The 46,136-nt window shown below is 41.1% G+C and carries 45 protein-coding genes and 1 other RNA gene; 19 read left to right on the forward strand and 27 right to left on the reverse strand.

Translation table 11 applies throughout. From position 1 onward, the window contains the following. Window positions 1–600 precede the first annotated feature (600 nt). The 4 genes from FTU91_RS05350 to FTU91_RS05365 form a co-directional block, all read right to left on the reverse strand. On the reverse strand, window positions 601–1,464 hold the full coding sequence (locus FTU91_RS05350; protein WP_180081289.1) for a DMT family transporter: 864 nt from the start codon (window positions 1,462–1,464) through the stop codon (window positions 601–603). Window positions 1,465–1,561: 97 nt separating this feature from the next. Next, the gene (gene fba, locus FTU91_RS05355; protein ID WP_086196371.1) at window positions 1,562–2,599 is read right to left on the reverse strand and encodes a class II fructose-bisphosphate aldolase; all 1,038 of its coding nucleotides are present in this window, start codon (window positions 2,597–2,599) and stop codon (window positions 1,562–1,564) included. Between the two features lie 122 nt (window positions 2,600–2,721). Continuing rightward, entirely contained in the window at window positions 2,722–2,994 is a 273-nt protein-coding gene (locus tag FTU91_RS05360; RefSeq protein WP_086196372.1) for a hypothetical protein, read from the reverse strand. 146 nt (window positions 2,995–3,140) lie between these two features. Further along, entirely contained in the window at window positions 3,141–4,328 is a 1,188-nt protein-coding gene (locus tag FTU91_RS05365) for a phosphoglycerate kinase (protein WP_180043601.1), read from the reverse strand. Between the two features lie 141 nt (window positions 4,329–4,469). Between FTU91_RS05365 and FTU91_RS05370 the strand changes: the two genes are divergently transcribed. From FTU91_RS05370 to FTU91_RS05380, 3 genes are all read left to right on the forward strand, one after another. After that, window positions 4,470–4,853 (forward strand): DUF2237 family protein, encoded by a 384-nt coding sequence (locus FTU91_RS05370; RefSeq protein ID WP_086196374.1) that lies wholly within the window; start codon window positions 4,470–4,472, stop codon window positions 4,851–4,853. Next, entirely contained in the window at window positions 4,853–5,446 is a 594-nt protein-coding gene (locus tag FTU91_RS05375; protein WP_180043599.1) for a nucleoside triphosphate pyrophosphatase, read from the forward strand. The genes FTU91_RS05370 and FTU91_RS05375 overlap by 1 nt, the downstream gene beginning before the upstream one ends. A 246-nt stretch (window positions 5,447–5,692) precedes the next feature. Next, the gene (locus tag FTU91_RS05380) at window positions 5,693–6,862 is read left to right on the forward strand and encodes a cupin domain-containing protein (RefSeq protein ID WP_180043597.1); all 1,170 of its coding nucleotides are present in this window, start codon (window positions 5,693–5,695) and stop codon (window positions 6,860–6,862) included. 175 nt (window positions 6,863–7,037) lie between these two features. On the opposite strand, the gene FTU91_RS05385 is transcribed toward FTU91_RS05380, so the two are convergent. The 5 genes from FTU91_RS05385 to FTU91_RS05405 form a co-directional block, all read right to left on the reverse strand. After that, complete coding sequence (locus tag FTU91_RS05385; RefSeq protein WP_180043595.1) at window positions 7,038–8,921, reverse strand: ATP-binding protein; 1,884 nt, start codon at window positions 8,919–8,921, stop codon at window positions 7,038–7,040. Continuing rightward, the gene (locus FTU91_RS05390) at window positions 8,918–9,601 is read right to left on the reverse strand and encodes a response regulator transcription factor (protein WP_180081291.1); all 684 of its coding nucleotides are present in this window, start codon (window positions 9,599–9,601) and stop codon (window positions 8,918–8,920) included. The genes FTU91_RS05385 and FTU91_RS05390 overlap by 4 nt, the downstream gene beginning before the upstream one ends. A 309-nt stretch (window positions 9,602–9,910) precedes the next feature. Next, window positions 9,911–10,690 carry a glutathione S-transferase N-terminal domain-containing protein gene (locus tag FTU91_RS05395; protein WP_180043593.1) on the reverse strand — a complete coding sequence of 260 codons (780 nt, stop codon included), beginning with the start codon at window positions 10,688–10,690 and terminating at the stop codon, window positions 9,911–9,913. A 22-nt stretch (window positions 10,691–10,712) separates the two neighbouring features. Then, complete coding sequence (gene rraA / locus FTU91_RS05400; RefSeq protein ID WP_086196380.1) at window positions 10,713–11,225, reverse strand: ribonuclease E activity regulator RraA; 513 nt, start codon at window positions 11,223–11,225, stop codon at window positions 10,713–10,715. A 3-nt stretch (window positions 11,226–11,228) separates the two neighbouring features. After that, on the reverse strand, window positions 11,229–11,903 hold the full coding sequence (locus FTU91_RS05405; protein WP_180043591.1) for an NAD(P)H-binding protein: 675 nt from the start codon (window positions 11,901–11,903) through the stop codon (window positions 11,229–11,231). Between the two features lie 214 nt (window positions 11,904–12,117). Between FTU91_RS05405 and rpsT the strand changes: the two genes are divergently transcribed. Beyond that, entirely contained in the window at window positions 12,118–12,384 is a 267-nt protein-coding gene (rpsT, locus tag FTU91_RS05410) for a 30S ribosomal protein S20 (protein WP_039622003.1), read from the forward strand. 181 nt (window positions 12,385–12,565) lie between these two features. Here rpsT and FTU91_RS05415 read toward each other — a convergent pair whose 3' ends face one another. Next, a complete protein-coding gene (locus FTU91_RS05415) occupies window positions 12,566–13,309 on the reverse strand; it encodes a histidine phosphatase family protein (RefSeq protein WP_086196462.1) in 744 nt (247 codons plus the stop codon). Between the two features lie 58 nt (window positions 13,310–13,367). Continuing rightward, window positions 13,368–14,222 carry a 3'(2'),5'-bisphosphate nucleotidase CysQ gene (locus tag FTU91_RS05420; protein ID WP_180043589.1) on the reverse strand — a complete coding sequence of 285 codons (855 nt, stop codon included), beginning with the start codon at window positions 14,220–14,222 and terminating at the stop codon, window positions 13,368–13,370. Window positions 14,223–14,235: 13 nt separating this feature from the next. Between FTU91_RS05420 and FTU91_RS05425 the strand changes: the two genes are divergently transcribed. The 4 genes from FTU91_RS05425 to FTU91_RS05440 all read left to right on the forward strand — a co-directional run bounded on the left by FTU91_RS05425 (window position 14,236) and on the right by FTU91_RS05440 (window position 17,225). Continuing rightward, window positions 14,236–14,922, forward strand: coding sequence for an HAD-IA family hydrolase (locus FTU91_RS05425; protein WP_180043587.1), 687 nt, complete (start codon window positions 14,236–14,238; stop codon window positions 14,920–14,922). Further along, window positions 14,915–15,352, forward strand: coding sequence for an RNA-binding S4 domain-containing protein (locus FTU91_RS05430; protein WP_180043585.1), 438 nt, complete (start codon window positions 14,915–14,917; stop codon window positions 15,350–15,352). Before FTU91_RS05425 ends, FTU91_RS05430 begins: the two co-directional genes overlap by 8 nt. Window positions 15,353–15,508: 156 nt before the next feature. Beyond that, complete coding sequence (gene recA, locus FTU91_RS05435; RefSeq protein ID WP_180043583.1) at window positions 15,509–16,552, forward strand: recombinase RecA; 1,044 nt, start codon at window positions 15,509–15,511, stop codon at window positions 16,550–16,552. A 73-nt stretch (window positions 16,553–16,625) separates the two neighbouring features. Then, complete coding sequence (locus FTU91_RS05440) at window positions 16,626–17,225, forward strand: regulatory protein RecX (protein WP_180043581.1); 600 nt, start codon at window positions 16,626–16,628, stop codon at window positions 17,223–17,225. A 41-nt stretch (window positions 17,226–17,266) separates the two neighbouring features. On the opposite strand, the gene ffs is transcribed toward FTU91_RS05440, so the two are convergent. Next, an RNA gene (gene ffs, locus FTU91_RS05445) (signal recognition particle sRNA small type) lies at window positions 17,267–17,363 on the reverse strand. Between the two features lie 295 nt (window positions 17,364–17,658). Between ffs and FTU91_RS05450 the strand changes: the two genes are divergently transcribed. Beyond that, window positions 17,659–18,519, forward strand: a complete 861-nt coding sequence (locus FTU91_RS05450) for a YbgF trimerization domain-containing protein (protein ID WP_180081293.1) — start codon at window positions 17,659–17,661, stop codon at window positions 18,517–18,519. 52 nt (window positions 18,520–18,571) lie between these two features. Here FTU91_RS05450 and lpxA read toward each other — a convergent pair whose 3' ends face one another. From lpxA to rimO, 12 genes are all read right to left on the reverse strand, one after another. After that, entirely contained in the window at window positions 18,572–19,360 is a 789-nt protein-coding gene (gene lpxA, locus FTU91_RS05455; protein WP_086196388.1) for an acyl-ACP--UDP-N-acetylglucosamine O-acyltransferase, read from the reverse strand. After that, the gene (gene fabZ / locus FTU91_RS05460; RefSeq protein WP_171263214.1) at window positions 19,357–19,842 is read right to left on the reverse strand and encodes a 3-hydroxyacyl-ACP dehydratase FabZ; all 486 of its coding nucleotides are present in this window, start codon (window positions 19,840–19,842) and stop codon (window positions 19,357–19,359) included. Before fabZ ends, lpxA begins: the two co-directional genes overlap by 4 nt. Window positions 19,843–19,847: 5 nt before the next feature. Further along, entirely contained in the window at window positions 19,848–20,915 is a 1,068-nt protein-coding gene (lpxD, locus tag FTU91_RS05465; protein WP_180081295.1) for a UDP-3-O-(3-hydroxymyristoyl)glucosamine N-acyltransferase, read from the reverse strand. A gap of 3 nt (window positions 20,916–20,918) precedes the next feature. Continuing rightward, the gene (locus FTU91_RS05470; RefSeq protein WP_180081297.1) at window positions 20,919–21,416 is read right to left on the reverse strand and encodes an OmpH family outer membrane protein; all 498 of its coding nucleotides are present in this window, start codon (window positions 21,414–21,416) and stop codon (window positions 20,919–20,921) included. A 35-nt stretch (window positions 21,417–21,451) separates the two neighbouring features. Next, window positions 21,452–23,911, reverse strand: a complete 2,460-nt coding sequence (bamA, locus tag FTU91_RS05475; RefSeq protein ID WP_180081299.1) for an outer membrane protein assembly factor BamA — start codon at window positions 23,909–23,911, stop codon at window positions 21,452–21,454. A gap of 41 nt (window positions 23,912–23,952) precedes the next feature. Then, a complete protein-coding gene (rseP, locus tag FTU91_RS05480) occupies window positions 23,953–25,308 on the reverse strand; it encodes an RIP metalloprotease RseP (protein ID WP_180043570.1) in 1,356 nt (451 codons plus the stop codon). Window positions 25,309–25,311: 3 nt separating this feature from the next. Then, window positions 25,312–26,508: a 1-deoxy-D-xylulose-5-phosphate reductoisomerase gene (ispC, locus tag FTU91_RS05485; protein ID WP_180043568.1), complete on the reverse strand. Its 1,197-nt coding sequence runs from the start codon at window positions 26,506–26,508 to the stop codon at window positions 25,312–25,314. Beyond that, window positions 26,509–27,333, reverse strand: coding sequence for a CDP-archaeol synthase (locus FTU91_RS05490; RefSeq protein WP_086196394.1), 825 nt, complete (start codon window positions 27,331–27,333; stop codon window positions 26,509–26,511). 3 nt (window positions 27,334–27,336) lie between these two features. After that, complete coding sequence (gene uppS, locus FTU91_RS05495; protein WP_086196395.1) at window positions 27,337–28,089, reverse strand: polyprenyl diphosphate synthase; 753 nt, start codon at window positions 28,087–28,089, stop codon at window positions 27,337–27,339. A gap of 6 nt (window positions 28,090–28,095) precedes the next feature. Beyond that, window positions 28,096–28,650: a ribosome recycling factor gene (gene frr, locus FTU91_RS05500; protein WP_092819386.1), complete on the reverse strand. Its 555-nt coding sequence runs from the start codon at window positions 28,648–28,650 to the stop codon at window positions 28,096–28,098. 78 nt (window positions 28,651–28,728) lie between these two features. Next, window positions 28,729–29,457 carry a UMP kinase gene (gene pyrH / locus FTU91_RS05505; protein WP_086196397.1) on the reverse strand — a complete coding sequence of 243 codons (729 nt, stop codon included), beginning with the start codon at window positions 29,455–29,457 and terminating at the stop codon, window positions 28,729–28,731. Between the two features lie 58 nt (window positions 29,458–29,515). Next, window positions 29,516–30,859: a 30S ribosomal protein S12 methylthiotransferase RimO gene (gene rimO / locus FTU91_RS05510; protein ID WP_180043566.1), complete on the reverse strand. Its 1,344-nt coding sequence runs from the start codon at window positions 30,857–30,859 to the stop codon at window positions 29,516–29,518. Window positions 30,860–31,219: 360 nt separating this feature from the next. On the opposite strand from rimO, the gene glnL reads away from it, so the two are divergent. Both glnL and glnG read left to right on the forward strand, forming a co-directional pair. Continuing rightward, a complete protein-coding gene (glnL, locus tag FTU91_RS05515; RefSeq protein ID WP_086196399.1) occupies window positions 31,220–32,329 on the forward strand; it encodes a nitrogen regulation protein NR(II) in 1,110 nt (369 codons plus the stop codon). Then, on the forward strand, window positions 32,316–33,794 hold the full coding sequence (glnG, locus tag FTU91_RS05520; protein WP_086196400.1) for a nitrogen regulation protein NR(I): 1,479 nt from the start codon (window positions 32,316–32,318) through the stop codon (window positions 33,792–33,794). Before glnL ends, glnG begins: the two co-directional genes overlap by 14 nt. Before the next feature lie 67 nt (window positions 33,795–33,861). Here the strand turns inward: glnG and FTU91_RS05525 are convergent, their stop codons facing one another. The 3 genes from FTU91_RS05525 to mnmG form a co-directional block, all read right to left on the reverse strand. Next, window positions 33,862–34,188 carry a hypothetical protein gene (locus tag FTU91_RS05525; protein WP_086196401.1) on the reverse strand — a complete coding sequence of 109 codons (327 nt, stop codon included), beginning with the start codon at window positions 34,186–34,188 and terminating at the stop codon, window positions 33,862–33,864. 122 nt (window positions 34,189–34,310) lie between these two features. After that, entirely contained in the window at window positions 34,311–35,516 is a 1,206-nt protein-coding gene (gene mhpT / locus FTU91_RS05530) for a 3-(3-hydroxy-phenyl)propionate transporter MhpT (RefSeq protein WP_180043618.1), read from the reverse strand. A 318-nt stretch (window positions 35,517–35,834) separates the two neighbouring features. Next, window positions 35,835–37,715 (reverse strand): tRNA uridine-5-carboxymethylaminomethyl(34) synthesis enzyme MnmG, encoded by a 1,881-nt coding sequence (gene mnmG, locus FTU91_RS05535; protein WP_180043620.1) that lies wholly within the window; start codon window positions 37,713–37,715, stop codon window positions 35,835–35,837. 254 nt (window positions 37,716–37,969) lie between these two features. Between mnmG and FTU91_RS05540 the strand changes: the two genes are divergently transcribed. From FTU91_RS05540 to FTU91_RS05575, 8 genes are all read left to right on the forward strand, one after another. Further along, window positions 37,970–38,407 carry a hypothetical protein gene (locus FTU91_RS05540; protein ID WP_180043622.1) on the forward strand — a complete coding sequence of 146 codons (438 nt, stop codon included), beginning with the start codon at window positions 37,970–37,972 and terminating at the stop codon, window positions 38,405–38,407. 137 nt (window positions 38,408–38,544) lie between these two features. Beyond that, window positions 38,545–39,420, forward strand: a complete 876-nt coding sequence (locus FTU91_RS05545; RefSeq protein ID WP_180043624.1) for a bile acid:sodium symporter family protein — start codon at window positions 38,545–38,547, stop codon at window positions 39,418–39,420. A 132-nt stretch (window positions 39,421–39,552) separates the two neighbouring features. Further along, complete coding sequence (gene prmA / locus FTU91_RS05550; RefSeq protein WP_180043639.1) at window positions 39,553–40,470, forward strand: 50S ribosomal protein L11 methyltransferase; 918 nt, start codon at window positions 39,553–39,555, stop codon at window positions 40,468–40,470. A gap of 3 nt (window positions 40,471–40,473) precedes the next feature. Continuing rightward, complete coding sequence (locus FTU91_RS05555) at window positions 40,474–41,349, forward strand: DUF3426 domain-containing protein (protein ID WP_180043641.1); 876 nt, start codon at window positions 40,474–40,476, stop codon at window positions 41,347–41,349. A 390-nt stretch (window positions 41,350–41,739) separates the two neighbouring features. After that, entirely contained in the window at window positions 41,740–42,009 is a 270-nt protein-coding gene (gene fis / locus FTU91_RS05560) for a DNA-binding transcriptional regulator Fis (protein ID WP_001086304.1), read from the forward strand. A gap of 88 nt (window positions 42,010–42,097) precedes the next feature. Then, the gene (purH, locus tag FTU91_RS05565; RefSeq protein WP_180043643.1) at window positions 42,098–43,672 is read left to right on the forward strand and encodes a bifunctional phosphoribosylaminoimidazolecarboxamide formyltransferase/IMP cyclohydrolase; all 1,575 of its coding nucleotides are present in this window, start codon (window positions 42,098–42,100) and stop codon (window positions 43,670–43,672) included. Between the two features lie 130 nt (window positions 43,673–43,802). After that, entirely contained in the window at window positions 43,803–45,086 is a 1,284-nt protein-coding gene (purD, locus tag FTU91_RS05570) for a phosphoribosylamine--glycine ligase (RefSeq protein ID WP_180043645.1), read from the forward strand. Between the two features lie 85 nt (window positions 45,087–45,171). Further along, window positions 45,172–46,008, forward strand: a complete 837-nt coding sequence (locus FTU91_RS05575; protein WP_180043647.1) for a TIGR02391 family protein — start codon at window positions 45,172–45,174, stop codon at window positions 46,006–46,008. Window positions 46,009–46,136 lie beyond the last annotated feature (128 nt).

A 46,136-nucleotide genomic window follows, 5' to 3' on the forward strand; every position in this document is an offset into this window, starting at 1 on the left:
TTGTTCCACTTTAGATATTTGTTTAAGATGAGATGTAACTCATTGAAATGTGTCATCATATTCGTCGTCAGAAAACAAGTATTATGCCATTATTTCAATGAGTTATCTTTTTTTGTCGTGTACAAAGGTCCCTACTATGCTTCCAGCTATCAAAATGCCGATAAAATTTGAATGTCGCTCTTGCCAAACGGTTTACATGCAGAAATATAGCGCAGATGCTATTTTGACGTCTTACCCTAAATGTCCACATTGTCAGCAACCCGGTCAACTTCAGGGCACGATTGAAATGCAGGATCTATTCAAACATCCTATTATTATGGCTAACTACTATTGGAAAGATACATTACAACGCTTTCAACGCTCATAATTGAGCAAATGTCCTTATACTATAAAGCTTGAATACTAAAAATACAGCGCATTTAAATGCGCTGTATTTTTAATTGCAATTCTTGCATTGCCAGCAATATTATCTTCAGCTTTATCAACAAGAAAATCATCACTATTCTGCCCGCCCTGTCTGCCATCAAAATGGCTTATTATTGGGTTTGGCAGAAAAGGAAGATTTTCTGCAACATCCTTTCATTTTTGTATCGAGCTATATCAGACAGACATTGCATAGGCTAAGCAAATAACACTGGCCAAACCTAAAGCAAGACCGCATGCAGTTGCAGGTTTTAATTTTTCTTTAAACAGAATTAAGCCACTTAAAGCTCCCAGCAGCACCACAAGAATGTTCATGCCTGCAAACACAATTGCAGGTGTGTCTTTTAATAATATGTGTGCCTTGACATACAGGGCTATATTGGCAAAATTTAAAACTCCCAGCCCCAATCCAGCCAGAATATTTCGACTACTGCCTGCTGTTTTCGTGGTCATGCCAATATAAGCCAACGACAAGATGAAGGCACAGATAAACATCAAGTTTAGTGCTACAGCAAACTGCACTCCCAAGCCAGTGGTGTACTTGAGCAATACATCAATCAGCGCATAGCCACACCAGACCAATGCCAGATAAAGCAAGCCTTGCTTTGAAAATGGCTGCCCTTGCGCTGCTGCTTGATGTGAAAATAAAATACTGAGTACGGCGGAAATCCCTAATCCGATTCCGATTATTTTTAAGGTATTAAACTGTTCCTGAAAAATAAAGAATGCTGCCAACAGAGACAAAACCACCGATAAACGCTGGGCAATTTCCGTTTTGATAATACCGGCATATTGCAGTGATTTCGCCAAGCACAGGAAAATACTCGGTAGTAATACACCCAGCGCCACAATCAGCCACCACGGCGTATCGATAACTGATATGTGCTGTAAATCGGGCTTAAACCATAAAAAACAGAGTACACTTGCAGAGGCATAGTTCCAGACAATCATCTGCAAGGCATCAAAACCATTAGCCTTGCATAATTTAAACAACATTGAGATGACGACACTACAGCATGCTGCAGCCAATATAAGTTCCATCTTTTGCCTTATTTTCCCTATTTATCATGCTTTAGGAATGAGATACAGAAAAGCCCACAATAGATGTGGGCTTTTGATTATAGATAATCTTTAACGATTATTTATAACGATTCACCATTTTCTCTAAAGAAATTGGACGAATCTTGTCTGCATGACCTGCAGTACCAAATGCTGTATAACGATCTACACAAATTTGTTTCATTGCAACAATAGTTTCTGCAAAGAATTTACGTGGATCGAATTCGCTTGGTTTTTCCGCCATCATGCGGCGCATTGCACCAGTCGATGCCAAACGCAAGTCCGTGTCGATATTGATTTTACGAACACCGTGTTTGATTGCTTCAACCAGTTGTTCAACAGGCACACCATAAGTTTCCTTGATGTCGCCGCCAAATTCATTGATTACAGCCAACCATTCTTGAGGTACAGAACTTGAACCGTGCATGACAAGATGGGTATTTGGTAATGCCGCATGAATTTCTTTAATACGGTCAATTGCCAAGATGTCGCCTGTAGGTGGACGCGTGAATTTGTATGCACCATGTGAAGTACCTACGGCAATCGCCAAGGCATCTACATCGGTATCAGCAACAAACGAACGTGCTTCTTCAACTGAAGTAAGCAGTTGAGAATGGTCAAGCACACCTTCTGCACCTACGCCATCTTCTTCACCCGCCATACCTGTTTCAAGGCTACCCAGGCAACCAATTTCACCTTCAACTGAAACGCCACAGGCATGTGCCATTTGAACAGTACGGCGAGTCACGTCTACGTTGTATTCATATGAAGTTGGTGTTTTACCATCTTCACCCAAAGAACCATCCATCATTACTGATGAGAAGCCCAACTGGATAGAACGCTGACATACGTCAGGGCTGGTACCGTGGTCTTGATGCATTACCACTGGAATGTGTGGCCATTCTTCAATTGCAGCTAAAATCAGGTGACGTAAGAATGGAGCACCTGCATATTTACGAGCACCCGCAGATGCCTGCACAATGACAGGTGAATTTGTTTCGTCTGCGGCCAACATAATTGCACGCATTTGTTCTAAGTTGTTTACATTGAACGCTGGTACGCCGTAGTTGTGTTCTGCAGCGTGATCCAAGAGCTGGCGCATCGAGATTAGAGCCATAATATCCTCCCAGGTGATGCGCCATATTCTACATGCTGAATCATTTCAATTCAGCAACAAAACACACTATTTCAAAAAAAATCCCTGCTTATGCAGGGACTTTTAAATAAAAAACTACAAACTTATTGAGCAGTTGCTGTAGAGGCAGCATCATCTGTAGCGGCAGTCGCTTCATCTGCTGGTGCATTTGCCACTTCAGCAGGTACATCAGTATTTTTTTCATCCAGGACAGGCTTATCCAGTGCATCAATCGCTTTTTGCTGTTCTGGAGTCGTTTGCTCCTCTACTGCTGCTGAAGCGGCAGTTTCAGTTTTAGGTGCTTCATCTTTCTTGGCACAGGCAGTCAAAGCCAAAGGTAAAATCACAAGTGCTGCAAGTGTTAATTTCAGGTTCATCACATTTTCCTACGACAGGAGATTTAATGACCGGAATTTTATTGCAGATATATTGCATTTTTATGACCAAAAAATGAATCACTCAAATGAAAAGGCATGAAAAAAGGCTGACCGAAGTCAACCTTTGATACTTTTAAAAGAATGTATTAAGCGCGTTCTAAAAGCACAGCAACCGCTGGAAGGGTTTTGCCCTCAACAAATTCAAGGAATGCACCACCACCCGTAGAGATATAACCGATCTTGTCTGCAACGTCGTATTTATCAATCGCAGCTAAAGTATCGCCACCACCTGCAATAGAGAAACCATCAGATTCTGCAATTGCTAAAGAGAGTGCTTTCGTACCTTCACCGAACTGATCTACTTCAAATACGCCAACAGGACCATTCCAGAGAATCGTTTTTGATGTTTTCAGGATTTCAGCAAATGCTTTCGCAGTTTCTGGACCCACATCCAAAATCATGTCGTTGTCTGCAACATCTTCCACTTTTTTTACTACAGCTTTAGCCGCAGCCAATGAACCGAGGAAATCATCAAAGTTAATTTCAGCAGCATCTGCAACCACAACGTCAGTTGGAAGCGGTACAGAAACTTTTGCTGCGATCGCTTTTGCAGTATCGATCAAATCATTTTCGCAAAGTGATTTACCCACGTTGTAACCAGCCGCAGCCAGGAAGGTATTGGCAATACCGCCACCTACGATAATTTGATCGCAAATATCTGAAAGTGAAGTGAGTACATCAAGCTTAGTTGATACTTTAGAACCCGCAACAATCGCAACCATTGGTTTTTCAGGGGTTTTAAGTGCACGACCCAAAGCATCCAATTCTGCTGCAAGTAAAGGACCCGCAGCCGCTACTTTTGCAAAACGCGCCACGCCTTCAGTTGACGCTTCTGCACGGTGTGCAGTACCAAATGCATCCATCACAAATACATCGCAAAGCGCAGCATATTTTTGTGCAAGTTCAGGGTTGTTTTTCTTTTCCCCAACATTGAAACGGCAGTTTTCAAGAAGTACCACTTGACCAGCTGCAACTTCAACACCATCTAAATAATCAGTGAAAAGTTTGACTTCCTGGCCCAAAGCTTCAGTTAAGTACGCTGCAACTGGCGCCAAAGATTGTTCAGGTTTTGGCTCACCTTCAACTGGACGACCAAGGTGTGAATAAACCATGACTGCTGCACCTTTTTCCAAAGCCGCTTTAATGGTTGGCAATGCTGCGCGTAAACGTGCATCACTGGTAATTACACCGTTTTTAACAGGAACGTTTAAATCTTCACGAATTAGTACACGCTTACCTGCCAAATCCAGGTCAGTCATACGCTGAAAGTTCATGTATAGCTCACTTTATAGATATAAAAAACGCCCCGATTTTAAATGATTATGTAGAAAAAGGTTAGCATCTTTTGCAGAAAAGCTGTCGAAAGGCAAAGTTTTGATTATTATAGTCAAAAGCCACATCATGATTTAGAGCTTATGTCTATTCACCCAGATCCAAATATCAATCGTTTAAATGTTTTAGGCGAACCCTTGGCAAGCTGTTGCTACTCTCCTATTACCGGTTATTTTCGTAACGGCTTTTGTCATACGGCGACCACAGATCTAGGTCAGCATACGATGTGTGCACAAATGACCGCTGAGTTTCTTAATTTTTCGCAAAAAGTAGGTAATGACCTGATCACACCTCTTCCAGAAGTCGATTTCCCAGGTCTAGAACCGGGTGATTTCTGGTGCATTTGTGTAACCCGTTGGGTTGAAGCATATCAGGCTGGTATTGCTCCGCCTATTAAAATACAAGCTTGCCATCAAGCTGTGCTCTCATATGTTCCGCTTGATGTGCTCATGGAATATGCAGTGTAATGAATACTCCCAACATTATTTTGGCTTCAAGCAGTCAAACCCGTAAAGAGCTGATGAATCGTCTCCGTATCGACTATCAGAGCTTGGTACCAGATATCGATGAATCCCCACGGGGCGAAGACCATGCAGATGAACTGGCGAAACGGCTGGCTTTTGAAAAGGCCAACGTTATTGCCGAACAATATCCCGATGCTATTGTGATTGGTTCCGATCAGGTGGCGTGGCGTGAAGGGGCACCCGATATTTTTATTGGCAAACCGTTAACTGTGGAAAAAGCCATCAAACAGTTACAGGCCAATTCGGACAAAATCGTTTATTTCAGTACCGCCCTCAGCGTACAGCAAAAATCGACGGGATTTGAACAGACTCTGGTTGAACATTATAAAGTGAAATTCCGCAAACTGGGTTTGTCCGAAATTGAACGTTATATTGAAGTCGATCAACCTTTAATGTGTGCAGGCAGTTTTAAGTGTGAAAGTCTCGGCATTAGTCTGTTTGAACAGATGACCGGGCAAGATCAAACCACTTTGATGGGTATGCCGATGATTCAGCTTTGTCATATCCTGCGTCAGTTGAATGTGTTAGTACCCTAGCTCAAATTCTGCTTAAGCCAATCCTTCCATGTTGAATGGTTGGCTTATTTGAGGGTTCCACCCTCCTTGTTCAAGCTTTTCCTGTCCATGATTCATGGCTAGCATTGCGCTATTATCAATTTCAAAACTTCCCACACTACTTCACTCCCATAACGCAGACTAAGGAATCTCCCCCAACTGATTTACAACTTGCTCTCACCTGCAACTCCATAGACAATAAGCATAAATTTATAGGTGCTTTATCTTATGTCCCAGCCTCTAGACGTGCTTGGCGGAATTACCGCCGAACAATTCCTTGCCGAATACTGGCAAAAAAAACCATTACTGGTTCGTAACGCTCTCCCTGAAATTGCAGGCCTTTTAGAACCTCATGATGTTATGGAACTGGCGCTAGATGAAAATGTCACTGCCCGCTTAATCAAGCAAAAAGATAAAGACCCAAATCAATGGTCAGTGAAGTCTTCACCTTTGATTAAAGCAGACTTTCAGAAGATGCCTAAGCTTTGGACTCTACTGGTTCAGGCCGTAGACCATTATTCATTTGATCTCGCTGAACTGTGGAAGAAATTTCCCTTCATTCCGCTGTGGCGTCGTGATGACATCATGGTGTCTTATGCGCCTAAAGGTGGATCTGTCGGCAAGCACTTCGATTTTTATGACGTGTTCCTGGTACAAGGTTATGGTCATCGCCGCTGGCAATTGGGACAAATGTGTGATGCAGATACTGACTTCGTTGCAGGACAACCTTTAAAATTACTTCCTGACATGGACGTGAATTTTGATGAGGTGCTTGCTCCCGGTGATCTACTATATGTACCGCCTGGTTTATCACACTACGGCGTAGCGGAAGATGACTGCCTGACTTTTTCTTTCGGTTTCCGCATGCCGAACGTGGCAGAAATGATGGATCGCGTCAGTGACAAATTCGCAGACGATCAGTTGCTTAAAAATCCATTAAAAGACATTCTGCGTGACAAGATCAGCCCGATTGGTCAAATTACCCAAAATGAGCTGGAGTATTTAAAAACTGAACTTTTGGCACAATTGCAAAATCCAGCTGTACTTGAGGATGCCCTGATGAGCCTGATGTCAGAAGCGAAATATCCGGAAAATATTCCAGAGGCGGAAGCCATTGGTACAGGTGATCTGGAAGAAGCTTTGGATCAGGGCTATTCACTCATGCTCGAGCCGGCATCTCGCCTGCTTTATACTGAAGCTGAAGGTGAGTTGCTATTTTGGGCAAATGGTGAAGGCATTTGTATCTCCGAAGTTTTTGCCCCAATTTTAAAACAATTGGCTGACGGCGGTTCGGTATTACTCGATGACAATTTATATGATCCAGATATTCTCGAAGACATTGTGAATTTGCTCAATGAATCTATTCTGATGCTGTTGCCTGCAGAAGATGAAGAATAAATAAAGCTACAAAATGGGGAAAATAATATTTTCCCCATTTTTATATTTTAAAAAATTTATATTTATTTCTTCTCAAGATCAGCAGAAAAAATAATTCACTCATTTTAATTTCTTCCAATTTTATAAAATGATGAAATAGCAACCGACATTTAAAAAGCAAAAAAAATTTAATTGCTTATTTCAGCTGAACAATCGCCTGAATGATGGTGCAACCCGGTTCAGAAGATAATTTAAACTCGCCGCCCATACGCTCCAAACGCATTTTCATACTGCGCATGCCAATACTTAATCCCTGTTGCACTACACTATCTGCATCAAAACCGACACCGTCATCTTCTATACTCAAAATAAACTGGTTTTCTCGAATATAGACCATCGCTATTTTTACCTGCCTGGCCTGACTATGTTTAATAATATTGATCAGGCTTTCTTCCAGTACCCGAATCAAGGTGAGACACTGTAAAGCACTCGGCACGGCTTGCCATTCCTGCGGAAAAATCCATTTAGAACGAATATCCAGTTCATCCATAAGCTGACTAAAACGATGCCTAACGGGTGCCACCCACAGTATGGGATTAACTGGAATTTTATTATCTGCAGATGAACCACTATCGATAATTTGCCTAAGGTCATCTCTTAGTAATTTAAGCATCGATAAAAATTGCTTGTTGGAAATATCATGCGTACTTTGATCCACTAAAATCATCGAGCGAACCAATGATGCGCCCAAACCATCATGTAAATCATGGGATAAATTGATTCTTTCTTGTAGCTTGACATTTTTAAGCTCTAATTGATGTTTTTCATTCAAACTGGAGCTTAAATCATTACTGACCTGCTGAACTTTCATTTCTAGCTGGGCATTAAATGTTTCAATTTTTTTAACATTACGTGCCAATCTTGAACCTAATATAATTACCATAAAAAAGGTGATAATCGGTCCGGTATAGGGAGATAATGGTCGAACATCCTTTACAACCACCTCTCCCGATAATAATAAAAGGTCGAATATCATAAAAATGACAATAGCGCTTAGGCAAATGGCTAAAAAGATATAATCTGTTCTTTTAGATTGAATTGCGTAATAACAGGCATATAGATAACCGATAATAAACAGTCCAACATAGATTAAAAATATCAGCGCAAAAACCCAATAAGCTGACTGCTGCGGGGTTAGAAAAATACCTGCAATAATCAGTCCCGTAATTCCCCAAACAACTGTCTCAACTTTAATAAAGCGCTTTTGGATAAACCTGAATGAATAAATACAGAAACTTACAACATAAAGAATAAAAAAAGCCAAATTGGCCTGTGCTGCAATTAGTGTATTTGGATAGGGAAATGTTTCTGTAGTCAACATATTGGAAATAAATAGCACCCATAACAAGGAACTTAAGGCAAACCATCCAAAAGTAGTTTCTTTTCGCCGCGATAACCAGATAACAAAACAGATCACCCCAAACGTAATGGATAAAATAAGATTAATTTGAAATAAAGTTCTGCGATTCCATATCTGACTTTGATATGACTCGTAATTGTTTTGTACATTATTAAAAGCAATCTGACCAATACCCGAAGACTGGAAAGCAAAGCCATTCACATAAATTAAAATTTCATTTTCGCCGCTGTTTAATCCCGATATTGGTAAAATCCAGTAACGCGGCATATTCCAGCTTTTTGACAGTGGTTCTTGTAAATGCTTATCTCTCCAGAGTAAATCACCATTCAAAAAGACTGCGCCGGCAGAATTAATATAATCAATTGAAAAAGCAATCGGCTCGGCAAGTCTAGCCTGATTCTGACAGGACCAGCTCCATTGAATTTTGTACCACGCTGCTCCGTTATAATTTTTCCAGCGTTTTTGCCACTGATCGGGTAAATTTACAGACTCCCAGCCCTGTCGGGGTAAAACTGTGACTGAACTGGTTTTGACAGTATCAATAGAATGAATGTGTACTGCACATTGTGCATTAATATTTTCAATTATTTCGGCAGAACTGACTTGACTCAGCAGGCTAAGAACAAGAATAAAAAAATAATGCACAATCAATGACTTCATAGAATCCCTAAGGATCTTGCTGCACTCACGGCCTTTGTTCTTTTGGTCACCGACAATTTACGGTATATGTGCTTGATATGACTTTCAACAGTATATTTAGAAACAAACAATTGTTCAGCGATTTCCCGGTTACTCATTCCTTGAGCGACCAGATTTAGAATCTCAGTTTCCCGGCTGGTTAACAGCTCCATATCTGCATCTATGATTTTCTGATCAGCTACTGCCGGTATAACCGCAGCTGATATCTGTTTCAAAATTTCTTGAGCAATAAAAGGGTCTATCGGCGCACCGCCACGTAAAATGCTACGAATGGATAACTTAACTTCAACATCATCACGTTCTTTCAGAACATAACCTGTCGCGCCTGCCTTGATTGCTGAAAATAAACTTTCCTGAGTACTCCAAGCCGATATCACCAAGATCATGGCATTGCTATCCTGTGCATGAAGCTTTTCAATCAGCTCTATGCCGTTACCGTCAGGCAGTCCCAAATCAACCAAAGCCAAAGAAACAGGTTGCTGCTCTATTTCTACAAAAGCCTGTTGCAAGTTTTTAGCAAAAATCAGCATATCTTTGCTATAGCCCAGTTCTGCCAATATCTTTTTTAATCGTTCTTGAATCAGCCCTTCATCTTCAACAATTAAAACTGGAACGGGTAAAATCGTTGCTAATTCTGACACACAGCACCCCCTATTATAACCGCCTACTATAGCGAAAAATACAAGCTAAACAATATCCCTAAAATCAGGTAATTTAATAACTTTTATATTAATAAACGATCAATTTTATTTACTATTACATTGTAATCAGCCAGTGTTAAGACCATAAAATACAAATTTTAAAGTTTCAATCGATGATTTAGCCATCAGTTATCCATTCAATATTCTGACTATCATACCAGGGTATAACTTACTTTAGTTTTTGCTTAAATTAATCAGATATAGGCCAAAAAAAACCGCTGTTTTAGCAGTTTCTTACTTCGGATGAGATTAGTGACCATATTGCTGGTTTAAGTATTTCACAATCTGTGCAGACTCAAACATTTTCACTCCGGTATTTGGATCAATTAAATAAGGAACCTGAATATCTCGCCCCATAATTTCAACGGTCTTTTCACGTTTACCACCCGCTAAGGGTTGATATTTTCCAGGTTTTAAACGCAATATTGCCGGCCCCATATCCTGCCAGCGCTCTTTAGCCACGTTATGATAAATATAAGGTAGCTCAAGCTCAGTTAACATTGCTCGTACCACACGGGTAAAAGGACTGGCTTCAAAACCCCATAACTCCAAAAGTTGCTCTGGTGCTGCACGATCTTTAATTTTCCGGTTAATCCAGACGCCGCATGCACCATTCACGATGGTGCCAGCTAAAGCCACGACAGGGATTTTGGGATAATGGGCAAATTTTTTCGGTGTGGTTCCCGTTCGGCCATAATGTTTAAATAAATGATTAATAATGGCTTGTGATTCATATATTTCTGTACCGGTATTTTCATCTACGAAAAATGGAAACTGTTTTTTTCCACCTTTTTCTTTGACAATTTTCCGGTATTTCTGGCCACCCTTAGGGCAAGGATAAACCTCATAATCCAGATTTAACAAGGTTAAAACCTCACGCACACGGCGACAAAATGGCGAACCCTCAAACTCATAAAGTTTCAGTGATTTTTCAGGCTGCTTGGGAAAAGCTGTACCGCTCACACCTCGTCCGCCTTCAGTCAAAGATGAAGCCAGCGCTTGTATCACTTTAATTTGATGATTCACCATTTTTATCCTTGTATCTCTGTCTTTATAAATCGACTAATTTTTCTTTTGCCACCACAATGCCGTTGTTATCGGCATAGATATAATCGCCAGAACTGACGCTTACACCACCAAAATACAAAGTTAAATCCACTTCGCCTATGCCTTTGCGATTACTTTTTTGCGGAATTGCAGCCAACGCATGTACACCCAGGTCCAGTTCGGCAATCGCATCGACATCACGTACACACCCGTAAATAATTACCCCATTCCAGTGATTTTTCACCGCTGATTCAGCAATCATATCGCCCATCAAGGCACAGCGCATAGATGCTCCACCATCCACCACAAGCACTTTACCAGTACCATCGGTTGCGAGCAGTTCTTTGACACGTGAATTATCTTCAAAACACTTTACAGTGACTGCCTGACCACCAAAACTTTTACGTGCACCATAGCTTTTAAAGAATTTTCCATCCATTGATGGGGTGACCACCTGAATTTCTTTTTCTGGATTGTCATCAAGTAAGTCACAGGTTACGAATGCTGGATTAGACACTTTTTATTTCCCTCGTTTGAAATTTTGTATGCGTAAATTATCATAAATTTCAAACTTTTCAGTCTGAGTTTGTGCAGCCTCGACCATAGTATGAGCTACTTGTACTGCTGTCACGGGCTTATATTTAAATGTATCAGGAACCCAATGCGAGAATTTTTGATACAATTTTTGCGCCATATCTTCTAAGGTGCGTTGTTCTGGTCGTTCACCGATTAATAGTGATGGGCGCAGAACAGATACATATTCCAGATTTAAGCCTTGGATATGCTGTTCCAGTTCACCTTTGACTTTATTGTAAAAAATTCTGGATTGTGCGTTTGCGCCCATGGTACTAATTAATAAATAGTGGGTCTGGGTCGATTCAAATAAATCAGCAAAATGTGCATTGATTTCATAATCAATATTATAAAAATTCTGTTTTGAACCGGCTTTTTTTAGTGTCGTGCCTAAACAGCTGAAGGCATGACTATAACCATTTACATCTTCATCGTTCAGTAACAGAAAATCCTGCAAGATAAATTGTTGTACTTTTTCCAGACTTTTAATCTGCTGATCTTCATGCCGAACCACAGCCGTTATTTTCTCACAGCTTTCAAGCTCATTGAGCTGTTTCAGCAATTCACGTCCCACTAGACCTGTTGCACCAATCACAATTACACTTTTAATTGATTTAGTCATTTTTTAATCGATCTCTATAGGTTTTACTAACGTAACAGTTTTTTTATACTTTTTATGCATCTAAAATGTTGCTGAATCAAGTCAAGACTTGACTTAACGCCATAGTTTAATCACAATATGGCACTTGTTTACGGGCTGGTGATAATTCTTCTGATGAAGGTTTTCAGTTGTAATTTCAGCCCGCCCAGACCAATCTAATTCAAGGAGTGCACGAGTGGCAAACTCTGCTCAAGCTAAAAAACGTGCTCGTCAAAACGTTAAAGCACGTAAACACAACGCAAGCTTACGTTCTATGGTTCGTACTTATCTTAAACGTACAGTAGCTGCAATCGCTGCTGGTGATTATGCTGCTGCTACAGAAGCATACAAAACTGCGGTTCCTGTAATTGACCGTATGGCTGATAAAGGTATCATCCATAAAAACAAAGCTGCTCGTCATAAGAGCCGTTTAAATGCACAAGTTAAAGCTTTAGCTAACTAAGTTGTTGCATTAAAAAAAGCCCTTTTAGGGCTTTTTTTACGTCTATAAAAAATTATTAGGTCTAAAAATAGCACCTTATAAAAACATAAGGCACTTCAAAACTTTTATTAAAAATTGTTTTTTAGGGTTACTTTATTCAGAAAGTAGTATCAAGATGACATTTTTTAAGAGCAATACTGTTTTATTTTATTTTTTCCAGGTTCTGAAACTCGCGAATCGACAACTCGTTCACTTGACCACGCCAAATCCATTTCAGTTTGGATTCTAAAAACACATCACCTTCAAACCAGACAAACAGGCCTTCCATCATTTTTGGCCAGTCTTCATGGCTAACGGTATTACGCCCAGAAATCACCGCAATAATGGCTGCCAAAATAGTATCGTGACTTACAGCCAGACTTAAACCAAAATGATCTTGCGGATGAGTGTTATAAATCAGCTCCAGCACATCGACTACACCAGTAATCGGATGTTTCATTCCAGGCAAGGCATTATTGACAAAACTGTTAATAAAACCCAAAGCACCTTGTTTCTGAAAATAAGGCCCCGCCTGTTTAATATCAAGCACAAAACTTCCCGGCTCAACCAGTAAACCTTGCTGGACAATTTCAATATGATGGGTATTTTGTACCAGCGTACTCGAATCGGCACCCTGTATCATTAAAGCAGCAGTATCGACACAGCGTTGAATCGGACTTGAAATACAGTGCTGGATGCTACGATCCGTATTATCAATTAAATAGTTACCCCATGCCTGGGCAAGCTCACGGCCTTGTTCAGTTAACTGCAAATCATAGCCTGCCAAACCCTGCCCTGTAACGACCTCGCGAATAGAATGGCGGGTAAACAGAGTGACAGGTGTTTTAGCATCAGGCAATAAATCAATCGCCTTCAGCATACTTATAGGGAGTAAATCTAACGCCATGAAGCAGCCAAAATTAAACATGGGTACATAGCATACTATAGCATGTTAATGCATCAGCTCAATGTATGTTCGCCATAAGTCCTAGGGCCTGGAATGCCAAATTTTTCATCTCGATATTACGAAATGCGATAAAACCACCATTCAGTAAACTCTCGCGCTGATTATATACAAAGGGTCTGCCTTTAAAATCTACCAGCCCGCCACCGATGCGTTCAATCAGGCATTGCCCTGCACTGGTATCCCACTCACTGGTCGGATGAAAGCGTGGGTAAATATCCACTTTACCTTCCAGCATCATGCAGAACTTATAGGCACTGCCCGCCCTAAACTCTACAATATCCACCTGCTGTTTCAGGATGTCCAGATATTCAGCATATTTAGGTTTGTTCTGACTACTTTGACTTAAACCGACCTGAACAGTTTCAGATGGCAGATCATCAACATATTGCAGCCATTGCCCCGTTGCAATTTCTAATTTTAAAGGCAGGCCATGTTTGGGACAAAAATATATCGTTTGTTCACCAGGGATGGCTAATACAGCGAAGGTGGTATGCACCCCCTCAACCAGACTCAAATTAATGGTAAATTCAGGACGTTTATGCAGAAATTCCTTGGTACCATCCAAAGGGTCAAGCAACCAGAATTTTTGCCATTGCTCACGCTCGGTATATTCACCTTCTTCAGACAACAACGAGATGTTCGGAAAAATTTTGTGTAATGCGGTCGTGATAAACTCATTAACCCGATAATCTGCCTGGGTTACGGGTGATTGATCATTTTTGTGCTCAACATCAAAAGTTTCACCTGCACAATAGGCTTGATATTCTGCTCGCAAAATTTCACATGCCTGTGTCACAATGGGAACTAACTGTAAAATCAGAGCATCTTGCGGTGCCGTAGTTGCATTAAACATAGATTACCTTCATATGCCGAATTCCTCAGAAAAACCCACCATCATCTTTGACATGGATGGTACGCTTCTCGATCTTGCTTATGATGATTTCATCTGGAATCATCAACTCCCTATTTGCTATGCAGAAAAGCATAACTGTACACTCGAACAAAGTACCCAAGCGCTATTTCAGTTTTACCAGCAATACAATCATACCTTAAATTGGTATTCCACACGCTTCTGGAGTGCAAAAGTAGGGGTTGATACATTGGCGCTGCAACAGGAATTTCAACACAAGGTAACTTTACGTCCAGGATGTATTGAACTGCTGGAATATCTTAAAGCTCATGGCTATGCCTGCTGGATTGCAACCAATGCCGATTGTGAAGGCCTGAAATTCAAACTTGAACAGACCCGGATTGCACATTACTTTGATGTCATAATCAGTAGTGAAGTGATTGGTCACGCCAAAGAAAACATCGAATTTTGGCAGAAACTCCATTCACTGCACCCCTTTCAGGTCGAACATACCTATTTTATTGATGACACTGAAAAAGTACTCAAAGGTGCAGAAAAATTTGGTATCCAGCATTTAATTACCATTGCCCAGCCCTCATCTCAAAAAGAAGTTAGGACCGAAAGTTCCTATCCCATTTTACAAGAGCTGACCGATTTAATGGTGATTTTAAAACAAGCTGAGGATCTGAAAAAATATGCCTAATTCTTCTCAACAGAACAATGTTGAAAGTATGCGTGTTGACAAATGGTTGTGGGCAGCACGTTTTTTTAAAACACGTTCAATATCCAAAGCTGCCATTGAAGGCGGTAAAGTTCATCATAACGGTGAACGGGTTAAAGTTTCCAAAGAAGTTCGTGTCGGTATGGAACTCACCATCCAGCAGGGTTTTGACCGTAAAACCGTTGTCATCAAGGCCTTATCCGCCGTTCGCGGTGCAGCACCGATTGCCCAGCAACTTTATGAAGAAACCGAAGTGAGTGTTGCAAGACGAGAGTTGATTGCCACCCAAAGAAAGTTGCATAATCTAGCCCGACCTGAACATCGGCCGAGTAAAAAAGATCGAAGACAAATCAGTAAATTCAAACAAGATAATGATCAGCAGTTCGATCAGCACTGGTCATATCATGATTAGAAGCTGTTGATATTTAAGCGTCACATTCTGTCGCATTCGACTGAATTGATATAGTACATAAGGAATGAATCTGTCACTATACTTGGGTGGAACACGTTTGAAAGCAACACATCCACTTAAGTGAATATTTTTGTGACATCGTTTTGAGGTTGTGAGATGGATGATAATAAAAGCAAGGCGCTGAATGCTGCCCTAAGCCAAATTGAAAAACAGTTTGGTAAAAATACAGTAATGCGCCTTGGTGATAATACTGTACAGGCCGTTGAAGCGGTCTCTACAGGCTCTTTAACCCTGGATATTGCTCTGGGTATTGGTGGTTTACCTAAAGGTCGTATCGTTGAAATTTACGGCCCTGAATCTTCAGGTAAAACCACCATGACTTTGCAAGCCATTGCAGAATGTCAAAAAGCGGGCGGTACATGTGCCTTCATTGATGCCGAACATGCTCTTGATCCGCAATATGCCCGCAAGTTAGGCGTAGACATCGACAATCTTTTGGTGTCACAACCGGACAATGGTGAACAGGCACTTGAAATTGCCGACATGCTGGTACGTTCTGGCGCCATTGACCTGATCGTGGTCGACTCCGTTGCAGCTCTAACCCCACGTGCGGAAATTGAAGGTGAAATGGGCGACTCGCACATGGGTCTGCAAGCCCGTTTAATGAGCCAGGCACTCCGTAAAATTACCGGTAATGCAAAACGCTCTAACTGTATGGTGATCTTCATTAACCAGATCCGTATGAAGATTGGCGTGATGTTTGGTAGCCCTGAAACCACAACGGGTGGTAATGCGCTTAAATTCTACGCTTCCGTACGCCTGGATATCCGCCGTATCGGTCAGGTGAAAGAAGGTGATGAAATCATCGGTTCGGAAACCCGCGTAAAAGTCGTGAAGAACAAGATGGCGCCTCCATTTAAAGAAGCGGTATTCCAGATTCTGTATGGTAAAGGTGTCAACCATTTAGGCGAATTGATTGACCTCGCCGTACAGCAAGAGATCATCCAAAAAGCTGGCGCATGGTATTCTTATCAGGGCGATAAAATTGGCCAAGGTAAAAACAACGTGATTCGCCATCTGGAAGAAAATCCACAAATTGCAGTGGAAGTGGAAAAACTGATTCGTGAACAGCTTCTCACCACAGGTACAACACCGGTAGAAGACAAGGATGAAGCTGAACCAGACTTTTTAGATGCTTAATTTCCAGCATAATAAAAGTTAAACTGTAAAACGCCCTACGGGGCGTTTTATATTTGATGTGATATAGACCCTTATGAGCAATCCCAAATTTCCTAATATGCTGGATTACGCAGCACTCAAGCAACAATTTGATGAGCCGCCTGGAGAATTGTCGACCTGTTCGATTCCGCCTAAAGAATCCGATGCTTTACACTTTGAAACTGACACCCAGCCCAAGCCTCAAGGCTTGACGGGCACACGCTTACGTTCCTACGCTTTTGCAGTATTGACACGTAAGGAATACTCAAAAGCGGATCTGATCGAGAAACTTGCACTTTATGCCGTGGATCGTGATGAAGTGCTAAAACTGGTGGATGAACTGGCGAGTGAAAATTATCAGAGTGATCAACGTGTAGCTGAAATGATGCTGTCAAGCCAGAAACGTAAAGGTAAAGGTCCAAACCGCATCAAGATGGCATTAAAATCAAAAAAAATTGATAGCAGTCTAATTCAAGATGAATTAAAAGAAACAGACTGGAATGAACAAGCCTATCAACTGAAAGTAAAAAAATTCGGTCTTGATGTCGAAAAAGAGCCAAAACTGAAAGCCAAACAAATACGCTTTTTGATGTATCGTGGATTTGAAATGGATGCGATTATGAAAGCGATTAGCCGAAGAGCAGAAGAAATATAAATAGCGGGAAGAAATAAAAATTATTATAAAACTGGTGGCAACCCTACCAGCAAGCCTTCGGCACATCATATTTCCACTACCGTTGCTACCTTCCGGTCCTGGCGGGGTTCGTGGAGTACAATTGCGAAGTAACCGGCAGGGCTACCATTGCAAGAACAGAGTATAGAGATTTTTAACTAACTTGCAAGTATTCCAAGCTGTTTTCCCGCAACATTACTTTTATTTGATTATTAAAAAAACAATATTGATTAAAAACAGCATTTTTGGATATTTTTTATCAGCACAATCAATTACTTTAAAACTATGACAAGATTGTAAACACATATTGCATTTCACGGGCCGGACGTTTTTAATGTCGTCATGTCTTTTAAATGGTCACACTTTAAAACCTCAGGTTTAGAAAGTACCAAAGAATACAAAATGGATGTTTTTTATGATGCTCAAACAGCATGCTTTATGTGTACTCACCTTGTTGGGTTCCACTTCACTTTATGCCAATGTCCCGATTGAATCACGCGGCTTGAGTCAAAATAACAGTATTGACCTCAGTGCTAACAATGTTGCCATTAATTCAGGTGCAACTGTTGCCAATGTGCCAACCAACCTAAATTGGCAAATCATACAAAAAAACCAGCAATTAGAAAATGACATTCGTGCATTACGCGGCAAAATTGAAGAACAGGACAACGAAATTGAAAAACTTAAACATGAACTGACCAATCGCTATACTGACCTAGACCAACGTCTGGAACTTCTGCAACAGAAAGTAGACCCAGAAAGTGCAGCTCCAGAGGAGGATAACCAACAGGATACTTCTCCCAGCAGCTCAAACAGCCAAGCCACAGTAGCATCTCATACATCCGCTAAAGAAGTGGCTCCAGCAACAGCCAAGCAAGCAGTTCCCGCCAATGCTCAGCCCTCTTCAACTGAACTTGATAAAGCAGCCTATACTGTAGCGCTGGATGCTTATAAACAAGGCGGTGCAAAAAAAGCCATTGCTCCTATGCAAAACTTTATCAAGAACAATCCCAATAGTATCTACATTAGTAATGCCTATTTCTGGCTGGCTGAATTTAATCTGGCCGTGGAACCGACCAATTATGCAGAAGCTAAAAAGAACTATAATATCGTGGTCAATCAATACCCCAATTCTGCCAAGGCATCACGTTCCCTATATCAACTCTACAATATAGCCAAAGATGTCGATCACAATATGACTCTCGCCAACCAGTTAAAAATAAAACTACAAAAAAATTATCCCAAATCTGAAGAAGCTGGATATCTGAAGAAATAAAAGACAAAAAAAGACACCTTAATAGGTGTCTTTTTTATAGCAGTATATTCGATTAACGAACAATACCACGCTTGGATTGCTCTAATGAATCAATCAATAACTGTACTTCAGGAGCTTCAGGCAACAGGTCGGTACGAATCTGCTGTATGGCCTGCTCAGTGGTTAAAGCTTCTTTATAAATCAATTTAAAGGCTTGACGTAAGGCCTGGATCACATCTTTAGACCAACCCTTACGACGCATACCTTCAACATTCATGGCAAAGGCATGCGCTGGATTACCTGAAACCATAACATAAGCAGGTACATCTTTTAAGATTAACGAAGCACCACCGATCATGCTGTAAGAATCAATTTTGCAGAATTGATGAATACCTGAGTTTCCACCCACAACCACATAATCGCCAACCTGAACATGTCCGGCAACACCAACATTATTGGCAAAAATATTATGATCGCCCACCACACAGTCATGTGCAATATGTGTATTGACCATCAATAAATTATGACTACCGATTTTGGTAAGACCTTGATCTTGAACCGTACCACGATGCAAGCTGCAATGCTCACGAATAGAGTTATGATCACCAATTTCAAGCCAGGTCTCTTCGCCAGCATATTTTAAATCCTGACAAACTTCACCCACACTCGCGAACTGGAATATTTCGTTGTTTTTCCCAATACGAGTATAACCACCAACCACTACATGTGCATGTAGCTTGGTGCCCTCACCAATGGTGACCTGTGGCCCAATAATACAATAAGGGCCAATTTGTACATCTGCAGCAATGACTGCAGATGAGTCTATAATGGCGGTTGGGTGAATTAAATCGTTATTACTCATGCCTGCTCTATTTTCTGATGCGAAACCGTAATTTCCGCGGTTGTTGCTACAACGCCATCCACTGTGGCGATACAATTATATTTGTAAATTCCACGTTTGTGCATAACCAATTCTGATTTTAATACCAATTGGTCACCAGCAACGACCTGTTTTTTAAAACGGACTTTTTCAACACCCGCAAAAAGGAACAATGATCCTGGACCAGGTTTTTCATTATTCATGATAAAACCAAGTATACCAGAGACTTGAGCTAATGCCTCAACAATCAAAACGCCTGGCATAATCGGGTAGCCCGGGAAGTGCCCCTGTAAAAACTCTTCATTGATTGAAACATTCTTATAGCCCACAATGCCATTGTCAGTCACATCTACAATGCGATCGACCAATAAGAATGGATAGCGGTGAGGTAAATATTCACGAATTTGTTGAATGTGCATTGGCAATTCAGGTTTCGTAAATGCAGGAGTATTCGACTCAGTCATCATATCTATTTACGCTTAAAAGTTGATTCAAGGGACTCGATTTGAGCCTGTATATGATCAAGCCGTTTAAGTAACTGGGTCAATGGCACATCTGCTAATTGTTTAAAGCGTACTGCAGCCCGTTTCCAGTGCAAACTTTCCAGCATTGGTGTACCAGAAGAATAGCTCCCTGCCTCAGAAATACTTTTTGTGACCATTGACATACCGGTAATTGTGACATTGTCGGCAATATTAATGTGACCTACCACCCCCACTGCTCCAGCCAGTACACAGTTTTTGCCAATTGTTGTGCTACCTGCTATACCACATTTCGCAGCAAGTGCTGTATTTGCACCAATTTTTACGTTATGGGCAATTTGCACAAGGTTATCAATAATGACACCATCTTCCAGAATAGTATCATCGAGTGCACCACGGTCAATGCTGCAATTTGATCCAATTCTGACGTCATTTCCGATTTTAACTGAACCCAATTGTGCAATACGATGCCATTTACCTTGGTAAGGAGCAAAACCAAAGCCTTCTCCCCCAATCACGGTATTGGCATGAATACGGACACGATCCCCAATTTTTGTGTCACCCGTTAATGTGACATGTGAATCGATAAAGCATTGCTGACCAATTTCGACATCATCATCAATTTTAACGTGTGACTGAATGACGGTGTCATCACCCACCACACAATGCTCACCAATAACAACATAATGTCCAATATAGGCACTATCGGCAATTATGGCAGAAGGATGAATTTGTGCTGTACTTTCTATCCCCTGATGCCGATTTTTCTTTTCAAATACATGCGTCAGAATGGCAAAAGCCAGATAAGGATTATCGACTACAATAAAATTATTGTGTGTATCTAACTGATTTTTTAGAGAGGAAGTAACGATCAACGCACCCGCTTTTGAAGCGCGTGCCTGATCCAGATATTTATCAGCATTTACAAATGCAATATGTTTCGCTTGAGCTGCATCCAAGCTGGCCAATCCTTCTAATATTAAATCAGATTGACCTACGTACTCACCCTGTACCAGATGGGCAAGATCTTCTAAGCGAAATTGTCTAGGATTCATTGATTACTTAATAACGTTAACCTTTTGAATCATTTTATCAGTTAAATCATATTTAGAGTCATAAGCAAGTGCGGAATTTTTATTCAAAACAATATCCAAGTTATTTTCTTTACGTAATTGTTCTGCCACTTGCTTGACTCGAGCTCCTAAAGTTTTGTTCATCATCTGAATCGTAGACTGAACGGTTGACTGTACACTTTGCTGCAGCGTATTAAACTCTTTTAGCTGAGTCTGAAATTGCACAGACATTTTTTGCTTTTCAGCATCAGATAAATTAGGCGTTTGCTGAGCGCGTTGCTGTAGAGCTTCCAGTTCTTTAGCCAACTGTTCCAGTTTAGTGGTTTTCGGCTTAACTTTTTGCTGCAAAGAAACATTCTGCTCTTTTAAATAAGTGCTATTTTCTACCACTTTTTCCAGATCAACCACCCCATAACCAGCGGCATGTACCATCGACATACTCGCCAAACCAACAAAAACCAGGCTCATTAATATTTTCTTCATACACATATCCTCTTTAAACCCATTGAGGGTCGCACTTAGAAAGTACGACCAATCTCAAACTGGATATTTTTAGTCTTATCACCGTCTTTTTCATTTAACGGGTAAGCATAACTGAGAGATAACGGTCCAATCATGGTAATCCAGGTAAAACCAGCACCTACGCTATAACGCATATTTCCAGCATCAAAACCAAACTTATCATTACAAGCCTGTTTATCTGCTTCAGAAAAAAGAACATTACATTGTGTATCAAATACCTGTGCACCTTCAGCAAACAGTACTGGACGAACCTGACGCGTCCAATCGCCTTTAAACGGTAATGGTAAAGCCAGTTCGGTACCAAATTGCACCAAAGCATTACCGCCCACTTGTTCTGGATCTGGATCTGGATCACCTGTATTGCTATAGGTTACACCCGGATACTTTGGTCCCAAAGTACTGTTGTCATAGCCACGTACTGAACCAAAGCCACCAGCATAGAAGTTTTTATAGAATGGCAAGTCGTTACCATAACCCAACTTACCATAACCACGCAGTACAAAACCCTTACCTAAAGGCTGGAAGGCTTGCGCATCATAGGTGATTTTTTGATATTCCACATCACTACCTGGTAATGCAATTTCTGCGTTAACGCGATGTGACATACCATTGGTTGGGAATACTGGACGGTTTAACGTATTATATGACCAGCCCAAATTTAAATTATAAGTGAGGAAATCACCTTTGTATTCGACACCTAATGGCTGTGTCTCACTTGTACAAGCACCTGTTATAGGATCTGTTGCTAAACAATAAGTACGTGTCCCTGTTGTCTTACCGTCATTCGCCAATAAATAATCCCGTACATAAGTAGATACATACGGACCAGTAGTAACATCCGTCTGGTCAATATTTAAACCTGCACTCACACTCTGGTTTTCATCAATTGGATAACCGAAGTTGATACCACCACCAAAGCTGTCCGTTACATAGTTATTGACGTTATAGTTATTATCCAGCTTGGTTTTACGATAGTACATGTTATAACCGCGACGTACACCATCAATAGTGAAGTACGGATCGGTTACGCTTAAATTATAATAGTCTTGTGTTTCTGAACGTGACAAGTCAATTGATACCGCATTACCTGTACCCAGGAAGTTGGTTTGACTTAAACCGGCCTGGAAGGTCACACCACCACTTTGCGAGAACCCGACTGCCAGTGTACTGGTACCTGAATGCTGTTCCTCAACATTCACGTTCAGATCCACCTGGTCAGGTACATTCGGAATACGTGCCGGTTTAATCTCAACTGTTTTAAAGAAACCTGTACGTTCGAGACGAACTTTAGATAAATCAATTTTTTCATTGCTGGCTAATGCACCTTCCATCTGGCGCATTTCACGACGTAATACTTCATCGGCAGTTTTGGTATTACCGGTAAAATTAATACGACGTACAGTAACTTGCTGACCTGGATTAATATAATAATTTAAATCAACTAGTTTGGTTTCTTTATTAATTTCAGGAACGACATTCACTTCAGCATAGTAATAACCGGCATTACCATACTTACGCAGTAAAAGCTGCTTGACTGCATTGACTTTTTCTTGAGAATAAATCTCGCCATCTTTATAAATTTGCAGTGCTTTTAATTCTTCAGGTTTATAAAGTGCGTCACCCAAGAACTTGCTTTGACCGAATTTAAATTGCTCGCCTTCTTCTACCGCAACTTCGACAAAGATATTTTTTTTATCTTCACTCAAGTTCAAACTTGAGTTGGTGATATTGAAATTGATATAACCCTTGTTTAAATATAAAGCACGTAAAGCTTCAAGGCTGGCAGCCATCTTTTCACGTGCATAGCGATCGTTACGGGTAACAATCGAACTCCATGTACTTTCTTTAACAGCAAAAGCCTGCTTGATATCGCTTTCTTTAAAAACGGTATTGCCAATAATATTGATATCAACAACTTTAGCTGCCTTACCTTCAACAAAGTCAACGGTTAAATCAACACGGTTATTCGGTTTGGCAGTCGTGATTACCTTAACATCGGCATCATAACGACCTTGCTGCATATACTGCTGTTCAAGTTCAGTTTCAATGGTTTGCAAAGCAGATTTTTTCAAAACCTCGCCTTCTGCAATCCCCATTTTTTTCAGCCCTTCTTCCAGGGCTTCTTTGGGAATCAGTTTATTTCCCTTAAACTCAACCTTGGAAATAACCGGGCGTTCTACCACGCTAAAAACAAGCGTATCTGCTTGTTGAGATGCCTTGATATCATCAAACAGGCCAGTGGCATACAAGGCACGAATCGCATTTGCAATGGTCGCATCATTAACCCGATCGCCAGCATTGACAGGCAACACTCCATAAACATTTTCTGGCGTTAAGCGAACAAGTCCATCAATTTTGATATCGCGAACAATGAATTCATCTGCTGCATATACTTGTTGTACTGCTGCCATTGCACTAACGAGTGCCAAAGGCATAAATAAATGTGTGTGCTGCATGCCAGTCTTTTCCGATGTTAATTTATTACATATTTACGTTGTTATAAACGCATGAAGTCATTGAATAGTGCAAGGAGCATCATGCTACCGAGCAGTACCATACCAATTTTTAAACCAAACAATTGTATTTGTTCAGAAACAGGTTTACCACGAATTAGCTCAATAACATAGTAAACCAAGTGTCCACCATCAAGCATTGGTATAGGCAATAAATTTAAAATACCTAAACTCACGCTCATTAAGGCCATAAATGAGATAAAGGTTTGCCAACCCATTTCCGCACTTTGCCCTGCTACCTTGGCAATGGTGATCGGTCCAGATAAATTATCCAGCCCAATTAAACCACGAACCATCTTAACCATCGAGTTCAAAATCATACCTGAAATTTGGCCCGTTTTATCAATAGCCATCACCAGTGCTTCAGTCGGACTATATTGAATGGTTTGCTTATATTCTTCGGGAATGGTTATTTTTCCAGGGGTACTTTGTACACCAAGCATACCTGAAACATTACCCATGCTGTCACGCTTGGCTTGTGGCATCACCTGTAAATGTAGCAGTTGATTTTGACGTAATACATCTATTTTTAATAATTTTTCTGGAGAAGCCTGAACAACTTGAACAACATCGAACCAGTCATTCATTTTCACACCATCAATGGCCACAATTTTGTCGCCTTCTTTCATCCCCTGACGAATAGCTGCACCACCTTCACTCAGCTTGCTGACCACGGGAGCAATATATGGACGGTATGGCATAAAGCCCAAACTGTCCAATGCAGACTGGTCTTGATTTTTTAAGAAGTTCTGGATAGGCAAGTAAAAGGTTTGTAACTGACCGTGACGGTCTGCCTGAATTTCAATAGAACCGGTTTCACCAACACGATCCACCAAAGCAAAATTTAACTTTTCCCAAGTTGTGACTTGCGTTCCATCGACTGTTGTAATTTTGTCACCAACCTGCATTTGAGCTGTAGCTGCCGGGGTATTTGGCAACACTTTACCCACACGGGTGTTCAATTGTTCTTGCGATGGAATAAACAAAACCCAGAACAATAAGACGGCAAAAACCAGATTGATTAACGGCCCGGCAGCAACAATTGCGATCCGTTTCCAGGGATGCTGACGGTTGAATGCCTTAGGTAAATCCTCTTCAGCAACGCTGCCTTCCCGTTCATCCAGCATTTTGACATAGCCACCTAACGGTAATGCTGAAAGCTGATATTGAATGCCCGATTTTTTAGAGGTCCACTTGACTAAGGTCGGCCCAAAGCCAATCGAATAAACTAAAACTTTAACACCCAGTTTACGCGCAACAATATAATGTCCAAACTCATGAATCGCAATGAGCGGTCCAAGAAGTAAAATTGCTGCCACAATCATAAACAAGGCACTCATTTTTTAGCTTCCTTTATTGATGACAATTTGCTGGGCAGCAGATCGAGCCATTCGATCGACTTGTAAAATACGCTCAATCGACTCTGCAGCGCCCCCTTCAACCTGATTTAAAGTCTGTTCGACTACCTGAGGAATTTCTGTAAAGCCAATGGCACTTTTCAAAAAGGCAGCAACAGCAATCTCATTGGCAGCATTTAGAATTGCAGGAGCTAAACCACCGCTCTGCATGGCTTGACGTGCAAGCTTTAATGCCGGAAAACGCAGTGTATCAGGTTCCTGAAAATCGAGTTGCTGATTGACAAAAAGGTCGAGTGCAGGCACATGGGTTTGAATACGCTCTGGCCATGCAAGTGCATGCGCGATTGGCGTACACATATCAGGATTGCCCATTTGTGCCAAAGTCGACCCATCCACATATTGAACCATAGAATGAATGATACTCTGTGGATGTACCACCACTGTTACAAACTGTTCTGAAATTGCAAAGAGATGGCAGGCTTCGATCAGCTCCAGTCCTTTATTCATTAAAGTTGCCGAATCAACTGAAATTTTCTGACCCATAGACCAGTTAGGATGCTTGCATGCCTGTGCAGGAGTCACATTTAGCAGTTGCTCCCGACTATGGTTTAAAAATGGACCACCCGATGCGGTGAGCAGAATGCGCGACACCCCCTGTTTAGGTTGCCCATTGCGCTCTGCCTGAAAATAACCGGCAGGCAAACATTGAAAAATCGCATTATGCTCAGAATCGACTGGAAGCAATTCAGCCTGATAATCACGTGCTGCCTGCATCATAAGATCACCCGACATCACCAGTGCTTCTTTGTTGGCCAGCAAGACACGCTTACCGGCTTTAACTGCAGCCAAGGTCGGCAATAAGCCCGCAGCACCTACAATAGCTGCCATAACCACATCGACATCTGCATGTTCAGCAACAGCAATCAAACCCGCTTCATCAGTCAGAATTTCAATATCTGTTAAAGAATGATCATGAAAATATTGCTGTAATTCTTTAACACGACTAGAAGGAACGACCACGACTTTTGGCCGATATTGTTTGCATATTGCAACGAGTTCTAAAATTCTGCTATGCGCCGTGACTGCAAAAACAGAATACTTTTCAGGATGCTGTTGCAGAATTTTTAAGGTACTTTGACCAATTGAACCCGTTACACCTAATATACAAACAGATTGTGACATCTATAAATCTACACCAATAAGTTTCAAAACATACATGCCTGCAGCAAAAATTGGAGCAGCAGCAAGCAATGAATCAATACGGTCAAGCACCCCACCATGTCCTGGCAGAATACGACCCGAGTCTTTAATTCCAGCACGACGTTTAATCATGGATTCAAACAGGTCGCCCAGAACTGAACTAAATACGGTAATCACAGATAAAATTAAAAACAAGATATGCTGTGCCAGAGTTAAATCCAAATAAAGGATTTCTACCGCTACCACAATCAGCATGGCAGTAAAAATACCACCATATAAACCCTCTACTGATTTATTTGGACTAACATCTGGAGCAAGTTTTTTCTTGCCCAGTTTACGCCCAACAAAATAAGCACCGCTATCTGCACCCCATACCAGTAAAAACAGGTACATGAGCCACCATGGCGAGCTATGCCATACAGAGAAAATTGCGGTGACTGCAGCAGAAACTAAAATAAATCCGATAATCTTTAAGCTGGAATTGTACCATCCATCATAGTTTGGATACGATTTAACCCAAAAAATACTGCAGATCCAGCAAATAATGGAAGCTGCCCAAAGTAGCAGAGCAATATCATTAAAATATAATGCTAAAGTTGCTAAAGCGGCAGTAGCAAATCCATAAACCCAAGCTAAGGGCTTAATAAGATTTTTATTCTTTCTTGGCATAAGCTTAAACCACTCATACCCTGCAACCCCTGCTGCAACAATCATCAGCATAAACATTGGATACTGAGACTGTGTAGCAAACATACAACTCAGTACAACTGCTACCAATACCAATGCGGTTATAATCCGCTCTAACATTTATTAATTCTCAAGTTTCTCTTGTTGGATTTGCTCTGAAGTTTTACCAAAACGACGTTCACGTCCAGCAAAGACCGCGAATGCATCATCTAATTCTTCTACAGTAAATTCAGGCCACAAGGTTGGGGTAAAATATAGCTCAGCATACGCAGCTTGCCAAAGTAAAAAATTTGACAAACGATAATCACCCCCTGTACGAATGAGTAAATCTACAGCAGGCAAATCGGCCATGCAGACATGTTGCCCAAAAAGCTCCACGTCAATATCTTCAACCGCAACTTTTTTCGCCAGCACATCTGCTGCAATCTGTTTTGCAGCCTGAGCCATATCCCACATACCACCATAACTGATAGCAATGGTTAAAGTCATGCTGTCGAACTTAGCAGTCCTTTGTTCGGCTTGCAACATTAACTCGCGCAAACGGTCGGACAAACGTGAACGGTCACCAATAAAACGTAAGGCAATATTGAATTTTTCCATCCGTGGCAATTGCTCATGAATAGTTTCTTCCAACAGTAGCATGAGCAAATCAACCTCAAACTGAGGGCGATTCCAGTTTTCACTGGAAAATGCAAAAACGGTTAGCGCTTGAATATGATTTTTTCTACAATGTTCAACAATCGGATCCAGGACATTTTTCCCTTCACGATGTCCAGCCCCTTTTTGCATTTGCTTTTTTTTTGCAAAACGATTGTTGCCATCCATGATGATGGCAACATGTTTTGGAAGAAGCATATTATCTTCTGATACGGTCATTCAATCTTAGACCTTCATCAATTCAGCTTCTTTAGCAGCCAGACGTTTTTCAACTTCAGCAACAAATTTATCAGTGATTTTCTGAATGTCATCACCTGCACGACGCTCATCATCTTCAGAAATTTCTTTTTCTTTCAATAATGCCTTGATGTCACCCAACACATCACGACGAATGTTACGAATGGCAACTTTGGCATTTTCAGCCTCATTACGTGCAACTTTCTGCATGTCACGACGTGTTTCTTCAGTCAGTGCCGCCATCGGTACACGAATCGCGTCAGCCGTAATTGGGTTCAAGCCCAAGTCTGATTCACGGATCGCTTTATCAATTGCAGAGACCATTGAACGTTCAAATGGCTGAACAAGCAATGTACGCGAGTCTTCAACCCCCACGTTCGCCACCTGGTTTAATGGCACATCCGAGCCATAGTAAGGAACCATAACACCGTTCAGGATGGATGGATGCGCGCGTCCTGTACGAACCTTGGCAAAACCATGCTCCAAAGACTCAAGCGTCTTGTTCATACGGTCTTCAGCGTCTTTTTTAAGATCGTTAATCATGTGATCTTCCTTACTTAATTCTAAGAGATGTAATAACTAAATAGCGTGTAGTATAAAGAGCTTTCAGGCTCACGTACATTAATTCGTAACGTGAGTACCCTCTTTTTCACCCATCACCACTGAAAGCAATGAACCAGCTTTGTTCATATCGAATACTTGAAGTGGCACGTTATGGTCACGACATAGGCAAATCGCGGTTAAATCCATCACACCTAATTTTTCATCAAGTACCTGATCGAAAGTCAGTGCTTCGTATTTCACAGCATCATCGTATTTGCTTGGGTCTTTATTATAAACACCATCCACTTTAGTTGCTTTTAGGATCAGGTTGGCTTCAATTTCGATACCACGTAAGCAGGCTGCTGTATCGGTAGTAAAGAACGGATTACCTGTACCGGCAACAAATACACAGACTTCGCCTTGAGTTAAATGACGAATCGCATCACGACTTGAATAAGATTCAACCACAGCACCAATTGGAAGTGCTGACATTAAGCGGGTTTTAATGTTACGGCGCACTAAAGCATCGCGTAATGCCAGACCATTCATTACCGTAGCCAACATACCCATCTGGTCACCAGTGACACGGCCAACCAGACCATCTTTTTGCAATTGGCTACCGCGGTACAGGTTACCACCGCCCACTACGATACCCACTTGTACGCCTAAACCGACCAAGTGCGCAATCGCCAGGGACATTTGATCAAGCACAGTGGCGTCAATACCCATATCTTTGTTTCCGGCAAGTGCTTCACCAGAAAGTTTCAATAAAATACGTGCATAACGGGGCTTTTTTGAGTCCAACATCAGGAAATCTCCAAATCTTCCAATATCTAAAATTTTATTCGTCTATTTTTATGACAGATCAAGCTGATTTAATGCGAATCAACTTTGCATATAAGTCATATTCATCGGCATCAGTAATTTCCACTTCCAGCAAATCACCCGCTTTAATCTGACTTTTATCAATATCTTCTACAAAGACATTACCATCAATTTCAGGCGCATCGGCATAAGAACGCGCAACCGCAACCGGGAATTCATCTTCCAGATCATCGACCAGCACAGTCATGGTTTGGCCAATACGTTTTTGCAGTTTGGCTGCAGAAATTTCCTGCTGCACTTGCATGAAACGTTCATAACGGTCTTGCTTGATTTCTTCCGGTACATGGCCTGGCAAATCGTTGGCAGTTGCACCTTCAACGGGTGAGTAAGTAAAGCAACCTACGCGATCAAGCTGAGCTTCTTTGAGCCATTCCAATAGCATTTGGAAGTCTTCTTCTGTTTCGCCAGGGAAACCCACCACAAAAGTTGAACGAATCACAAGATCCGGACATTTTTCACGCCACAATTTTAAACGCTCTAATGTATTTTCACTGTGCGCTGGACGTTTCATCAGTTTCAGAATTTTAGGGCTGGCATGCTGGAATGGAATATCCAGATAAGGTAGGATTTTACCTTGTGCCATCAAATCAATGACTGCATCCACATGCGGATATGGATAGACATAATGTAAACGTACCCAGATGCCTAATTGACCCAATGCTTCACACATATCGTAAAACTTGGTTTTAACCGGCTGGCCATTCCAGAAATCCAGTTTGTACTTGGTATCTACACCATAAGCGGAAGTATCCTGAGAAATCACCAGGACTTCTTTCACACCTGCACGCTTGAGTGCTGCTGCTTCTTCAAGTACAGAACCGACCGGACGTGATACCAGGTCACCGCGCATGCTTGGAATAATGCAGAAGGTACAACGATGGTTACAGCCTTCTGATATTTTTAGATAGGCATAATGTTTAGGGGTTAAACGAATACCCTGCTCCGGAACAAGGTCAATAAACGGATTATGTTTTGGTGGTTCAGGCACGTACTGGTGTACGGCTTCCATCACTTCTTGATATGCTGCAGCACCCGTCACTTTAAGGACATTGGGGTGCATCTGGCGAATTTTTTCTTCATCTTTACCCAAGCAGCCAGTCACAATCACACGACCATTTGCACTCATGGCTTCGCCAATTGCATCTAAAGATTCTTGTACTGCAGATTCAATAAAACCACAGGTATTAACAACTACTAAATCAGCACCATCGTAATCCGATGCTACATCATAACCTTCAGTCTTCAACTGAGTTAAAATTCGTTCGGAATCTACCAATGCCTTAGGACAACCTAAAGAAACAAAACCGACTTTGGGGGATTTCATGAATCTGCGCTCCACTATAATGCGCGTATTGTATGTCTTTTCCAATCATAAAAACAGGTGGAATCCCGACTCTTTGTATTACGCACCAAAATACGGCTATATTTTTAGCAAATAATTCAAACGCACCATTTTGGTTCACTAATAATTATATTTCTATTACTATGAAATTGGAATTCTGTTATCAAAAACAAAAAAGCACAGTTTTATAGCGGCAAAATTTATATTTACCCCCATGCTCAAAGTTGGCGTGCATTTTGCTTTATTTCGACCACGTTTAACTCGTTGAATGTCCCATAACAGGGAGAAATGAAAAGAAGTGCAGATGCCATTGCGCTATTTTAATACAGGATGCTTTCGCAAATGGATCAACCCGTCGCTATCGACTATCGCCTTTTAGTGGATAATTTAACCACTGCAGTTTTATTGGTCGACAGTAACCTGAATATTTTTTATTTGAATTCTTCTTGCGAATCCTTGTTCGACATCAGTTTACTGCGGGCGGCGGGACAGCCGGTGTTAAATTTGCTGCATATGCCGGATGATGAGTTCAATACTGAAGAAGCCTTGCTCAATACCTTTACAACCGGCCAACCCTATACCCGTCGCGAAGCCACCATTAGTGTCAATTTTAAAGATATTCATGTCGATTACACCGTATCTCTGATTAATTCACAGAAACCCTATCATCCGCTCCTCTTGATTGAGCTGAATCAAATTGACCGGATGCTGAAAATATCCAAAGAAGAAAACCTGATTCAGCAGCATCAGGTAGCACGACAACTGATTCGTGGTGTCGCCCATGAAATCAAAAACCCCTTAGGCGGCATTCGTGGTGCTACCCAATTACTGGCGCGCAGCCTGAATGACCCGCAATACAAAGAATTTACCGACATTATTATTAGTGAAGTAGACCGTTTGCGCAATCTGGCCGACACCATGCTCGGCTCCCGCCAGTTACCAAGTTATGAACTGGTCAATGTGCATGAGCCTCTGGAACGTGTACGTTCACTGATTACCAACCAGACCAAAAAGAAAATCAAAATTACCCGCGACTACGATCTGTCCTTGCCTGAAGTAATGGCAGATCGCGACCAGCTGATTCAGGTCATGCTCAATATCAGTGTCAATGCCGTACAGGCCATGATGGAAAACAGGGAATTCTTTGTTGATCATCAACCGGAACTGATTTTAAGAACCCGGATTCAGCGCCTGGTCACCATTAATGGGGTATTAAAACGTTCTGCAGTCCGTATTGATATTGAAGACAACGGTCCCGGCGTTCCGGAAGAAATTTTAGAATCGGTATTTTATCCACTGGTCACAGGACGTGCTAAAGGCACCGGACTGGGCCTGAGCATTGCACAGAATATTATGCACCAACATAACGGAATGATTGAATGCCAATCTATTCCAGGAAAAACAGTATTTAGCTTATATTTACCTTGGGAGTCTAACCATGTCGCGAAATAAAATATGGGTCATTGATGATGATCGTGCCATGCGCTGGGTTTTGGAAAAAACCTTCAAAGAAGAAGGCTTTGACGTGACCAGTTTTGAAGAGGCACAGTCTGCACTGGATCAGCTCAGCATAGATGCACCTGATGTTATTTTAACTGACATTCGTATGCCTGGCATCGATGGTCTGACTTTCCTGGGCAAAGTCAAAGGCACCCATCCTGATTTACCGGTTATTATCATGACCGCGCATTCAGATCTGGAATCTGCCGTATCCAGCTATCAAACCGGTGCTTTTGAATATCTGCCAAAACCCTTTGATATTGATGAAGCGCTGGCACTGGTCAACCGTGCCATCCTGCATATTGCCAAATTACAGCAGCAGGAATCTGCCAAAGTCACCCCGGCCATTCAATCGACTGAAATTATTGGTGAATCTCCTGCCATGCAGGAAGTGTTTCGCGCGATTGGCCGTTTATCCCAGTCACACATTACCGTATTGATCAATGGTGAATCGGGAACTGGTAAAGAGCTGGTCGCGCATGCGTTACACCGCCATTCTCCACGCAGCAGCAAACCTTTTATTGCTTTAAATATGGCAGCCATTCCTAAAGACCTGATTGAAACCGAACTTTTCGGTCATGAAAAAGGTGCTTTTACTGGTGCCAACTCACAGCGCCAAGGCCGTTTCGAGCAAGCCAATGGTGGCACCCTGTTTCTAGATGAAATTGGTGACATGCCATTTGAAACCCAAACCCGTTTACTGCGTGTTCTGGCAGATGGCGAGTTCTATCGTGTCGGTGGACATATCCCGGTTAAGGTCGATGTACGTATTGTTGCAGCAACCCATCAGGATCTGGAAAAACTGGTGCATGACGGACGCTTCCGTGAAGACTTGTATCACCGTCTAAATGTGATCCGTATTCATATTCCAAAACTGGCCCATCGTCGCGAAGACATTCCTATGCTGGCGCAGCACTTCTTGGCTCGCGCGGGTAAAGAATTGGGTGTCAATCCTAAAATCTTGCGCCCTGAAACCCAGGAATATATGCAACAGCTACCCTGGCAAGGCAACGTGCGTCAGTTAGAAAATACCTGTCGCTGGCTGACTGTCATGATTACCGGACGTGAAGTTTATCCTGAAGACCTGCCTTCAGAACTGAAACAGATTCCAATTCAGCGCTCAGCCGAAGATACACAACCACACAACACCTTTGACCGTATTTCCCTACATCATTGGGATGAGTTATTGGGTCAATGGGCCATCCAGAAACTGAAAAATGGTGAAATGAAGATTCTGGACATTGCCACACCAATGTTTGAACGCACGCTAATTACTGCCGCTTTGCAGCAAACCCGCGGGCGTAAACGTCATGCAGCTGAATTACTGGGCTGGGGACGCAATACCCTGACCCGAAAATTGAAAGAGCTGGGTATGGATACTGCCGATGATGATGTAGAAGAAGAAATCGAAAGCTAAACTTTTCTATCCATAAAAAAGCGCCTAAAGGCGCTTTTTTATTATTGTATTTTCACCTAGTAAATACTTACGCAGTAAAACCCACATAACGAAAATAGCCTTCAGCCCCCAGATCAGATTTAAAAATCAGATAATCGGGATACGTAGCTTGGATAATTTCGGCCCACATATTCACCTGGTCATCATGGGCATGCAGATCATCTACAGAGCGCAGCATGGTGTGTTCGAATTCATCCGTGATATATTCAAAGCCAATATCCATAGCGATAAACAAGACATGTTCACAGGGTTGTATATATTGTTCTTCAGCCCAATTGATCACGTGCTGCTGACAGTGTGGACATTGGATATTATCTGTGGCTTGAATATCGAGTTCGATCAGTTGATAGCTCATAACATTTTAAATTCAGTTTTCTATCCGGCTATATTAACAAACTCAAGTAAAGTGAATGCTTAAAATACTTAATAAAAAAAGGGAATCCTCAAGATTCCCCCTTTTTTCATAGCCTTATGCTTTTATTTATGTGCTGCTTTATAATGTGAGAGTGCAGTCACCGCTACTGCCGAGATAGCCACAGCAGGTAAACTGGCCATTAAAATCCCTGTTGTTCCCAAGCCGATCGCTAAAATTTTTCCTGTCAGTAACGGCCCAGTCATTGCACCTAATCGACCCAAAGAAATCGCACTACCCACGCCTGTGACTTTACCTGTACCCGAATAGAAAATCGGTGAAATGCCATACAGAATCGATTGTCCGCCTGTCGAGAAAATCCCGCCCATAAAGCCTGCCAAAACAAGTACTGGAATAGAGCTAGAGGTAAATAACAGTACAAGGGCAATAAATAAACCACTATAGATAATCACCGCCATTTGCCACAGTTTTAAACGGTCCAGCAAATAACCCAAAGCCAGAGTACCAATTACAGCACCTACCTGGAATACCAGCATCACCATAAAAGCCTGTGGTTTTTCCAAACCTTGTTCCATAAGCAAATTAGGTAACCAGCTAATCAAAATATAATTGATCATCAGGGTAAAGAAAAAACCCACCCAAAGCGGCATGGTATATTTATATTGCTGGTTTTTAAATAGCACCTCAACCATACCCGGAACAGCTTCATCTGCAGCTTGCTCAACAGCGATTTTCTTAGGCTTGTCTTTAAGAATAATCGCCATGAATGGCAGCAGAACTAAAGGGGTTAAGCCACCAATCAAAAATAGAGTATGCCAAGAAATATCTTTAAATAAGATAGCCAGGCCTGCAACAAAAATTGCGCCTACCGGTAATCCGCAATACATTAAGCTGTTCAGCTTGCCGCGATTGGCTTCAGTCGCCTCATCACCCACCACAGAAATCATGGTTGGCATCGCAGCACCCAAGCCTAAGCCGGTAAAAAAGCGCGCTGCATATAAAATTTCCATACTCGGCGCGATCGCAGTAAGCGACATAAATAGGCCGAAAATTGCAATTGAAAGCATTAAAACTTTCTTCTGACCCAAAAAGTCGGCAACACGTCCACCAAAGAACGCACCAAACAACATACCAAAAACACCCAAACTAAATACATAGCCCATTTGCACCTGGTCTAGAGCAAATGTTTCAGCAATTCCTTTTGCGGCAATACCGGGAGCCTGAAGATCAAAACCTTCAAAAAATGCGACCCAAAAACACAAAAATACTGTTAAGAATTTCTGCATTTTACCTGTTTGTATTTGTGCCATGATTGAACTCCGTCCATATTAAGCAAATTAGCCCACAGCAATTTGCTTCACTATTTTCAGATCAATCTGTTGAAATAAATACCACTACAATGGTCGGGTTTAATGTGCGCTACCTCAAAGAAAATCATTCAAATTAGACATAAAAGATTAAACAAATAGACATAATAGATCTTAATTTTATTTATTATTTCATATTTTCAAATACTTATAATTTTGGTAGTTATTTATGATCAAACCATAGTCAAAAGTAATAGTTTAAAATTAAATGATAAAAAGCCCGCATAGTGCGGGCTTTTTATCAACTTGACTCACATTGTATTAAGCAGTTTTTTTCGCCTGATTGTTCTTACGAATGGTAATCATCACAAGCTGAACAGCTGCAGGCGTTACACCCGGAATACGACCTGCTTGAGCAAGCGTTTCAGGACGAACATCTTTCAATTTAAGCGTAATTTCACGCGATAAACCTGAAACTACATCATAATCAAAGTCTGCTGGAATACGAGTTTCTTCCAGACGCTTCATTTGCGCCACATCTTCTTGCTGACGGTTGATATAACCTTCGTATTTCACTGCAATTTCAATTTGCTCACCGACAAAGGCAGAAACTTCTGAACCCGTGAGTTCTGCAATTTGAGCGAAGCTAATGTTAGGACGTTTCAACAAATCAATAGCAGAACATTCTTTAGACAGATCTGCACCGGTCATTTCAACGAATTTTTTACCCATCGGGTTGTTTGGCGCAGCCCAAAGGTGTTGTAAACGACCTTTTTCTGTTTCTACCGCTTCCATTTTTTCACAGTAAGATTCCCAGCGCGCATCATCCACCAGACCCATTTCACGACCAATTGGCGTTAAACGCTGATCCGCATTGTCTTCGCGCAGCATCAAACGGTATTCGGCACGTGAAGTAAACATGCGGTACGGTTCTTTGGTACCAAGTGTAATCAGGTCATCTACAAGCACACCCATGTATGCTTCATCACGTTTAGGTGTCCATTGCTCCTGATCCCATGCACGGCGTGCCGCATTCAAACCTGCCAACAAACCTTGCGCACCTGCTTCTTCATAACCGGTTGTACCATTAATTTGACCTGCAAAGTACAGGTTATTGATGGCTTTAGTTTCCAATGAGAATTTCAAGGCTTGCGGGTTAAAATAGTCATATTCAATGGCATAACCCGGACGAAGAATATGTGCATTCTCCATACCACGAATTGAGCGCACCAATTCAAACTGCACATCAAATGGAAGCGATGTTGAAATACCGTTTGGATAAAGCTCATGGGTATCCAGGCCTTCTGGCTCAAGGAATACCTGGTGCGAATCTTTATCGGCAAATTTGTGAATTTTATCTTCAATCGATGGGCAGTAACGTGGACCTACGCCTTCAATCACACCGGTATACATTGGTGAACGGTCAAGTCCTCCACGAATGATGTCATGCGTGCGTTCATTGGTATGCGTAATATAGCAGTTGATCTGTTCCGGATGCATGGATGCATCACCCATGAATGACATGGTCGGAGACGGGAAATCCCCCGGCTGCGGAGTCATGACAGAAAAATCTACTGAACGTGCATCAATACGCGGTGGCGTACCTGTTTTTAAACGACCTACAGGCAAGTTTAATTCACGTAAGCGTGCAGCCAATGCAATAGATGGAGGATCACCGGCACGACCACCAGAGGCATTATTCAAGCCGATGTGAATCACACCACCCAAGAAAGTACCGGTCGTCAACACGACAGTTTTAGCATCAAAGCGGATGCCCATTTGGGTCACAACACCTTTAACGGTATCGCCTTCAACAATCAGGTCATCTGCCGCTTGCTGGAAAATATCCAGATTCGCCTGATTTTCCAGAGTATGACGAATTGCAGCTTTAAAACGTACACGGTCAGCTTGGGCACGTGTTGCACGTACTGCAGCACCTTTACGTGAATTCAGGATACGGAACTGAATACCACCTTTATCGGCAGCCAATGCCATTGCACCGCCCAAAGCATCAATTTCACGAACCAGATGTGATTTACCAATACCACCAATGGCCGGGTTACAGCTCATCTGCCCTAAAGTCTCAATGTTGTGAGTCAAGAGCAGAGTCTGTCGACCCATACGCGCTGCAGCAAGGGCTGCTTCGGTACCTGCGTGACCGCCACCGATAACAATGACATCGTAAACTTTAGGATAATGCATAATGGTTTGAGAGATAAAAAATGATGACGGAGTATTATATCAAAACTGAACAAAATAAGTTGACAAAATGAGTCGAATTTCTTGAAGAAGATTGAAGAGATTTTTAACCTTTTAATGTTGCAATGTAATTCCGCTTTTCAGACTCGCTATAGAAATGAAACATTTAAGTAAATTTTTTTACTTGATTAGCATTGTTTAAATTTGATTACTTTTTAATCTATAGATTGAATACATTACGAACAAAGGTATAAAAGATGAATAAGAATATTTTCCTCTCATCCATACTCTGTGGTTTATGTCTTGCGCCATTTGCAGCTTCAGCAAATGATAAGGTCGAAAAGGTATATGATACTCAAAGGTACCAAAAGGCGTGTAAAGGTAAAAGTCAGGGTGCACAGGTGAGTTTTGCATATCGAGGTATTATCTGGAATGGTACCTGTGAACCTCAATTCTTTCCTTCAGTAAAAAATTCGTCCATCGCAGGAGATGAACCTGAGTTAACCAGTGCATGTAGCGGAGATACCGGTGCAACAACTGTAAACATCAACGGGACTGAAGTTAAAGGTAAATGTACTTTAGGTTTTATGGCTCCTCGTCCTTCTTCTCAACCCCAAATGCAGATGCAGCATGCTCAACCAGAAATGCAAACCCAGCCTCAAATGCAGCCAAAACCTGAGATGCAACCACAATAATCACCATAAAATGTTAATTTTATTAAAATTATTAACGGGTAAAATACCTAGGTTTTACCCGTTTCATATATTGCTTATTTAAAAATCTTGTTTAAACTCTACGGATATCAAAGGATAAAAACAATAAAGGATATTCAATGGATTCAGGTCTCTTTACCCTTTTTTTACCTCTTATACTTGCTTTTATGATGATTGGTTTAGGGCTTGAACTCACAGTTAAAGATTTTCTTCGTATCCGTCATCACCCTAAAGCTATTTTTTTAGCTTTATTTTCGCAACAAGTCATTTTGGTTGGCGTGGCATTTTTTATCTGTATTTTATTTAAGCCTTCTCCACTTTTAGCGATTGGCTTAATGTTGCTTGCCGCTTCTCCTGGTGGCCCTACAGCAAATTTGATTAGCTATATTTTCAAGGGAGATGTGGCGTTAAACCTCACCCTTACAGCCCTTAATTCTATTATCTGTACCTTTACCCTGCCGTTTATTGTCAATTTATCCATGCATTATTTTTTAGGTGAGTCGCAAAGTGTTGCCATGCCTATTGAAAAAATAACCCAAGTCTTTTTAATTATTTTTGTTCCGGTTTGTTTGGGTATGTTGATTCGTTCACTTACCCCCAACACTGCATTGCAACTCAACAAACCCATGCGATTATGTTCAGTAATTTTTTTATTTTCGATTTTCTTGTATGCCCTTTATAAAGAACGATTCAATGTCACCGAATACTTTTCCGAGATTGGGGTTGCCATCGCGCTGTTTTGCCTCATCAGTTTTTTAGTGGGTTATCTAGTTCCACATTTATCTGGAATTTCCGACAAACAGGCACGCGCATGTACATTTGAAGTAGGAATTCACAACACAGGCATGGCGCTTACTATTGCACTTTCCGTGTTATCAAATACCACCATTGCCATTCCCGCAGGAATTTACACTATTTTTATGTATATTTTTGCCACATTATTCGGCATGTTATTAAATAAATTCGCAGCTCATCCAGCGGCTATAACGCCCTGATTTCGCTTCTGTAAATAAAGAGTGCAAACTGCTTCTTTTGCTTTTTCAAGATAGTTTTCATCAATATATAGTGGTTTCAGCCTGAGTTCCGTTACAATGGCATTTTTAAAAACACAAATTTAGGTTATCTCCGTGAAGTGGTTACAAATTCATATTACTGTTGAGCAGGCTCAAGTCGATTTTACTGAAACATTATTAAGTTCATTGGGTGCAGTGAGCGTAACTTTAGACGATGCTGAAAATCAGGACTTGCTTGAACCACTTCCAGGTGAAACGCCTCTGTGGAATAAAGTCATTGTAACCGGTATCTATGCGCAGGAAGATGATGAAGAAATTGATGTAGATGCCCTCATTACCTTTATTACTGCACAGATGCCTGAAGCACCATTACGTTACGAGTTTCTTGAAGACCAAGAATGGGAACGTACCTGGATGGATACCTATGAGCCTATTCAAATTGGCGAGAAATACTGGATTGTACCTGAATGGATGGAAGCTCCTGAAGCCGATGCAGTAAATATCAAGCTTGACCCAGGTCTGGCTTTTGGTACCGGTAACCATGCCTCAACTTTCCTTTGCCTGCAATGGCTCGGCAAAGTCGATCTCAAAGATAAAATTGTCATCGATTATGGTTGTGGTTCAGGCATTTTAGGGGTTGCCGCTTTATTACTGGGCGCAAAAAAAGTCTATGCTACCGATATTGACCCACAAGCTGTACTGGCAACCAAACAAAATGCAGAATTGAATGGTGTACTTGAAAATCTGTATGTTGGACTACCTGAAGAGTTCAATAAAGAGCTGAAAAATCAGAAAGCAGATGTGTTTGTTGCCAACATTCTGGCAGGTCCCTTAATGGAGCTTGCGCCTGAATTCGCAACTTTGGTTAAATCTGAGGGGGAGTTCGCACTTGCCGGCATATTAGAAGAGCAAGTTGCTGATGTTTCTAGTGTTTATTCTGAATTTTTTGATATACTGCAAGTCGAAAAACGTGACGAACATTGGTGTCGAATTTCGGGTAAACGCAAAAATACCCCTGCTAATCATGAATAGACTATGAGCGAAAAACAAACCTGCTGCCCCAACTGTTTTACCAAGTACAAAGTCTCTGTGGCTCAACTTACAGTTGCTCGCGGCATGGTTTGTTGTGCCAAATGCTCAACCAACTTTAATGCATTGAGTCATCTGGTCGTAGAGAAAGAAGAGGCTTTTTCTCTCCCTCAAGCAACTCCCTCTTTAGATCCAGCCAAACAAACTTCTTTATCCAATGCATTCATTAAAGAACAGTTCATTACAGAACAGAAACCGGTAAAACATTTATTGGATATTTTCGATCATAAAGTTGAAAACTCGAATATCGATTTAAAAACTTATCTCAATAACTTGAATTATTTTAGTACAGAACCGATTGGCAACTACCCCACACTAAACTGGTCAGAAAAAGCTGAACAAGAGAAAAAATATGGTGCGCGGCATTATGTTTTATGGGGAACAATCAACTTATGTTTAGTCAGCTTGCTTGTTTTTCAGTTTTTCTGGTTTAATCCGAAAATTTTAAACAATAGCCCAGTATTCAGTGCTTTGTTTAATACAGCATGTCAGGCACTTAAATGTTCGGTTATGGAAGAAAATTATCGACTACTCTCTACCAACAAGTTAAAGGTTAAACAAATTTCCAAACAAGAAACCCAGTTTAGCGGAGAACTAATTAACTATCATACTCAAAGCCTGGCTCTTCCAATGATCAGGGTGGATCTGAAAGCAAATGGGGAAACCATCTCGACCTATTCCTTTAAGCCTTCTGAATATCTGATTACGAGTCTGCAAGGAATTCAACGAATTCCCCAGAATAGTCCTTTTAAATTCAAATTTAGCGTTCCTATGCCACGCAAAAGCTTTGACACTTATAGTTTAGAAATAATTCGCCCGTAACATTGAAAAAAACTATTAAAAAATACAAAAAAATGTAAAAAAAATGTAGTTTTCTTGCTCACTTTTTCTTAGACAATGCTATCATACGCGCCACGAAAGCTTAGTGCTGCAAACTCCTCGAAAATTTTTACAACAAAATTGTCTAACTGAAATGCGCTTTATTAAATATAGCGTATTGAGTAGATTTTTTTGTTTTGATTTTGGGTGGTAACAAATATTAATCTATTGTTACGCTTAAATTTCGATCAAAAACGTCGAGTTGTGGCAAGCTAAATGATCAAGTTTTAGAACTTCCGTTTTAGGATCTAAAACGGGGTTCATTGAATTTCTATAGACCACTTTTATATATCTCTTTACCCAAGTGATATTTGATTTTTCGGATTAATTCGCATGAATAGCAAGTCTCCTATTTTTACTGCACAATCTGATGTCGCTCTTCGTATTCACGTAGATCGCGCAGTTCGCCATTACTTTGCACAATTGCAAGGCGAGCAACCCTCTCAGGTGTATGACATGGTGCTGGCAGAAATGGAGAAACCTCTTTTATCTGTTGTTTTAGAATACACTCGCGGCAACCAAACCCGCGCTGCTGAAATTCTAGGCCTTAACCGTGGTACTTTGCGCAAAAAGTTAAAAGCTCACGGTTTAATGAGTGAATAAGTGATAAAATGCTTGCGGTTTCCGCAGGCATTTTTTTTGGCCTGCTATTTAGCTTTTTGATTTAATTCTTGATAACTGTGACGACATCATGACTATTAAACGTGCTTTAATCTCTGTTTCTGACAAAACCGGCATTGTCGAATTTGCACAAGACCTTGCTGCTCTTGGGGTAGAAATTTTATCTACTGGCGGTACTTACAAACTTTTAAAAGACAACAATATCGCTGTAGTTGAAGTTTCAGAGCACACCGGTTTCCCAGAGATGATGGACGGACGTGTAAAAACACTTCACCCGAAAATCCATGGTGGTATCCTCGCTCGTCGTGGTCTAGACGAAGCTGTAATGGCTGAACACAACATCGATGCCATCGATCTGGTTGTGGTGAACCTTTACCCATTTGCTGCAACTGTAGCAAAACCAAACTGTTCACTGGCTGATGCAATTGAAAACATCGACATCGGTGGTCCTACTATGGTTCGTGCAGCTGCGAAAAACCATGCATCTGTAGGTATTGTTGTAAATGCTGCTGACTATGCGACTGTAGTTGCCGAGCTTAAAGCTGAAGGTGCATTGTCTTATGCAACTCGCTTCGACTTAGCGGTGAAAGCATTTGAACACACTGCACAATATGACGGCATGATCGCTTCTTACTTAGGCGCTCGCGTAGGTAAAGAAGAAGGTCAAGCAGACAAATTTGCACGTACTTTCAATACTCAATTGAATAAAGCCCAAGACCTTCGTTACGGTGAAAACCCACATCAAGCTGCTGCTTTCTATGTAGAAGCTAATGCAACAGAAGCTTCTGTTTCAACTTCGAAACAGCTGCAAGGTAAAGAACTTTCTTACAACAACATTGCAGATACAGATGCAGCACTTGAATGTGTGAAATCATTTGCGAAGCCTGCTTGTGTGATTGTAAAACATGCGAACCCGTGTGGCGTTGCAGTATCGCTTGACGGTATTAAAGCTGCTTATGATCTTGCTTATGCAACTGACCCTGAATCTGCATTCGGTGGCATCATTGCATTCAACCGTGAATTAGACGTTGCAACTGCGCAAGCGATTGTTGACCGTCAATTCGTTGAAGTGATCATTGCGCCAAGCGTAGCTGAAGGCGTACTTGAAATCACTGGTGCGAAGAAAAACGTCCGTGTTCTTGTATGTGGTGAATTGCCAGCAATTGATGAGCGTAAAGCACAGCTTGACTACAAACGTGTAAACGGTGGTTTACTGGTTCAAGATCAAGACTTGGGTATGATCACCAAAGATGATCTTAAAGTTGTGACTAAACGTGCACCGACTGAGCAAGAAATCGATGACATGATCTTCGCCTGGAAAGTTGCGAAATATGTAAAATCTAACGCGATTGTTTATGCGAAAAACCGTCAAACCATTGGTGTCGGCGCAGGTCAAATGAGCCGTGTAAACTCTGCTCGTATTGCTGCGATCAAAGCTGAACATGCTGGCTTAGTGGTTGAAGGTGCTGTCATGGCGTCTGATGCATTCTTCCCATTCCGTGATGGTATTGATAATGCTGCTAAAGCAGGTATTAAATGCATTATCCAACCGGGTGGTTCTATGCGTGATGAAGAAACAATTGCTGCTGCTGACGAAGCTGGTATTGCAATGGTCTTCACTGGCATGCGTCACTTCCGTCACTAAGTGATTGGATATTAATGTAATGACAAAGTCATCTACATTTAGACAAATAGATTTCTAATCTTGCATAAAGTCCTCTCCTATTTTTAGGTTGAGGACTTTATGTCATTTTCGATTCATGGAGTATGAACCGATGAATATTTTAGTTTTGGGTAATGGCGGTCGTGAACATGCTTTGGCATGGAAAATCGCGCAAGATGACAAAGTCGCAAAAGTATTTGTAGCACCGGGTAATGCAGGTACTGCAACAGAAAATAAATGCGAAAATGTTGCGTTAAATATTTTAGACAATGCTGCAATTATCGACTTTGCTAAAAACAATGCAGTTGATCTAATTGTCGTTGGTCCTGAAGCACCACTGGTAAATGGTGTAGTCGATGCTTGCCGCGCGGCTGAGCTTAAAATCTGGGGTCCAACTCAATTTGCTGCACAGCTTGAAGGCTCTAAAGCATTCGCCAAGCACTTCTTAAAACGTCACAACATTCCTACTGCTTTCTATGACGTATTTACTGAAGTAGATGCAGCCAAAGCATTTGTTGAGAAAAATGGTGCGCCAATCGTAATCAAGGCCGATGGTCTTGCTGCGGGTAAAGGCGTAATCGTTGCCATGACCAATCAAGAAGCATTTGATGCCATTGATGACATGCTGGCTGGCAACAAATTTGGTGATGCTGGTTCTCGCGTTGTGATCGAAGAGTTCCTTGCAGGTGAAGAAGCATCTTTCATTTGTATGATTGATGGCGACAACATCTTGCCAATGGCAACATCGCAAGATCACAAACGTATCTTTGAAGGTGACCAAGGTCCAAACACTGGTGGTATGGGTGCTTACTCTCCTGCTCCTGTTGTGACTGCTGACGTTTTTGAAAAAGTCATGAAAGAAGTCATGCGTCCAACCGTTGATGGCATGAAAGCTGATGGTCATGTCTATACAGGTTTCTTGTATGCAGGCTTAATGATTGATGAACAAGGTCAACCTAAAGTGATCGAATTCAACTGTCGTTTTGGTGATCCTGAAACCCAGCCTATCATGATGCGTTTAAAATCATCTTTAGTGGATCTGGTTGAAGCAGGTATTGCAGGTAGCTTACCTGCGGACGCTGAATGGGATGAACGTAAGACTGTCGGTATCGTACTGGCATCTAAAGGTTATCCGGAAACTTCAAGCAATGGTGATGTAATTTCAGGCTTAAACACTGAAATGGTAGATACAAAAGTATTCCATGCAGGTACAAAAGCCAATGAAAAAGGTGAAATTGTGACTGCTGGTGGTCGTGTGCTTTGCGTAACTGCACTCGGCAATACCATCGGTGAAGCACAAGCCAAAGCTTTGGAACTTTGCCAAAAAGTGACTTTTGATGGTGTTCAATACCGTAAGGATATTGGTTACCGCGCAATTGCACGCGAAAATGCTTGATTGATTTAATTCAGCAAAAAAACCCGCCTAGTGCGGGTTTTTTTAATGTATATTAATTTTATTCTATAAAATCATTTACTTAAAAATGCTCAGTACTCTATTTACTCAAGGTTCAGAAAAAATACAATATTTAGGTACTTGCTATACACAAGATTGTTTAGAAGCTTTAGGATTTATACTTCAAACACAACAAAATATAGAAAAAGCTATCCTTCTATCAAATAAACAATATCATGCATTCTTAATTATTTCTGAAAGAAATACTTACGTAGTCCGATCAGGATTTACATCCGGTTATATGGGTGAGGGTCCAAAAGGTCTAGCATCTTCGCTTCAACTTCTCCTGAAACATCAAATAGACATTGAAGAAGTTAATATTTCCGAAAAACTAATGAAGAAAGTTAATAAAGCATTAATTTTAGAGTCGGATGTAAAACACATATTAGAAAGTAAATTTGTTCGCCCTTTACGTATTCATGAATATATTTATACAATCTATGAAACATTAGAATATCAACAAATCAATGATCGACATTATCCAATTGAGCTTAGCTATCACCTTATCGACCCTCGTATTTTTGATTTAGCTTTAAAATTTAAGGAAGAGCCTAACAATGCAATTATGACAGCATATGCCAGACTTGAAGACATACTTAGACACAAAACCAAGACAGATTTATTTTCTTCAAATCTGCTCAAGACTGCATTCATTTCTGATAAACATAAATCAATGTACAAGTGGAATGTAGATAATGAAGAGGTATCAAATGCTATAGGACGCTTGTTCACTCACATTTTTACAGCATATAGAAAGGAACGCGCCCACGGAGAAATCAATAAACACTACAAAATGCAAATACGCGAATTTATGCTAATTAATGAACTTTATCTTTTAGAGAATGAATCAATACCAAACAATTAGTATTTTTCTCTGTACACGACAAAAATAGATAACTCATTGAAATAATGTCACAATAATTGTTTTCTAACGACGAATACTATGACACATCTCAATGAGTTATATCTTATCTTAAACAAATCTCTAAAATG

Origin of the sequence: Acinetobacter sp. YH12201, assembly GCF_013418145.1 — a bacterium.
Lineage (GTDB): Bacteria > Pseudomonadota > Gammaproteobacteria > Pseudomonadales > Moraxellaceae > Acinetobacter.

Excerpts from the sequence above, each read along its gene's own strand:
- FTU91_RS05350 (WP_180081289.1), bottom strand. The coding sequence starts at position 1,464 with ATGGAACTTATATTGGCTGCAGCATGCTGTAGTGTCGTCATCTCAATG.
- fba (WP_086196371.1), bottom strand. The coding sequence starts at position 2,599 with ATGGCTCTAATCTCGATGCGCCAGCTCTTGGATCACGCTGCAGAACAC.
- FTU91_RS05360 (WP_086196372.1), bottom strand. The coding sequence starts at position 2,994 with ATGAACCTGAAATTAACACTTGCAGCACTTGTGATTTTACCTTTGGCT.
- FTU91_RS05365 (WP_180043601.1), bottom strand. The coding sequence starts at position 4,328 with ATGAACTTTCAGCGTATGACTGACCTGGATTTGGCAGGTAAGCGTGTA.
- FTU91_RS05370 (WP_086196374.1), top strand. The coding sequence starts at position 4,470 with ATGTCTATTCACCCAGATCCAAATATCAATCGTTTAAATGTTTTAGGC.
- FTU91_RS05375 (WP_180043599.1), top strand. The coding sequence starts at position 4,853 with ATGAATACTCCCAACATTATTTTGGCTTCAAGCAGTCAAACCCGTAAA.
- FTU91_RS05380 (WP_180043597.1), top strand. The coding sequence starts at position 5,693 with ATGTCCCAGCCTCTAGACGTGCTTGGCGGAATTACCGCCGAACAATTC.
- FTU91_RS05385 (WP_180043595.1), bottom strand. The coding sequence starts at position 8,921 with ATGAAGTCATTGATTGTGCATTATTTTTTTATTCTTGTTCTTAGCCTG.
- FTU91_RS05395 (WP_180043593.1), bottom strand. The coding sequence starts at position 10,690 with ATGGTGAATCATCAAATTAAAGTGATACAAGCGCTGGCTTCATCTTTG.
- FTU91_RS05405 (WP_180043591.1), bottom strand. The coding sequence starts at position 11,903 with ATGACTAAATCAATTAAAAGTGTAATTGTGATTGGTGCAACAGGTCTA.
- FTU91_RS05415 (WP_086196462.1), bottom strand. The coding sequence starts at position 13,309 with ATGGCGTTAGATTTACTCCCTATAAGTATGCTGAAGGCGATTGATTTA.
- FTU91_RS05420 (WP_180043589.1), bottom strand. The coding sequence starts at position 14,222 with ATGTTTAATGCAACTACGGCACCGCAAGATGCTCTGATTTTACAGTTA.
- FTU91_RS05425 (WP_180043587.1), top strand. The coding sequence starts at position 14,236 with ATGCCGAATTCCTCAGAAAAACCCACCATCATCTTTGACATGGATGGT.
- FTU91_RS05430 (WP_180043585.1), top strand. The coding sequence starts at position 14,915 with ATGCCTAATTCTTCTCAACAGAACAATGTTGAAAGTATGCGTGTTGAC.
- recA (WP_180043583.1), top strand. The coding sequence starts at position 15,509 with ATGGATGATAATAAAAGCAAGGCGCTGAATGCTGCCCTAAGCCAAATT.
- FTU91_RS05440 (WP_180043581.1), top strand. The coding sequence starts at position 16,626 with ATGAGCAATCCCAAATTTCCTAATATGCTGGATTACGCAGCACTCAAG.
- FTU91_RS05450 (WP_180081293.1), top strand. The coding sequence starts at position 17,659 with ATGATGCTCAAACAGCATGCTTTATGTGTACTCACCTTGTTGGGTTCC.
- lpxA (WP_086196388.1), bottom strand. The coding sequence starts at position 19,360 with ATGAGTAATAACGATTTAATTCACCCAACCGCCATTATAGACTCATCT.
- fabZ (WP_171263214.1), bottom strand. The coding sequence starts at position 19,842 with ATGACTGAGTCGAATACTCCTGCATTTACGAAACCTGAATTGCCAATG.
- lpxD (WP_180081295.1), bottom strand. The coding sequence starts at position 20,915 with ATGAATCCTAGACAATTTCGCTTAGAAGATCTTGCCCATCTGGTACAG.
- FTU91_RS05470 (WP_180081297.1), bottom strand. The coding sequence starts at position 21,416 with ATGAAGAAAATATTAATGAGCCTGGTTTTTGTTGGTTTGGCGAGTATG.
- bamA (WP_180081299.1), bottom strand. The coding sequence starts at position 23,911 with ATGCAGCACACACATTTATTTATGCCTTTGGCACTCGTTAGTGCAATG.
- rseP (WP_180043570.1), bottom strand. The coding sequence starts at position 25,308 with ATGAGTGCCTTGTTTATGATTGTGGCAGCAATTTTACTTCTTGGACCG.
- ispC (WP_180043568.1), bottom strand. The coding sequence starts at position 26,508 with ATGTCACAATCTGTTTGTATATTAGGTGTAACGGGTTCAATTGGTCAA.
- FTU91_RS05490 (WP_086196394.1), bottom strand. The coding sequence starts at position 27,333 with ATGTTAGAGCGGATTATAACCGCATTGGTATTGGTAGCAGTTGTACTG.
- uppS (WP_086196395.1), bottom strand. The coding sequence starts at position 28,089 with ATGACCGTATCAGAAGATAATATGCTTCTTCCAAAACATGTTGCCATC.
- frr (WP_092819386.1), bottom strand. The coding sequence starts at position 28,650 with ATGATTAACGATCTTAAAAAAGACGCTGAAGACCGTATGAACAAGACG.
- pyrH (WP_086196397.1), bottom strand. The coding sequence starts at position 29,457 with ATGTTGGACTCAAAAAAGCCCCGTTATGCACGTATTTTATTGAAACTT.
- rimO (WP_180043566.1), bottom strand. The coding sequence starts at position 30,859 with ATGAAATCCCCCAAAGTCGGTTTTGTTTCTTTAGGTTGTCCTAAGGCA.
- glnL (WP_086196399.1), top strand. The coding sequence starts at position 31,220 with ATGGATCAACCCGTCGCTATCGACTATCGCCTTTTAGTGGATAATTTA.
- glnG (WP_086196400.1), top strand. The coding sequence starts at position 32,316 with ATGTCGCGAAATAAAATATGGGTCATTGATGATGATCGTGCCATGCGC.
- FTU91_RS05525 (WP_086196401.1), bottom strand. The coding sequence starts at position 34,188 with ATGAGCTATCAACTGATCGAACTCGATATTCAAGCCACAGATAATATC.
- mhpT (WP_180043618.1), bottom strand. The coding sequence starts at position 35,516 with ATGGCACAAATACAAACAGGTAAAATGCAGAAATTCTTAACAGTATTT.
- mnmG (WP_180043620.1), bottom strand. The coding sequence starts at position 37,715 with ATGCATTATCCTAAAGTTTACGATGTCATTGTTATCGGTGGCGGTCAC.
- FTU91_RS05540 (WP_180043622.1), top strand. The coding sequence starts at position 37,970 with ATGAATAAGAATATTTTCCTCTCATCCATACTCTGTGGTTTATGTCTT.
- FTU91_RS05545 (WP_180043624.1), top strand. The coding sequence starts at position 38,545 with ATGGATTCAGGTCTCTTTACCCTTTTTTTACCTCTTATACTTGCTTTT.
- FTU91_RS05555 (WP_180043641.1), top strand. The coding sequence starts at position 40,474 with ATGAGCGAAAAACAAACCTGCTGCCCCAACTGTTTTACCAAGTACAAA.
- fis (WP_001086304.1), top strand. The coding sequence starts at position 41,740 with ATGAATAGCAAGTCTCCTATTTTTACTGCACAATCTGATGTCGCTCTT.
- purH (WP_180043643.1), top strand. The coding sequence starts at position 42,098 with ATGACTATTAAACGTGCTTTAATCTCTGTTTCTGACAAAACCGGCATT.
- purD (WP_180043645.1), top strand. The coding sequence starts at position 43,803 with ATGAATATTTTAGTTTTGGGTAATGGCGGTCGTGAACATGCTTTGGCA.
- FTU91_RS05575 (WP_180043647.1), top strand. The coding sequence starts at position 45,172 with ATGCTCAGTACTCTATTTACTCAAGGTTCAGAAAAAATACAATATTTA.